Origin of the sequence: Pseudomonas sp. FSL R10-1339, assembly GCF_009600545.1 — a bacterium.
Classification (GTDB): Bacteria; Pseudomonadota; Gammaproteobacteria; order Pseudomonadales; family Pseudomonadaceae; genus Aquipseudomonas; species Aquipseudomonas bubulae.
In genome coordinates this window covers 1-57,671 of sequence record NZ_WIVQ01000018.1, presented here as the reverse complement: position 1 = coordinate 57,671, position 57,671 = coordinate 1, and the positions used below count along the sequence as shown (strand labels likewise).

The following is a 57,671-nucleotide window of genomic DNA, read 5'->3' as shown; positions in this document are numbered from 1 at the left end:
TATCGGCAGGCAAGTGCAGGATAAAGGCATCACTGTGCTTGATGACTTCACGCGCCACACTGAACAACTGCAAACCCTCGAGCGAAGCATCGGCCAGTGCTGGCTCGCTACCCTCGATCATCTGCTGCAAACGCTGCTCCAGACGTTCGACATTGACTCCGCCGTTCTGCCCGAAAGGCCGGGCCTTGCCCAACTCAAGGGTAAACGCCTCGGCGCCCAAGCGATCGTAGGTATAGGCACTGAACACAATGGAGGGCTTGTTTTGCAACAGCACCGCTTCCATCCCGGCCGCACGCAAGCGCGACAGCTCTTCGCGAGAGTGGCTACGGCCCTCCTTGAAGGGATACAACGCAAACTGCTCGATCTTCGACCCTCGAATGGCCGTGTGCAAGTCGTAGTGCAGACGAGTACGCCCGGGAGGGCTGAAAAAGGTTTCAGCCAGGTGTTCAAGCTCGCAAGCACGCAGGGCTTCGGGGCCACTGCTGCTTTCGTGACGGCCGTTGAACAGCCGGTTGAGGTCTTCCTCGACAAAACGTGCGCCAGTACGCATGGCGCCGGGGTTGCCGAACAGGAACAGAATTCGCGCACGGGGCTTGATAGTACCCCGTGCAATGGCCTGCAACAGGCGATCAAGCAACTCGATCGGCGCTGTTTCATTGCCATGGATGCCGGCTGACAACAACAGATCCATACCGTTGTCACGAGCCTCGGGCGGGCGCACTTCAAGCGCGCCTTCGGTCAGCCAGCGCATCCGCACGCCGTCGACAGTCAGTTGAGTTTTCTCGGCCGGTTCACGTCCGGCCAAGGTCAGTTCAAGCAGTTTGCCGAGAGCGAGCATAGAACTTCCTTATCAGTGGTTGCAGTCCGGACCGTGTACGTGACCGTCTTCATCATCGCCCAGATCAGCCGGTTCCATTTCCAGTTGCAGGCTCACAAGGTTAGTCGCCAATGGGCGCAGCAGCAGGTTGGCGTATTCGGCATCGCCTTCTTCAACGTCTACACCGATCAGCAACTGGCCACGGCCGTCCTGCTGGATCCACAATTCCTTGCCCTGCCACATGACAGCAACGCGCGTGCAGGACGTTTCCAGCTGGGTACCGTCGGTGTCTTCAAGGATCAGCTTCAGGGTATCAGTCATTTCATCGCTCTCATTGGGGTGTGAAGGTGCGTGCCCGGCGTCAACTATCGCCCAGGCACAGCGCCTTTCAATTGATCTGGAAGGGGTAAACCGCGCCCAGTTTAAGGATTTGCGTCAGTTCATCCAATGCCGTGCGGCATTCAAGCAGCAATTGTGGATCAGCCAGGTCACTTTCGCGCAAAGCATCACGATAATGTTTGTTCACCCAGACCGTCAGGGTGTCGTACAGCGCCGGGGTCATGATCACGCCGGGGTTGACGGCCGCCAGCTCGGTTTCGTTGAGCGCGACCCGCAGGCGCAGGCACGCCGGACCACCGCCATTCTGCATGCTCTGCTTGAGGTCGAACACCTTGACCTCACGGATCGGCCCGCCAGCGGCCGTCAGCCCTTGCAGGTACTGCCACACGCGCGGGTTGGCACGACACTCTTCAGGCACGATCAATAGCATCGAGCCATCGGCGCGGCTCAGCAGCTGGCTGTTGAACAGATAAGAGCGCACGGCATCTTCCACGGCCACCTGATCACGGGGCACGCTGATCGACTGGAAGTTGGCGCCGCGGGTCGCCAGCTTGGCCTGCAACTCGGCCAGCATCTGCTCGGTATTGAGGAAAGCATCCTGGTGATGGAACAACAGTTCACCATTACCCACGGCGATCACGTCGTTATGAAACACACCCTGGTCAATGACCGCAGGATTTTGCTGGGCAAACACCACACCCTCCTCGCTCAGGCCATGCAGGCGAGCCACTGCCTGCGAAGCCTCGAGGGTCTGGCGCGCCGGGTATTTTTGCGGTGCCGGGTAACGACTGTCGAACGCACTGCGGCCGAACACAAAAAACTCGACACCGGCCTCACCATAATCGCGGCAAAAACGCGTGTGGTTGGCTGCACCTTCATCGCCAAATTGCGCCACTGCCGGCAAAGCCGCGTGGTGGGCAAAATGCTCCTGATCGGCAAACATCGCGCCCAGAACGCGACTGGTGGTCGGGTGCTCGATACTGCGATGGTATTTGCAATTGAGGTTGGCAGCGGTGAAGTGCACGCGACCGTCAGCGGTGTCGGCACTGGGGCTGACTGTGGCCGCATTGGCTACCCACATGCTCGAGGCCGAGCAGCTGGCGACCAGCAATGGCATGGCCTCTTTGGCGGCGCGCTCGATCACCTGAGCATCAGTCCCGGCAAAACCCAGGCTGCGCAAGGCAGCAACGTCCGGACGCTCTTGCGGGGCCAGCACGCCCTGGACAAAGCCCATGTCCATCAACGCTTTCATTTTTTCCAGGCCTTGCAGCGCAGCTTCCTTAGGGTTGGAAGCCTGCTGGCTGTTGCTCTGGGAAGCGACGTTGCCAAACGACAAACCGCCATAGTTATGGGTCGGCCCCACTAAACCGTCAAAATTGACTTCAAAGGACTTCATCAGCGAGGCTCCGGAAAACGGTTATAAGTCATACAGCACCTGTGGGAGCGAGCCTGCTCGCGAATGGCCTTTAAGGCTTTCGCGAGCAAGCTCGCTCCCACAGGGTTGAGATAAGCGTTACGACATCCGCACGCCCGGGGTCAGCGCTGCTGGCAAAGCCAGGGTCGGCGTTTCAAGGGAAGCCACCGGGTATGCGCAATAATCCGCCGCGTAGTAGGCACTGGCGCGATGATTGCCCGACGCCCCGATACCACCAAATGGCGCACTGCTCGCCGCGCCGGTCAATTGTTTGTTCCAGTTGACGATACCGGCGCGGCTTTCGAGCCAGAACTGCTGGTAACGCGCTTCGGAATCCGACAGCAACCCGGCCGCCAGACCAAACGCCGTGTTGTTGGCTTCAGCAATCGCCGCATCAAAGTCAGCGTAGCGAATCACTTGCAGCAATGGCCCGAACAGTTCTTCGTCCAAACGATCGCCAACCTCTGTCACATCGATAATGCCCGGCGTCAGCAAGGCGGCATTACTGTCTGGCTGGTGCATTTCCAGCAAGGCCACAGCCCCCGACCCCAGCAACACTTCCTGGGCATCCATCAAGGCGCGCGCTGCGCCAAGGGAAATCACCGACCCCATGAATGGCGCCGGCTGCTGATCGAAAGCACCCACTTCGATGCTCTGACTCACTTCAACCAGGCGCGTCAGCAGGCTGTCGCCCCATGCGCCTTGCGGCACCAGCAAGCGGCGGGCACAGGTGCAACGCTGCCCGGCGGAGATAAAGGCCGACTGGATGATGGTGTACACCGCTGCGTCCAGGTCCTCTACCTGATCGACCACCAGCGGGTTGTTGCCACCCATTTCCAGAGCCAGGATTTTGTCCGGGCGCCCGGCAAATTGCTGGTGCAGGGCATTGCCGGTGCGGCTCGAACCGGTGAAGAACAACCCGTCGATACCCGTGTGCGCCGCCAGGGCGATACCGGTGTCGCGTGCGCCCTGCAGCAGGTTGAGCACGCCCGCAGGCAGACCCGCTTCGATCCAGCACTTGACCGTCAGCTCGGCGACTTTAGGGGTCAGCTCGCTCGGTTTGAATACCACGCTGTTACCCGCCAGCAACGCCGGAACAATGTGCCCGTTGGGCAAATGACCGGGGAAGTTGTACGGGCCGAAAACAGCCACTACACCATGAGGCTTGTGACGCAAAACGGCCGTGGCATCGCCCAGCGGTCCGCTTTTTTCACCCGTGCGCTCGCGGTAGCTCTGCACCGAAATCGCCACTTTATTGATCATGCTGGTGACTTCGGTGGCCGACTCCCAGAGGGGTTTGCCGGTTTCTTCACCGATGCAGCGCGACAGTTCGTCGGCGTGGTTTTTAAGGCTTGCGGCAAACGCTTCGAGCACGCTCAGGCGCTGCTCGAAAGTCTGTTTGGCCCACTGCGGGAAAGCCTGGCGCGCAGCCTTCACGGCGGCATCCACTTGCCCGGCATCGGCGCCCTTGCCAGCCCAAAGCACGTGTTGGGTAACCGGGTTCAGCGACTCCAAAGCCTCGCCCTGCCCGCTCTGCCAGGTACCTGCGATATACAACGTACTCATTATTTTGACTCCCGTGGGACCACTGACTGGGCGGACAAGGCAACGGCGCGCACCTGGTCGCCCGCGCTCAGTTGCAGGCGTTTGGCGGTCAGCGGGTCGACCACCAGGGTGCCAGCAGCCAGCCGCGCAGGGGCGGCCGTGATGCGGCAATCTTCTCGTTTGCGGTTGTGCATCAGGTAAGGCGTTGCGTCGTCACCCGGTGTGCCAATAGCCAGTACCAGCGCTTCGCTGTCGCGCACTGCGCGGATCTTGCTGGTTTCACACTCCACCGCCGGGCCTGCGTCAAAAATATCGACGTAGCCCTGATAACTGAAGCCTTCGCTTTTAAGCATGTTCAAGGCCGGTTCGGTGTGGGTATGCACCTTGCCGATCACCGCTCGGGCATCTTCGGACAGGAAACAGGTGTACACCGGGAACTTGGGCATCAACTCGGCGATAAAGGCTTTGTTGCCCACGCCGGTCAGATAGTCGGCCTGGCTGAACTCCATTTTGAAAAAGTGCCGGCCCAGGCTTTCCCAGAATGGCGAGCGGCCACTTTCATCGGACATGCCACGCATTTCGGCAATGATCTTGCTGCCAAACAGCTCCGGGAACTCGGCGATAAACAGCATCCGCGCCTTGGCCAGCAGGCGGCCATTGAGCCCGGTACGGTAATCGGCACTCAGGAACAATGAGCACAGCTCGGAGTTGCCGGTCAGGTCATTGGCCAGAAACAGGGTCGGGATTTCGCGGTAAATATTCAACTCTTGAGAGGCGCTGACCGTCAGGCCCACACGGAAGTTGTACCAGGGCTCACGCAAGCCCACGGCACCGGCAATGGCGGAAATACCCACCACTTTGCCATCGTCGTTTTCGAGCACAAACAGATAGTCCGCATCGCCACGCTCGGCTTCGCCACGGAAGGTTTTCTCAGCCCAGGTGACCCGATGCAGCAAGCGCTCTTCGTTGGCCGGCAAGGTGGTCAGGCCGGTGCCGGTGCTGCGTGCCAGCTCAATCAGGGCCGGTAAATCGCTGTTGCGTACAGGACGAACGATCATGCTATCTCCTTGGACGGGGCTCGCTGACGACCCCCGCGAAACTCGCTCAAACGCGTTATACCGCTACCACTCGTACGCTGGCACCTTCGCCAACACCAAGTGCTTCGGCCGCTTCCAGATCCAGCGTGACCGGTTTGCCCGGCGCCCAATCCAGCTCCAGCAATACGGCGCGGTAATCCTGTAGCTGGGCATTGGCCACCAGATACTGACGTCCACCGCCTGTGCTCAGTGCGCCGATCTTGACCGGAACCACGCGGCTCTGGACGATTGAGCGGATGCCCGAAACCCGGGCATGCAAGGTCGGGCCACCGTCGAAAATATCGATGTAGTGATCGGTCTCGAAACCTTCGCGCATCAGGATGTCAAAGGTGATCTGCGCACGCGGGTGGACTTGCCCCATGGCCTCTTGGGCGGTGTCAGGCAGCAGCGGCACGTAAATCGGGTAATGCGGCATCAGCTCGGCAAGGAAGGTGCGGCTTTTAAGCCCGCACAGACGCTCGGCGGCGGCATAGTTCAAGTCGAAGAAGTTGCGGCCAATGGCATCCCAGAACGGCGAGTCGCCATTTTCATCGCTGTAGCCAACGATCTCGGTGACCACGGAGTCGGCAAAACGCTCCGGGTGGTTGGCCACAAACAGCAGGCGGCCACGGGAGTTGAGTTCGGACCAGGCCGACCCCACCAGTTCCGGGACCACATAAAAACTGGTCAGCAGGCTGTTACCGGTCAGATCATGGCACTGCGACAGGACGTGAATCTTGTTGTGAATCTTAAGTTCGCGGGAGGCGTGCACGAACGTCTCGTTACGGAAGCTGTAAAACGGCTCCGAATAACCGGCCGAGGCCACGATCGCCGAGCACCCCACCAACTTGCCGGCAGCGGTGTCTTCAAGGACGAAAAAATAGCTTTCTTCGCCATTGAAGCTCACTTCGGCAGCGAACGAGGTTTCAGACGCGGCGATCTTGTCGCGCAGGCGTTCGATATCGTCCGGCAATGAAGTGACACCAATCGGGCTGTCCGCAGCCAGACGCTGTACCTCGCCCAGATCAGCCATTTGCGCAGGGCGCATCACCAGCATGGTGTCACTCCTTAATCCTTGAATTGCATAGAGGGGTATAGGCCGAACAGTCGAGTGCACCCGGGATTTCAACTGTGGGAGCGGGCTTGCTCGCGATGACGTCACTGCGGCGTGACTGACACACCGCGCTGCCTGTATCGCGAGCAAGCCCGCTCCCACATTGAAAGCCCTGTGCATTGAGCCTGGCCCGGCACATTAAATTCGGTTCGACGCCCGGCAAGCCGGGCGTCGAGGTCACACTCAGGCTTGCGTCAGATTCTTTACGGCACGTTCGAAGCGGTTCAGACCTTCTTCGATATCGGCCTCGTCAACCACCAGGCTTGGCGCGAAACGCACAACGTCGGGGCCGGCCTGCAGAATCATCAGGTTTTCTTTTTCAGCGGCATTGAAGATGTCCTTGGCGCGGCCCTTCCAGGCATCGTTCAGCACACAACCCAGCAGCAGGCCCATGCCACGCACTTGAGTGAACAGGCCGTATTGATGGCCGATTTGCTCAAGGCGGGTCTTGAACAGGTCATGCCTGGCCTTGACGCCTTGCAGTACCTCTGGCGTGTTGATCACATCGATTACCGCATTGCCGACTGCACACGCCAGCGGGTTACCGCCGTAGGTGGTGCCGTGGGTGCCGACAACCAGATGCTTGGCCAGCGCTTCGGTGGTCAGCATGGCTGCGATCGGGAAACCGCCGCCCAGGCTCTTGGCGCTGGTCAAAATATCCGGGGTCACGCCGTAATGCATGTAGGCAAACAGCTCGCCGGTACGACCCATGCCGGTTTGAACTTCGTCAAACACCAGCAACGCATTATGCTGGTCGCACAGTTCGCGGGCGCCTTGCAGGTAAGCCTGCTCGGCCGGCAGCACGCCGCCTTCGCCCTGGATCGGCTCCAGCACCACTGCGCAGGTCTTGTCCGAAATCGCCGCTTTCAGCGCGTCAAGGTCGTTGAACGGAACATGGGTAATGCCGGTGATTTTCGGACCAAAACCGTCGGAGTACTTCGACTGCCCGCCCACGTTCACGGTGAACAGCGTGCGGCCGTGAAAGCTGTTGAGCGCAGCGATGATTTCGTACTTCTCGCTGCCGAAACGGTCATGGGCGACACGACGGGCCAGCTTGAAAGCGGCTTCGTTGGCTTCAGCGCCCGAGTTGCAGAAGAACACACGCTCGGCAAAGGTCGAGTCCACCAGTTTTTTCGCCAGGCGCAACGCCGGCTCGTTGGTGAACACGTTGGACACATGCCAAAGAGTATTCGCCTGTTCAGTCAAGGCACCGACCAATGCCGGATGCGCATGGCCAAGAACGTTAACGGCAATGCCGCCCGCGAAGTCGATCAGCTCCCGACCGGCCTGATCCCATACTCGGGAACCGGCACCACGCACAGGAATAAAGGCTGCAGGCGCGTAGTTGGGAACCATGACCTGGTCGAAATCGGCGCGTTGCACCGGGGCTTGCTCAACGGACATCGGAGTCTCCTGAAGAGGAACGCCTGCCTAAACTGGCGAGCGATGGGGGGATTGTAGGGACACATCGGGAGCACGCCTTGTCGCCAAGCGACAACTTCTTATAGCGCCAAACCACGATTTACAAAGGCATTACGACAATGCGACATATTCCGTCACAAAGGCGCAGTTTAAACGCTGGGGCGTCTTTGCGGCAGCACTCTGGCGCGCTGATTTGCCCGGAAAACGCGAGTTTTTGCCGATCACCGCCGGATCTGTACGTATGGGTGCTAAATATGTGTGGATTGATCGCTGATTGTTGATGCAATGCCTCCGCCAGCCAGCAAATATTTGCGCTTTTTAACGGGCTCGTACTGGCGGATCTTGAAGGTACTCCATCAGGACATACGAGTACCGGACATGCCCGATCCAACACCTCTTGCGCCCCTGAAACCGCCCCCTGAAAAAGGGTTAACAGCGGCGAACCGACTCCAGACCATCCCCCACTTCACGACCATTGCCGAGGCCATGCCGCCCTGGGCCACGTCCCTGGGCCGACCGACCCTGAACGCATTGAAAGGGACGTCCCCCAGCCTTCACCCAACCTTGAGGACCCTCACGCCCGCTCAGGGCGACACCTTGCGCAAAACGTTTGCAGCGCGATGGGCCGCCCGCAACGATGTTGAAAAAGACCTGGCAAGGGTCGTAGATGTTCACGGGTTTGCGGCGCCCTTGCTGAACAACCTTATTAAACGCCAATATCAGCTGGACCTGGATGTACACAACACCTTTATCAATCTGTATATCCCGAACTACCTGCCTGTCATCGGCCTGCGCGAAAGCGGTACCACGACCTGGCGCGTGTCCCTGCTAGACGCGGCCCTGCACAACTTTGAACTGCATGAAACCCTGCCCTATGCCTACCTCTCAGGCTCGGGGTATATCAGCCGCCCCGATGCCCAGGGGCATTTCAAGCAGCTCAATCACATCACCGAGCACATGCCCGTGCAGGCGTTCACGGCCTTGTGCCGAACACTGAATCTGGGCGCCCGCTACAAGGACCATCTCACGCGCCATCTGGGTCTTGACGATCATGGCAGGCAGTTAAGGCTGAAAAACAAAATACTGGACAGTCAACGCGCCGACCTGAAGGCCGATCTGACCTACGCCGTGATGACCAGACAGATCGGCCTGCCCCTGTATGAGTCACTGGATGCCTTTCTCATAGGCCTGGACAACCGTTGGCTGACCCATCGCCTGACAGTGCTCTCCCTCGACATCGAAAGCCCGCTGATCTTCATGCCGGTACATCAACGATCGGTAGTTGCGTACATACCCCACGACCCCCTGCATCCGGTCAAGGAATACTCATCGATCGGCGAGTGCATGGCGCATCTGACCGAACGCCTGAAAAGCACTTCCTACCAGCATTTCTTCAGCCGCTTCGTCGCCCACGACCGATTGGGGGCTTTTCTGGAGGGTCTTAAAAGAACCTACTGGCAGGTCATCCCCGACACCCCCATCGCACCGGGCGCAACGCTACCAGACGCACTGGTTGCGCAAACCCTGATACCGATCGAAAAACCCGCAATTGAATACCTGCTGGTGCCGATACCTGATGACCTCTGGGAAACGCTTTACAGCAGGCAACTGGCAAAAATTTTCAACGATGCCAAAAGCCTCGCCGTGTCGACCGATGCCGAAGACCGCAAAACCCGTGAGGCACGCCTTGAACGCCTGAAAGGCATTGGCATGGCACTGCTGAATGCCGCAGCCTTTGTCATCGCGCCTTTTGTACCTGTCGTCGGCGAACTGATGCTGCTGCAAATGGCCTGGCAACTGCTGGACGACACCTATGAGGGTATCCACGACTGGGTGCAAGGCAAGACCACTGAAGCATTCGAACACCTGTTCGGGGTGCTGGAGAGCGGTATCCAGGCAGGTTTTTTTGCGGCTGGCACAAAAGTGCTGGGAGGCTTGCTGCCCAAGCCATCCGCCTTTGTACAAGGCATGAAACCTGTCACCTGCAACGATGGCGCCACTCGATTGTGGAACCCTGACATCAGCGCCTACCACCACGACCTGGCCCTGCCCGAACACCTCGCGTCCGACGAACTGGGCCTGCAGTACCACCAGGACAAAACACTGCTGACCCTCAGTTCCGGGCAGCAAGCCCGACACACGCTAGTACTGGACAAGACCGAAAGCGCCGGCCCTTATACCTTGCGTCACCCGACACGGCCCCACGCCTACGGCCCCCGGATGCAGCACAACGATGAAGGCGCCTGGCTGATGGAGGGTGAGCGCCCGCAAACCTGGCAAGGCTCGATCCTTATGCGTCGGCTCGGCCCTGTCGCCGAGGGCTTCAGCGATGCCGAGCTGGAAAAGCTGCGAATTATCAGCGGCACCGATGAAGGCGTGTTGCGAAGGGTTCACCTGCATAACGAACCGACTCCGCCTCTGCTCAAAGACTGTATGGCACGACTGAGGATCCAAAAACAAAATATCGAGGACATCACCCGTATTCGCCAAGGGCGAGCCCTTTCAACCAAGGGGAACTGGCTGGAAAGCCTGCCCACCGAATTACCCGGCTGGCCGCCAGACAAAGCCCTGAATGTCTTTGTCGATGAAACCCTCAGTGGCATGGCCCATGTCTACGGTGCCCCCGAGGCACTCCCCGAGGACTCTCTCAGGATTTCTCAGCAGGACATCAAGAACGGCAAACTGTGGCCCCTGATTGTCGATAACTTCAACACGCCTCAACTCGATGCCCTGCTGGGCCCGCGCGCAACAAAGACAGAAGCCGTCAACACCCTGCAGGCCAAGGTGTCCGACTACGCCCGGCAACGACGGGAAGACATCTTCGACCATCAGTACGCCAGGGAGCGCCAGACAAAAAACCCGGCAGCGCGATTGATAGAAAGCACCTTTGCGCACCTGCCCACCCCTGTCACCCAAGCGCTGCTTGAGACCACCAGCACGCTCGAGAAAACCACCCTCCTCGAGAATGGCAGAATCCCCCTGAGGGTAAAAAATCTGGCCACCGAGCTGGAACACCAAACCCGCATAGCTCACGCCCAGGAGGGACTGCTTGAAGATGACCTGCTGACTCCAGACGGCGAAAAACTGGCCATAAACATCCTGAAAACCTACACCGATGCGATCCACGACCTTCATCTCGAGGTGCGCGATCTGGTCGTTGACGGCACCTTGCGCTGCAGCCATGCCCCCAAGGACGCCAGGCACACCCGAATACTGGTTCGTAAAGGTCCGGACGCCTATGAGACCTACGATGGCGAGCATGCCCTGCTGCATCCAGCCTCGCGCTTTCACGGTGCGCTGATGAAGGCGCTCCCCGAACGCAACAGCGAGCACCTGAAATCCAGGTTCGCCATTGGCCAGAACTTCAAACAATGGCTGGCAGATAAGTACAGCGCCCCCGATGAAATCCGAACGGCACTTGATCTGCCATCCCCGGCAGCTTGCGTGGCAACCGAAAGCGAAACCCTGTTGCGCGGCGCCGCCAGCAGCCGGGTCAATACCACGCCTGCAGCCAATCCCTTGCAGGAACGGGTCAAGGCCCTCTACCCCTATCGAAATAACGACGAGATAGCGTTGATCACGGCGCGAATCGACAGCGAGCAGGCCCTTGAACACCTGCGCGCCACCGAGGAGGAAAAAGACCAGCTTTTCGAGACACTGGACAACTGGATCAGCGCTGCGATCGGCGTCACCACCGACAACGCATTGCCACCCAACCTTCATGGTTTAAGGCGCCTGATAGGCTCCAGAATAAAGAACTCCTGGCTATCGGCCGACAAGGTCCATATCAACAAAACAGGACAGGCTGCCATAGTGGCCGAACTGGACTTCAGCAGCACCCTATTCGGCCATGCCGGCACCGACAGCCTGGTTTTAAGCCGCCCCCTGAGCCATGTAGGCCTGCTGAGGCTCGACGATTGCAGCTTTTCCCCAAACCAGGGCGACTTCCTGACCTACTTTCCCAATCTGAAGGTACTTTCGCTCAACGCCAACGACCTTGAAACCCTGCCCGAGACACTCGATACACTGCCGCACCTCAGGTCGCTGCACCTTGCCCATAACCGCCTGACCCTGAACGCCGGGATGCAGAGTCAGCTCAAGCACCTTACCCGTCTTCAACACCTTGATCTGGGTCACAACCCTCTTGGCAGCCCTTTGGCCGTGGGGCATATGCCCGAACTCAGGACACTCGTACTGGAGAACACCCGCATCACTCAATGGCCCCCGGGGTTGTTCGATCAGCCACGACCGAAGGCTTTCAAATTGAACCTGCTGGGCAATGAGATCCATACCGTGCCCGACTACCCCGATCAATCGGCCGAATCCTGGTTGATTGCCAATGCCCGCCTTGAACGCCAGAAGCTCGACCTGGAGAGTCAGGACCGTGTCACTCAGTATCGCCGCGCCCTTGGCCTAGACCCTCATCGCACTTATCCGCCACGAGGGTCAGAGCAAAGCTCATTCTGGTTGTTCGGCCCCCCCGGGTCACAGGTATCCATGCAGGAACTCTGGGAGACTCTAGAGCACGAGCATGGCTCACAGGGATTTTTTGAAGTCATCGCCCGAATGGAAATCCCCCCGGACGTATTTGAAACACCCTCTGACCAAATTGCCTATCAGGAAGGCCTGGGAGATTTGAAGCAGAAAGTCTGGCGCTTGATCGATGCTGCCAGTAACGACACCCGCATGCGCGAGCTACTGTTCACCATGGCCAGTTCGCCCACCAATTGCGCCGACGCCGGCGCCCAGATATTCAATGCCATGGGCCTGGAAACCATGGCCCATGAGTTCTATAACGCCCGAAGCACACCACTGGAACTGGAAAAAAACCTGATAACGCTGGCACGCGGCAAGGCCCGGCTGGCCAAGATCGGTGACATTGCCCGGGCTGATGTGGCGCAACGTGTCAGGCCTGTGAGTGAGGGCGGCCAGGGCTTGAGGTTTACCAGCGAAGTGATCGATGGTGCGCCCGGAACGGTCGACGAAGTCGAAGTCCACACCGGCTACCAGACCCGGCTGAGCACAAGCCTCGAACTGCCCTGGGTACCCAACTACATGGTCTACAGGATGACTGCCCAGGTGGGCGATACGGAGTTTGTCAGGGCCTATCGCCTGATTCATGAGGGCGAAGCCGGTGACGGGCTGGTCAATCAGATCCTTGATGTGCCCTTCTGGGAGACCTACCTGAACAAAACTTACGCCTCGGAACTGGACGCCAACGCCAGCCTCTTCGAACAGAAGGCCGAGTGGCTCGAGCAGCTCAGGGAGCTGCAGGATAATTGGGTTCGCTCGGATACGCGCCTGGAGCAGCGCCATGCAGGGCAGCGTGTCGAGTTGCAGGAACTCGCCCTAAAACTGGCAGTGCCTGAGCCTCAGGTATTCACCTCCGAGCCCATGAATGACAAGCTCTACTACCGGATCTACAGCCAGATCGCCGATGAACGCAAAGAGCTCAGCCGGCAGTTGACCCGTCAGGCTCTGACCAAAGCCAGGCTGACCTGACCTCAGCCGCGCTCGGCCGGGGCCGAAGACAACTCGAAAGGGCTGCTGCTATGGCGCTGATTGCGATCTTCACGGGGAGTCGCACCAAAGAAGTTGCGATAGGCGCTGGAGAAATGCGGCCCCGACGAGAAACCGCAGGACAAGCCGATCTGGATGATCGACTTGCTGGTTTGCATCAACATCTGCCGGGCTTTATTCAGGCGCAGTTCGAGGTAGTACTGACTCGGCACGCGATTGAGGTACTGCTTGAAGATACGCTCCAACTGACGACGGGAAACGCACACATGCTGGGCGATTTCGTCGGTGGTCAGGGGCTCTTCAATATTGGCCTCCATCAGCAACACAGCCTGGGTCAGCTTGGGATGGCTGGAGCCAAGACGGTTCTGCAGCGGGATACGCTGACGCTCACCGCCTTCACGGATGCGCTCGACCACCAGCTCCTCGGACACCGCACCGGCCAGTTCGGCACCATGATCGCGAGCCAGCACCGCCAGCAACAAATCGAGTACCGACAGCCCGCCGCAAGCGCTCAGGCGATCACGATCCCAGTCGAACAAATGACTGGTGGCGATTACTTTGGGGAAGCGCTCGGCGAAATCGTCCTGCCAGCGCCAGTGCACGGCCGCACGGTAGCCATCCAGCAAACCCAATTGCGCCAGCGGGTAGACACCCGCCGACAGCCCGCCAATCACGCACCCTGCCCGCACCAGTTGCTTGAGCGCACTGCTCAGGGCCGAGGTCAGGGCGGCAGGCGGCTCATCCGCCAGCAAAAACAGCTTTTGGCAACCTTCAAGCTTGCCGTTCCAGGGCTCACCCGGCAATTGCCAGGCTCCTTCAAGCGGTGCCTCGGCCTGCAAGAACAACAACTCGTAGACGACTTCAGGATGCACGCGCTGGGCAACACGCAACGCTTCCTCGGCCAGCGCCAGAGTCAAGGCTTTGGTGCTGGGCCAAATGAGGAAACCAATTCGATGGGCGGTCATGGCGTGCTATCCGGAACGAAAACGGGAATAAAACCTGTGCACCCAGCCTGAGCCAGCTACGCGGGATGCGGAGCATGACCTATTTTGGTGCACAGCGGCAGTCTTAAAATTGCAGTTATTTCAAGCTGCCCGACAGAAACTGCTGCAACCGCTCGCACTGCGGGTTAACCAGCACTTCACGCGGGTCACCGCTTTCTTCGACAATACCTTTATGCAGAAACACCAACTGGTTCGACACTTCACGGGCAAAACCCATTTCGTGGGTCACCACCACCATGGTGCGGCCTTCCTGGGCCAGATCCTGCATCACCTTGAGCACATCCCCCACCAGCTCAGGGTCAAGGGCCGAGGTTGGCTCGTCAAACAGCATGACCTCAGGCTCCATCGCCAGCGCACGGGCAATTGCCACACGCTGCTGCTCGCCACCGGACATATGCCCCGGGTAAGCATCCTTGCGGTGCGACACGCCTACTTTCTGCAGGTAATGCTCAGCTTTGTCACGGGCTTCGGCCTTGGACATGCCCAGTACATGCACCGGCGCTTCCATGATGTTTTCCAGCGCGGTCATGTGCGACCACAGGTTGAAATGCTGGAACACCATCGACAGGCGCGAGCGCATGCGCTGCAACTGCTTGGGATCGGCGGCCTTGAGCGCGCCGTCCTTGTTGGCAATCAGCTTGAGCTCTTCACCATTGAGCAGGATCTTGCCTGCATGGGGTTGCTCGAGCAGGTTGATGCAACGCAAAAAGGTACTTTTGCCGGAGCCACTGGAACCGATGATGCTGATCACATCACCTGCCTTGGCGGCCAGCGAAACGCCTTTGAGCACTTCATGACTGCCATAGCGTTTATGCAGGTCTTGGACTTCAAGTTTGTACATGCTGTCGGTTCTCACAAAAACAGTCAGTCGTTGAGCAAGCGCCCGTGACGCAAAGGCTTGCGCCCCGCCACTTTAGCCAGCCAGAAACCGGGTTGGGCATAGCGCAGTCGCTCAACGGCAAATAACACACCGGCGGTGCCCGCGCATACCGTACTGACCCGGTCAGATAAAGGATCAATCACTTCAAACAGCGGCTCGCCGGGCTCAACCCAAGCGCCCACCGGACGTAAAAAACTCACCACACCGGGGTGCGGTGCAAACAACAACTCAGTGCCTTCAAATGGCATGCCTTCACATGCCTCATGCTGCGCTGCAGGCCAGTCACCTGTGATCAGGCCCTGTTCGGCCAGAAACGCCAGAATGCCCTCGGCATAAGCCTCGGCCTGCGGGCGGCCGGTGTCCGCCTGCCCGCCCAGCTCCAGGGTGGTCGACATGCAGGCCAAAGGGATCTGCGCATCGGCAAACTGGCGCTGCAAACGCAGCCAGGGCACTGAGCAGGCTTCATCGAAGGAGCTGCCACCCGAGTCTTCAGCCAACAGCCCAACCCGCACACCCAGATGCGCAGCCAGCGAACGCCACTGCGGCCAATGCTGGGGCAAGGCGTACAGATGCAGTGCGGCATCGGTCTCGCAGTGCAGATCCAGGACAATGTCTGCATCACAGGCATGACTCAACAAAACACGCTGCATACCTTGCAACTGACTGACCGGATCTGGCAACTCGGACAATATATCAAGCATTGTCTGACGGATCAGTCGGGTGTTGGCGTGAGGATCATCCCCCAGGCGACCTGCCAGCCTCTGCGCTACCGGCTCACTCAACTCGACGAAATCGCGGTTGAAGTTTTTGCCGCTGCCAAACTCGAAACGTCCCTGATGACTGCCTTGCAGCAACTGGCCGAGCCCCAGGGGGTTGGCCACGGGCACCAGTTCGATCACGCCATTCAAAGCACCCCGGGCTTCAAGTTCGCTCAGGCGCTTTTTCAGTTCCCAGGCACAACGCATGCCCGGCAGTTCGTCTGCATGCAGGCTGGCCTGGATATAGGCTTTGCGCTCACCTTCACCGAAACGGAACACCGTCAAGTGACGCTCGGAACCCAGGCTGCTCCAGGGCAGCAGGTGATCGATACGCTCCATGACTCAGGCCTTGCGCGGGGCCATATAGCCCAGCCAGCGGCGCTCGGCCAGTTTGAACAGGCGCACCAGAATGAAGGTCAGGCACAGGTAGAAAGCACCGGCCGTGATGTAGGCCTCAAACGGCAGGTAGTACTGGGCATTGACGGTACGCGCAGCGCCCGTAATGTCGATCAGGGTCACGATGGAGGCCAGACTGGTGGTCTGCAACATCATGATCACTTCATTGCTGTATTGCGGCAGAGCCCGGCGCATGGCCGACGGCAGCAAAATGCGGCGATACATCTTGGAACGGGACATGCCCATTGCCTTGGCCGCTTCAATCTCACCATTGGGCGTGGCCCGCAGGCTGCCGGCTATGATTTCGGCGGTATAGGCACTGGTATTGATGGCAAACGCCAGGCAGGCACAGAAGGTGGCACTGGACAACAGCGGCCACATAAAGCTGTCACGAATCACTTCGAACTGGGCCAGCCCGTAGTAGATCAAGAACAGCTGCACCAGCATCGGCGTGCCGCGAATCACGTAGGTGAACAGCCAGGCCGGAAAGTTGACCCAGGCCTGCTTGGAGACCCGCATCAACCCCAGCGGCACGGCTGCCAGCAGGCCGAAAAACAGCGAGATACCCAGCAGTTTCACGGTTTCCAGCATGCCGCTCAAGTACAGCGGCATGCTGGCCCAGATGACGTTGTAGTCAAAGATCATAGATCAGCCGCCCTTACGCCTACCGAGTAGCGCTTCTCAAGTTGTCGCAATGCCAGCAGCGAAACACTGGTCAGTACCAGGTACATCGCCGCAACGGCCAGGAAGAAGGTGAACGGCTCGCGGGTGGCATCAGCCGCCTGCTTGGCCTTGAACATCATGTCTTGCAGGCCCACCACCGAAATCAGTGCAGTCGCCTTGGTCAACACCAGCCAGTTATTGGTAAAGCCAGGGATCGCCAGGCGAATCATCTGTGGCACCAATACCCGGAAAAACACCTGAAACGGGCTCATGCCATAAGCCATGCCGGCTTCAGCCTGCCCCTTGGGAATGGCCATGAAGGCCCCACGAAAGGTCTCGGACAGGTAGGCACCAAAAATGAAGCCCAGGGTGCCGATACCGGCCGCCAACGGATTCAAGTCAATGTAATCGTCGTAGCCCAGCATCGGCGCAACGCGATTGAGCAGGTCCTGACCGCCGTAGAAAATCAGCAAAATCAGCACAAGGTCGGGAATCCCGCGGATTACCGTTGAATACAGATCGCCCATCCAAGCCAGCCAACGTACCGGCGACAAGCGCAACGAAACACCGATCAGACCTAGAACAATGGCCAGGGCCATGGACGACAAGGCGAGCTGAAGCGTCAGCCAAGCGCCATCGAGGATGACAGCCCCGTAGCCTTTCAACATGATTCCGGCCCTCTAAAAAATAGCTCGAAAATGGGGGAATAAAAAATGGCGCAAACTTCAGAGATTCTGTCGCTTGCGCCATTTCGGACGTACTGCTGCGATGTATTACTGACCGTAAATATCGAAGTTGAAGTACTTGTCCTGGATTTGCTTGTACTTGCCGTTTTCACGCAGAGCCGTGATAGCAGCGTTGATCTTGTCTTTCAGGGCGTCGCCCTTGCGTACGGCGATACCCACGCCATCACCAAAGTACTTGACGTCGGTGAATGCCGGGCCTGCGAATGCGTAGCCTTTGCCAGCCGGGGTCTTCAGGAAACCGTCTTCCAGCAGGGTGGCGTCTGCAACGGTGCCGTCGAGACGACCCGCTTCCACGTCCAGATAGATTTCGTTCTGCGAGCCGTAAGGAACGACAACGGCACCTTTAGGCGCCAGAACTTCCTTGGCGAAACGGTCGTGAATCGAGCCGCGCTGTACGCCGATTTTCTTGCCTTTGAGTTCATCAAGGCTGTCGCTGACCACAGTACCTTCCTTCATCACCAGGCGCGCTGGCGTCAGGTAGTACTTGTTGGTGAAATCAACGGACTTCTTGCGGTCTTCGGTGATGGACATCGAGGACAGGATTGCGTCGATTTTGCGCACTTTAAGTGCCGGGATCAGGCCATCGAATTCTTGCTCGACCCACACGCACTTGACCTGCATCTGCTCGCACAGTGCATTACCGATGTCGTAGTCAAAACCCACGATACTGCCATCCGGGGCTTTGGAAGCGAACGGAGGGTAAGCCGCTTCAATACCAATTTTCAGAGGTTTGTCAGCAGCAAAAGCCTGCAGGGACAGCACGGACAGTGCCAGGGCGCCAAGAAGCACGAGTTTCTTCATCTTAGGACTCCATCGGTAAAGGCAATAAAAGCAGAGTGAGCCTGAGCCCAATATGCGGAGGTTAAACCGGGAATGCGGCGCCACGTCCTACTGGCGTTGCACTGTGACCAGCACAACAACGACGAGCGGGTGATCGGCATTCTAACGACAGGCTTCAAGCCGTTATTTCTTCAATGCGACAACTAGTTACAGATGCACCGAAAAAAGCGACTCCAGGCATTGACAGCTCTTCATGTTTATGCAAGAGCAAAAGACATAGAACCTATGTGAGTTGCAAATAGCGGGCCTATTATTCGCAAAGCCTTCTATTCCGGCAAGTGCAGCGTTTCATCTTATTTATTCAGGAGCCGAAAAGGGCTCTAAAACGGTGCTTTGAGTATCAGAAGGCCCCGCTAACGGGCAACCGGTTACATCTGCGGTAACACATAGTCGGCTCCCACAGGATCTGCAGTTGCCCAATAAAAAGCCCCGCCAGGTTATGCCGGACGGGGCTTGGTGACCTTCAGGCCGTGTTAGGCGACCTTCATGCCTTTATGGGTATCGATCAAGTGCTGCACCACACCCGGGTCAGCCAGAGTAGAAATATCACCCAGACCGTCGTATTCGCCGGTAGCTATCTTGCGAAGGATACGACGCATGATTTTGCCCGAACGGGTTTTCGGCAGGCCGGGCGCCCACTGGATGACATCCGGCGAAGCGATCGGACCGATCTCTTTGCGCACCCAGTTTTTCAATTCAAGGCGCAACGCCTCACTTGGCTCTTCGCCACCATTGAGGGTGACATAGACATAAATCCCCTGCCCTTTGATGTCATGGGGCACGCCAACCACTGCAGCCTCTGCCACTTTAGGGTGGGCCACCATTGCGCTTTCGATTTCAGCAGTCCCCATCCGGTGGCCGGACACGTTGAGCACGTCATCTACACGACCGGTGATCCAGTAGTAACCGTCTTCGTCACGACGCGCGCCGTCGCCGGTGAAGTACATGCCACGGAAGGTCTTGAAGTAGGTATCGACGAACCGGTCGTGATCGCCATACAAGGTGCGCGCTTGTCCAGGCCAGGAGTCCAGAATTACCAGGTTACCTTCAGCGGCCCCTTCTATAAGGTTGCCAAGGTTATCCACCAGCCCCGGCACCACACCAAAGAACGGACGCGCTGCAGAGCCTGGCTTGAGTGCATGCGCCCCAGGCAGCGGGCTCATCATGCAAGCGCCGGTTTCGGTCTGCCACCAGGTATCCACAATCGGGCAACGCTCTTTGCCGACCGTAGTGTAGTACCAGTTCCAGGCCTCAGGGTTGATCGGCTCACCCACCGAACCCAGCAAGCGCAAGCTGGAGCCATCGGCATCCTTAACCGCCGCCTGACCTTCGGCCATCATCGCGCGAATGGCTGTAGGCGCGGTGTAGAGAATATTGACCTTGTGCTTGTCGACAATTTTCGAAACGCGGGTAATGTCCGGGTAGTTCGGCACACCTTCGAACAGCACGGTGGTTGCGCCGTTGGCCAATGGCCCGTAGACGATATACGTGTGACCGGTCACCCAGCCGACGTCCGCCGTGCACCAGTACACCTCGCCCGGGCGGTAGTCGAACACGCGTTCGTGGGTCAACGCCGCATAGAGCAGATAGCCACCCGTGGTGTGCTGCACACCTTTGGGCTTGCCGGTGGAGCCGGAGGTATAAAGGATAAACAAGGCTTCTTCTGCGCCCATTTCTTTCGGGGCGCAGTGAGTCGAGGCCACGGCCATCAGGTCGTGGTACCAGATATCACGATGCTTGTACCAAGCGATGTCCCCGCCGGTACGCTTGAACACGATGATCTTCTGAACGCTGGAGGTATCCGGGTTGGTCAGTGCCACATCGACATTGGCCTTGAGCGCGGTACGCTTGCCGCCACGCAGGCCTTCGTCAGCGGTGATCACTACCTTGGATTTGCAGTCGATGATCCGGCCGGCCAGCGCCTCTGGCGAGAACCCACCAAATACAACCGAGTGGATTGCACCGATCCGGGTACACGCCAGCATGGCGACCACAGCCTCAGGCACCATCGGCATATAGATGGTGACTACGTCACCCCGGTGCACATCCTGACCGCGCAAGGCGTTGGCCAGCTTGCACACCTCTTCGTGCAGCTCACGGTAGGTAATGTTGCGCTGCTCGGAAGGATCATCCCCTTCCCAAATGATGGCCACTTGATCGCCGCGCTCGGCAAGGTGACGGTCCAGGCAGTTGTAGGAAACGTTGAGAGTGCCGTCCGCGAACCATTTGATATCGACATGATGATCGTCGAAAGAGGTCTGTTTGACGGTGGTAAAAGGCTTGATCCAGTCGAGGCGCTTTGCTTGTTCGCGCCAGAAGCCATCCGGGTTGACGACGGACTGCTGGTACATCGCCTTGTAGGTCGCCTCGTCAGTCAGCGTATTGGCAGCGACTTCAGGGCGTACGGGATACAGGGAAGCGGCACTCATGTTTCATACCTCAATGCTTGTAGTTGTTGTTTTATGACCCTGTTTTAGCCGGGCCAGGCCGTGAGATCCATTCGACGTTGGTAGTAAGAAACACGCAGAAAAGTCATGGTTTTTCTGCGCAAGGCTCAAGCACAGTACTTACAGCGATTTCCTGCTCGTCACGCGCCTTGTAAACGTCAGAAATGAGCTCTGTTTTCGACGATTGTTGCAGAAACTGTCAACAGTCTTTATCAAAACTCCCTCTATATGCCCGCACGGCACAGGCCTAAAATTCATCTCGCCAACCAAGGCACCGCGATTAACCCAAGTTACAGCCCCCACGAAGGCAAGTTAAGTCGCTCTTCAATACTCAGTTTCACGCACAGCCTCACAAGGGCTGTGTGACCCCACTCGACCTAAAACAGGTAACTCTGAAATGAAAGCGTTGTTAGTTCTGGCCCTGAGCAGTGTGTGTCTGACCGCCATGGCTGAGGAAGTGAACACACAAGCTGCGCACCCGCAACCTGCCGTCGAACAGTATTCCTACTCATCCGAACTGGACATCGCCAAAGTGATTTCCATGAGCGAAATCCCCAGCGTTTGCGAAGTTGTGCCGGCCCAGATGGTCTACGAAGACTCGCAGGGCAAGCAGCACACTCTTGAATACCGTGTCATGGGCAACGGCTGCTCCAACGGCTGATTAATAATCTGCGATTTATTCCAGCGTTAATCAACTCACTTATTCACGCGAACCAACGCGGTGTTTAATTGCAACTTTCAACCTCGCTTATATAACTTTGAAACGTTGCCCGCCGCGCATGTATCGCCCGGGAATTATCTAATGAAACGTTCTTTGATAGTGGCTTTCAGTTTGTCTGTTCTGGCCAGTTCAGCTTTTGCCGCTGACGGTTATGACCGTACCCACGCCGCCACTTTTACTGAAGATGGCTACAACAGCACCCGCTCGGCCAATTTTGCCGAAGACGGCTATGACAGCACCCGCTCGGCCAGCTTTGCCGAAGACGGCTATGACAGCACCCGCTCGGCCAGCTTTGCTGAAGACGGCTATGACCGTACCAACGGCCATCGTCTCAGCTAACACCGCTTCGACCTGACGCCCGGTAGCTGCCGGGCGTGGTCTGCCTTGCAACAAATCTCCCTTCCCTCCCGCTCATGCCACAGGTCATTTGGTCGCCCAGACCCATGACAAAAAAACTTCTGCCCCGGCAAACCCTCGCCCAGCCGCAGCCTTGCTTAAGCCCTGGACAAATTTAGGGCGTTTCGTCGCATCTCCAGCAAAAAAACTGGCTGAAATACCTTGTGCAAAAGCCTTATACTGCGGCCATCAAAAAGGCTTGGCATATCCCCTTCGCGGGCTAAAAAACCACGCTGCTACGGCCTCAAGGCCCAGGGCAAGTGCAGGCACGACCTCCTTCCCTGAACGACAGCGGTACAAGCCAACGTACACATTCATGTTTTTGCGTGAGCACAACGCTACTGCAAGCAACATTTCTTAGATCCAAGTGGCCTATGGCCGCGTAAAAACCAAACCATAAGTGTTTTCACGCAGCTATCAGGCCCTCACGCAGGAGACGACACGTCATGCTGAGCTGGGACGAATTCGACAAAGAAGACGAAGGCGAAGTCGCTGTTAAAGGCGCCAACGCAGGCCACGCAACCGAAGCCAACATGGACCGCCTCGACGCCGCTGGCGGCGTAGCTGCCCAGGAAGCCCGCGCAGTCACGGCTACCGACTCGGCCGCGATCATTCGTGCCAAAGCCGCGCTGGACAACCTCGACATTGCTGAAGGTCTGGCCGAACTCGAAGGCGCTTCCGCCCGTGTAGCGGTTGACGAAAAAATGATGATCAACTGCCGCGCCGACCTGAACCAGCTCGTACCGTTCAAGTACGACTGGGCGTGGCAGAAATACCTGGACGGTTGCGCAAACCACTGGATGCCGCAAGAAGTCAACATGACCGCCGACATCGCCCTCTGGAAAAACCCGGAAGGCCTGACCGACGACGAGCGCCGCATCGTGATGCGCAACCTGGGCTTCTTCTCGACTGCCGACTCCCTGGTAGCCAACAACCTGGTACTGGCCGTATACCGCCTGATCACCAACCCGGAGTGCCGCCAGTACATCCTGCGCCAGGCTTTCGAAGAGGCGATCCATACCCACGCCTACCAGTACTGCATCGAATCGCTGGCCATGGATGAAGGCGAGATCTTCAACATGTACCACGAGATCCCGTCGGTTGCTAAAAAAGCTACCTGGGGCCTGAAATACACCCGTTCGATCTCTGATCCGAAGTTCGAAACCGGTACTGTCGAAACCGACAAAGAGCTGCTGCGCAACCTGATCGCCTACTACTGCGTTCTGGAAGGCATCTTCTTCTACTGCGGCTTTACGCAGATCCTGTCGATGGGTCGTCGCAACAAAATGACCGGGGTTGCCGAGCAGTTCCAGTACATCCTGCGCGACGAATCCATGCACCTGAACTTCGGCATCGACGTGATCAACCAGATCAAAATCGAAAACCCGCACTTGTGGGACGCTGAAATGAAGGAAGAAGCTTCGCAGATGATTCTGCAAGGCACCCAGCTGGAAATCGAATACGCACGTGACACCATGCCACGCGGCGTATTGGGCATGAACGCAGCGATGATGGAAGACTACCTCAAGTTCATCGCCAACCGCCGCCTGTCGCAAATCGGCCTGAAAGAAGAATACCCGGGCACGACTAACCCGTTCCCATGGATGAGCGAAATCATGGATTTGAAGAAAGAGAAAAACTTCTTCGAAACACGGGTCATCGAATACCAAACCGGCGGTGCATTGAGCTGGGATTGATACACCGGGTTGGTTAAAGCCACACCGGGTAAATAAAAAGGGCCAACCATGTTGGCCCTTTTTATTGGCATCGAAATTTTCAATTACCCTTTATTAAACTCAAAAAGCCGGAATCCGCCTGCCATAGTGCGGCGAGTTTCGTGTGAGACTTCCCAGCAGCTTCCAGATTTCTCAGCTCCTCAACGGCTACAGCCCACCAAAGAGGCTTACACGCCTCAAGATAGGGTAATTGGCTACCCGCCTTACCCAGCAGATAGAGTTTGGCAATTTTTCGAGAGGTACTGCATTGCCCCCTCAATTTCCACCTCAGCTGTAAACGATGACGCAGCGAGACCCTGGGAAGACGGTCAGGAACGGCAAATGATGCTTGCGGTAAACCCTCACGATAGCCCTCACCCTGCTTATTAAAAAAAACCCGGTACATTGCATGGTGATAGTGCTTCACCGAGAAGTAATGATTAATGCAGTCATTGGCCGCAATCACTTTTCGACCATGCAGCATAAACGATATAGCAATTTGCTCAATCGTAAGAAGTGTTGCTCCATGATGAGCCCATTGATCAATCAAACTAATTACGCCTTCAAAAATATGACCGTTGGTTTTGGTCATCCCGCAAACCCCACTATTGAACAGTTTCAACCACGGTGCGGGGGCTTTATTTTCAGCGTCGAGCTGTGTAACCAGTTTACGAAACCCCAGACGCCGGGAAGCATCTGCCCAACTCAACTCAAACTTATCCATCAAAAAATGATTGTCAGAGACCCGTTTAAACAACTGGGCCGGATCTTTGAAAAAAACCGTATCGGTATCAACGAAAATGGTTTTGCCAGACAGCGCAACGCCCGCCTGGATAGCGCAAGCCTTACGCCGGTGATAATAACCGCCTGCCCCTTGCCAGGCGTCCAGCACCTCAACGCTCAGAGGCAACACGCTCACAGGCCAGCCATCAAATGCCTCAGGCTGATCAGTCATCAGTGTGATCGTAAAGTCAGCCGGATCTTTTCTGTAGCGCAACGCCGACAAAATACTGAATTTTGCTTCAAACCGATAAACTTCTTTGCCGCCATACAGCAAATACAGGAGTTGATTGATACTGTTAGTGGGCTCACCTATGGCTTCCATCATCTTTTTTATACCGTTCTTGCAGATAAGGGTAAACGTTTAAACAGTCATCATCCGACCACTGAAAAACTGTTTAAAAGTTTTCTTTTACATTAACCGCACACACCCAGCGACAGAGAAAACCCCAGATACCTTTTGCAACTGACTTATTGCTGATTTTCGCCGCAAGGCTCCCACCCTGAACACAACGTGGGTGTCTTCGTAGAAGGTGATGGCTGCTTCAACAGATACAAGTGTGCAAACTTTATGGGCATTATATTTTGATAGCGTCAATGTGCAGGCTAAGCACTGGGACATCCCTGATATGGGAACCAGTCTTAAGCTTATTTAAAATAAAAGAGTTAGGACTTTTCTGATTTCAACGAAGAAAGCTCTGCTAACCGTGTCCCCGCGATGACGTGAGCAACATGGGCGTTTTCCGCGAAAAGATTACACACACCCCACTATCGAAATTTTCGACCCATGCTCTTCGCGCAAAAGCTCATAAAAATGCAGCCAGACAACAGATTTCGCCCCTCGGCACTTATCAAAAAATGAGTTTGTTCCGGCACCAAGATAGCTGTATAAAAACACAGTACATTTTCAAGCACTGACTCAGCCCTGGAGAAACCCATGCCTCATTCAGCCACGCGCAGTACGTTTGAACGTATCGTCATCAATCAATTTACCCCGCTGCACTGCTCGCAGGCCCGCGAAATGCTGGGCTGGAATCGCGAGTACCTGAGTGAGCAGTCCGGGGTTTCAGTCTCGGCCATTGAACGCTTCGAGTCACAAGCCCCCGTTCGCGACGTAACCCGGCTGGCCCTGGCCTATAGCCTTGAGGCGCAGGGCCTGGTGTTCTTTCCCGGCTTTACCCCCGGTCGCGGGGGAAATGTTCGCGGCACAACACCAGACCCGATGGGGCGCGATGATTTTGCTCTGATCGAGTGAAATACGGCCCTATTGCCCTGGGGTTTCTACCTCAAGCCACCAGGCACGGCCCCGGTGAGGGGTTAGCAGATTGAAAGCCTCACCCATTTGTGGCGTTGTAATCAGCACTTTGCGTTGCTCTGCCAACGCCACAATGCGCTCAAACGGCTCGAACCAGGCATGAAAAGCCAGATCAAAGGTGCCGTTGTGAATAGGTAACAACCAACGCCCGTTGAGGTCGTTGTGCGCTTGCAGGCTGTGTTCGGGCTGCATATGCACATCGGGCCAGTCGGTGTTGTAGGCACCCGTCTCCATCAGGGTCAGATCAAATGGCCCAAACTGCTCGCCGATCAGCTTGAAACCGTCGAAGTAACCTGAGTCTCCACTGAAGAAGATTCGCACGTCATCAATGATCATGACCCAGGATGCCCAAAGCGTCTGGTTATGATCAAACAGGCCGCGGCCTGAAAAGTGCTGGGAAGGAGTCGCGATAAAGCGGATACCTGCAAGTTGGGTGCCCTGCCACCAATCCAGTTGCTGAACCTTGCTGGCTGGTACTCCCCATTTGACCAGCAAGTCGCCCACACCCAGCGGCGCCAAAAACTGCTGTGTTTTGGCGGCCAGTTGCAATACGGTTTTTTGGTCCAGGTGATCGTAATGATTGTGGGAAAGAATCACTGCTTCCAGTGGCGGGAGCTCATCAAGGCTGATGGGCGGCGCATGGAAGCGCTTGGGGCCAGCCCACTGGAACGGCGATGCACGCTCAGCATAGACCGGGTCGGTCAACCAGTACTTTCCCTTAAGCTTGAGCAGCAGAGTCGAGTGACCCAACCGGTACACACTGAAATCCGCAGCCTCGTCCAATTGCTCACGGGTCAGCGGTTTGACCGGGATCACACCTGCAGGGCGAGTGCTCGCAGGCTTTTGGAATATCATTCTCCAAAAAATGCCCAAGGTTTTGCCGATACTGGAAGGCGGCCTGACGCCAGCATTTTGAAATGCACCTTTATGACGCTCAGCGGGCTTAGGCCCCTCTGCACTGCTTGAGTCGAGTGCCATGGCTTGAAGGCTCCAGTCAAAAGTGATTAATACTCTGTTTACAGGCCTGTTAGAGGATGATCGACATTCTACTGGCATCCTTCTGCGCCGCAGCTTGCCCTCGACTTAATAAGCTAATCTAGTCCCCATAACTGTTTCAGAATTTTCGGAACAGATGGGGTGTATTCTCGACAAGGCTGACCGACCAGCCAACAATCGATAATGCAGTACCCGGCAGTTGCCAGAAACTCCGCCCGCACATCTTGCGCAGATAGACATGGACAATAAAAGAGGCAAAGGGTTGTCGTTCGCCAAGCGTATTTATGCGCCGCGAGTGATTGGCTCAGGGTTTGGCAGTATCGGGCTAATGGCCGCCCTCTACCCCCTCGACAGATCCATATGGGTTTGGCCACTACTGCTGCTAAACGCGTTCGTATGGCCTCACCTGGCCTATCAATTGTCATCGCGTGCAACCTATCCCTACCGGGCTGAACGTCGAAATATTTTGATTGATTCCATGTGCGGAGGGTTTTGGGCGGCGGCTATCGAGTTCAATCCGCTGCCTACGGTGATCATCGTGTCGATGATGACCATGCACAACGTGGCTGCCGGAGGGCCAAAACTGCTGGTTCGCGGAGCGCTGGCGCAGCTGGCAGGCGCCCTGGTCGCGTTGCTGCTGTTCGGCTTTGCGTTTACACCCCATACCACCAGCCTGCAGGTCTATGCCTGCGTACCCGTGCTGATTCTTTACCCTTTTGCTGTAGGCATGGTCAGCTATGGTCTGGCAATCACCCTGGCCGAGCATAAACGCACCCTCAGTACCCTCAGCCGCACCGATAGCCTGACCGGGCTGCTTAATCACGGCTCATGGAAAGACCTGCTGCAACTCAGTTTCCAGCAAAGTCTGGAGCGCAATTCTCCGGCGACTCTGGCGCTGATTGATATCGATCACTTCAAACAGATCAACGACACCTACGGACATATTGTCGGCGACAGTGTATTGCGCCAGCTCAGCAAGGAGCTCAAGGACAATTTGCGTACTGAAGACCTTGCAGGCCGCTACGGCGGTGATGAATTCTGCGTCATCCTGCCCAATCGCACCCTGGACCAGGCCCGGGAAATCATGGAACGGCTGCGCCACGTGATTGACAACTATCAACACGCCGACGAGCCCGGCCTGTGCGTTAGCCTGAGTATCGGGCTTGCCACTTGCCGCCCCGAACTCCTCCAGGCCAGCACGTGGCTGAACGAGGCAGACAAAGCGCTGTATATCGCAAAGAATACAGGGCGCAACAAAATCAGTGTTGGCGCAGCAGACACCCTTGCTGAATCACAGCTGAGCAATGATCCGGTATAGAAACAGGGCCCGGGCAGCGCTATTCAACTGATGCAGCGACGCAAGGCCGAAATCTCGGGCACATCCTGGCGCTGCATATACACCCTCAAGGGCTCGGTGATGTTCAGGCGGTCATCGATATTCTGATCCAGCAACAACTGAATCAACTCGCGCTTGAGAGTCATGGTGCCAGCACCATCGGCCTGCCAGACAAATTCGCTGGTGGGCGTGATGTTGTCGTCGGCGACATCCATTCCAAATGAATCTTCACTGAAACGGACAATGTGCTGGCCTGTCTTACGATTGAAACCAACAAAGCCGCTAAGTAGGTCGGCGGCCTGACAGATGAGTTGCGAAGTGATACGCATGGTAAACCTCACTGATGAGCCTGAAAGGCTCCGGGACGGTGGTTTACACGCAAGTTCGATTGCCTGCCCCTCTGCCGGGGACGTTGATGTGGCCAAGAATACTGCACATCTTCACGAAAAACCGCTAAAAAACACCCTCTGTTTTTCTGATTGAAAGGAACTCAACCAATGCCTGACACTTTTGGCAAAAACGCCCTGCTGCTGAGCCTGCTCCTGGGCTTGGGTGGCGTACAGAATGCTGGCGCATCCAATGCGACCGAGGCGGCACTGGCCAACGCTCATGGCATACCGCGCCCGGCGGTGATCGCCCATCGCGGTGCGTCCTTCGATGCTCCGGAATCAACCGCTGCCGCCTACACCCTTGCCAGGGATCTGGGGGCTGACTATCTGGAAATGGACCTGCAACGCAGCAAGGACGGCGTTCTGTTTGCGCTGCATGACAACAGCCTGTTGCGCACCACTGACGTCGCCAAAAAGTTTCCGCAACGCAAGGACAGCCCGGCCAGCGCCTTTACCCTGGCCGAGCTTAAAACCCTGGATGCCGGCAGTTGGTTCAACCAGGCTTATCCGGATCGCGCGCGCCCGTCCTATGTCGGGCTGCCGATCCTGACCCTGGACGAAATTATCGATATCGCCCAGGGCAATCCACAGTACAAACCGGGCCTCTACATCGAAACCAAAGAGCCCAGGCAGTTCCCGGGCCTTGAACACGATCTGAAAAACAAGTTGAGCGAACGCGGCTGGCTTGAGCCCGTTGCCTCGGCAGAGGCGGAAGGCAAACCACTGGTCGGCCAGGGCAAAGGCCGGGTCATGTTGCAAACCTTCGACAAAAACAGCCTTGAGCTGCTGCAAAAAGAAATGCCCAACACGCCGAAGATCCTGCTGTTATGGGTAGGTGAAGGTGGCATGAAGCCCAACACCTCAGTCAGTTTCGCCGACTCCGGCGAAAAGGATAAAGCCGCGTACTACGCCAAACAGCAACCCAAGGACAAAGCCGAATTCATCCAGTGGCTCGACTTTGCCAAGGCCAACGGTGCCATCGGTACAGGCCCTTCGGCAGCCTTGACCCACGGGGGTGACCAGAGCTACTTCGACCTGATCCAGCCCTGGATGAACAGCGCCGCCCATGACCGGGGCATGCTGGTACATGTTTACACCCTCGATGCCCCCGTTGACTTCAAAAAGGCAATGGACGCAGGTGTCGACGGCATCTTCACCAACCGCGCCAGCGAGTTGCTCACGTATTACCAGCGCCCGGTGCCACAAAGCGTCAATCAGTTGCTGGAGAAAAATGGCTTTTAACCTGCAAGCCGGCAAGGGGCGAAAATTAAGGGTGAGTTAAGTTGCGCCGGTTAATCTGATCCCACTTGAACAGATCAACCCAAAGGGACTCAACATGAAAAAACTTAATCTGGTATTTGCAACTGTTGCCCTGGCTCTGACTGCCGGTATTGCTCAGGCCGATGTACGCCCGGACCATATCCCGGGCCTGATCAAATCGGGTGAAATCACCTCGTTTGAAAAGTTGAATCAAGCAGCACTGGACAAACACCCTGGCGCGACCATTCTCGATACCGAGCTTGATCACTCCTACGGCAAGCTGGTGTATGAAGTTGAATTGCGCGATACCAAAGGCATCAAATGGGACGTAGATCTCGACGCAAAAACCGGCGAAGTGCTGCAAGACAAACAAGACACCTGAGTTGATTTGAATAAAAGGCTGCGCCACTCTTCATGGGTGGCGCGGCCTTTTTATTTAGCGCTTGCTTAGGAATAAGTGCCGCGCTCAAGTGTTCTGGCTAGAATCATCTTTTTGAGCTCGAGCTTTTACCATGACGCACGGCACGGCTGACGATATCGCGACAATTAACCGGATCAGTGCCGTACCTGCAATGTTGCAGGTGATTACGGAAATGACCGGTATGCGCTTTGCTGCCGTTGCCCGTGTCACCCAGACCACCTGGACCGCCTGCGCGGTACTCGACAAGCTGGGTTTCGGTTTGCAGTCCGGTGGCGAGCTGGACCTGGTCAGCACCCTGTGCTTTGAAAGCATGAACTCGCACCTGCCGATCATCATTGATAAAGCCAGCGCCGATCCGCTGTACCAACACCATCACACGCCGCGGATTTATCGCTTCGAAAGCTACATCACGATTCCGGTATGGCGCACTGACGGTAGTTTTTTCGGCACCCTGTGCGCACTCGACCCCGAGCCTGCAAGCCTCAGGAACAGTACGATCCAGTCCACAATGGAGTCATTCGCACGCCTGCTGTCGCTGCAAATTGACGCCGAAGAAAACCTGCAACGTACAGAAACCGCGTTGGAGCAGGAGCGTGAAACCGCAGAGCTGCGCGAGCAATTTATCGCTGTTATAGGCCATGACCTGCGCAACCCGTTATTCGCCATCACCACAGCCGCAGAGCGCTTGCTACGGGTGCACCCAGACCCCTCCACCGATGTCCTGGTCAAGCATATCCTGAGCTGCGGCAACCGTGCCTCGCAGCTGGTTGAGGACGTTATGGACTTTGCCCGCGGACGGCTCGGTAGCGGCATCCCGCTGACGCTGCGCGAGTGCCCCGATCTCGACCAGGTCTTCATCCATGTCATCTCGGAACTGCAAAACGTTCATGCGCAACGTTCCATCCGCTCAGACATAGGGCCACTTGAGGGCATCCGCTGTGACAGCGGCCGCCTGGCCCAACTGCTCTCCAACCTGTTGACCAATGCCATCACCCATGGCTGCCCCGACGGGCCCGTTGACATCTCGGCACTGGTACTCAATGGGGTATTCACCCTGAGGATCTGCAACCAGGGCGAGCCCATCCCGGCCGAACAACTGCCGCATTTGTTCAAACCCTACTCACGCCCGGCCACCGACACTCCCCAGGCCGGACTTGGCCTTGGGCTGTATATTGCCAGCCAGATCGTCCTGTCCCACGGCGGCCATATGGAAGTCACCTCGGACCAGGACCAAGGCACAGTCTTCACCTTCAGCATGGCGCTGCCCTGATGCTCTGACGCCCTCGACTGGTATGTGAGACGACATCTTATGACCGCCCGGCCGCGACGCTAGCCATTTACCATATAGGGGCTAAGGTACTGGCTGTAGACGTTTTAATTGAAATTTCGCCATGTTCGAAAGGAGTCGTTCATGCACACCAAAATTGAGCTGAAACCGCGTTCAACCAGCCGTACTGAAAAACTCGCAGCGCTGCTCTATAGCCTGTTCAGCTATCTGTTTTTTCTACTGACATTTGTTTATCTGATAGGTTTTCTGGGGAATGTCGTCGTCCCGAAAAGTATCGATTCGGGATCTGGCCTGGCATGGCCCTGGGCGCTTGTGGTCGATGTGCTGCTGATCACCGTATTTGCCCTGCAACACAGCATCATGGCGCGCAAAAGTTTCAAGCGCAGGTGGTGCAGGGTCATCCCGCCGGTCATTGAACGTGCCACTTATGTCCTGGCCTCCAGTGCGGTGCTGGCGCTTATATGCTGGCTGTGGCAGCCGATCGATATCAGTGTCTGGAGTGTACAGTCGCCCTTGTTTGCGGGGTTACTTGTCACGCTGTACTGGTTCGGATGGGGGTTGGTGCTGCTGGCCTCTTTCATGATCAGCCACTTCGAATTGTTTGGCGTCAAACAGCCCTTGGACACCCTGCGCCAACCAAAACCCGTAAACAACGCATTCAGAACCCCCGCGCTCTACAAGCTCGTGCGTCACCCGTTGTATCTGGGATTCCTGATCGCTTTCTGGGTAACGCCCGAGATGAGTGTCGGGCACCTGGTGTTTGCACTGACAAGCACCCTTTACATTCTGATCGGCACCCAACTGGAAGAGAAAGATCTGGTTGAGCTGTTTGGAGACAAGTACCGGGTTTATCAAAAAAACGTCGGCATGTTGCTGCCCTCTCTACGCCGCAAGTCCGGCACCGGGCGCTGACCCACGAATAAATCTGTATTTAGAACCGTGATGGGTAGAAACTGACGCGCTGTTCAGCGGCTACTGACACTGCCTGTCAGATGCCTCCTATTGCGCCTCGATAGAACCCCGACATGAACACCCGCCTATGCGCTTATGAAGACCTGACACCCCGCCAGCGCGAGCAACTGCGCGAGATAGAAGTTCGCCCTGAGCAGATTGCTTTTTGCGGCACCATCGAGTCTGCCCTGCACTCGTTGCCGGTCCAGCCGCAGGCGGGCATCAAAGGGCTGGTGCTGCTCAACGACGAGTTGCCAGTGGCATTTTTGCTTCTCAAGCGCGAGCCGCTTCTGGCCCACTGGGCTGAGCCGGGCTGCGCCACCTTGCACGCACTACAGGTCGACAGCCGTGCTCAGGGCCAGGGATTGGGCAAGGCCTGTTTGCGCGAGCTGGCCAGGGCCATTGAACAGATATGGCCCGAGATTCGCCAATTGATGCTCTCGGTCAGCCCGTTCAATACCAGCGCCATGGCTTTTTATCTGAGCCAGGGCTGGGTCGAGAAAGGCGAGGCCTATCGTGGTGAGCGACGGTTGGTGCTGTCGCTGGCCCCCATGCTGCCCCTGCAGTTGCAGGCAAGCTAAGCAGGCTTTTCGATCGGCAGCCAGATTTCCAGCAGCCCCGTACCGGTGTCCGCATTGAAGTCTGCGCTGTAGCGCTCGAACTCGGGCGCATCAGCGGCTTGGTAGCCCGAATTTGGCAACCAGTCTTTCCAGATCGCCTGAAAGGTCTGACCAAGCGTGTCCAATGCCCCGTGATGCTCAAAGACCGCGTAAGACTGCTCCTGCAGTTCAATCCAGCGATACCGCTCAGGCAGATCATCAAGCTTGCTGATAGCCACGCCAGCAATGTATTCAAAACCACCCTCGCCATCAGGATTACAACAAACACCGTAGGTTTCATCGCCAATTTGGCTTGGTACTTTGCCGATTTCGGGAATGAATTTTTCCCATAACAGCGGGATTCGATCAACGCTCTCCTCAGTGAAACGGCCACCCAAACCCGCGATCAATTGAAACTGGCCTTTGGCAAATCGCGGCGCTGACAGCTCGAACTTTTTTAGTTGGTCCATGGGGCATGCTCGATGGAGGAAGTAGGAAACCTAGCATCTGAGTATAGGAACAAAACCACATACAGGTCGGATCAGCGAAAAATAGACGCTGACAGCACCTAGACAAAAGGTCATCAGCGCCCGTATTGTTTCGTCCAGACCACCGCAGTGGTCAACGTCGCTCGGACGGTTCCGGGCGCTTACGTATCAGAGGCACACATGGCAGACCAAGGTTCGCCGCGACGCTTTGCGCGCATAGATCGACTCCCCCCCTATGTTTTCAATATCACTGCCGAGCTGAAGATGGCCGCCCGTCGTCGTGGCGAAGACATCATCGACTTCAGCATGGGTAACCCTGACGGCCCGACACCTCCCCACATCGTCGAAAAACTCTGCACCGTCGCGCAGCGTGAAGACACTCACGGCTACTCGACTTCGCGGGGAATTCCACGCCTGCGCCGGGCCATTTCGCGCTGGTATGCCGACCGTTATAACGTTGAGATCGATCCCGAGCACGAAGCCATTGTCACCATCGGCTCCAAGGAAGGCCTGGCGCACTTGATGCTTGCCACCCTGGATCAGGGCGACACCGTGCTGGTGCCCAACCCCAGCTACCCGATTCATATCTACGGTGCCGTGATTGCCGGTGCCCAGGTGCGTTCGGTACCGCTGATCCCCGGCGTGGACTTTTTTGCCGAGCTGGAAAAAGCTATCCGCGGCTCCATCCCCAAACCGAAAATGATGATCCTGGGCTTCCCGTCCAACCCGACGGCGCAGTGTGTCGAACTGGATTTCTTCGAGCGCGTGGTGGCCCTGGCCAAGCAATATGATGTGCTGGTTGTGCACGATCTGGCCTACGCCGATATCGTCTATGACGGCTGGAAAGCGCCTTCGATCATGCAAGTACCGGGCGCCAAGGACATCGCCGTGGAGTTCTTCACACTGTCCAAAAGCTACAACATGGCAGGCTGGCGTATCGGTTTTATGGTGGGCAATCCTGAGCTGGTCAATGCTCTGGCGCGAATCAAGAGTTACCACGACTACGGCACCTTTACCCCGCTGCAAGTGGCGGCAATTGCTGCACTTGAGGGTGACCAGCAATGTGTGAAGGATATTGCCGAACAGTATCGTCAGCGCCGTAACGTGATCGTCAAAGGGCTGCACGAACTGGGCTGGATGGTCGAAAATCCGAAGGCTTCGATGTATATCTGGGCCAAGATTCCCGAACACTACGCCCACCTGGGCTCACTGGAATTCGCCAAGAAGCTGCTGGCGGATGCCAAGGTCTGTGTTTCGCCGGGGGTAGGCTTTGGGGAGTACGGTGACGACCATGTGCGCTTTGCCCTGATTGAAAATCAGGATCGCATTCGTCAGGCGCTGCGTGGGATTCGCGCTATGTTCCGCGCTGATGGCTTTAACGCTGGCTAAAACGACTGTGGGAGCTGGTAAACCAGCTCCCACAGGTTTATTGGTGCTTTAAACCACCAACGACAGCAGCAGAATAAAGATCAAACCTACAACCGAGAGGATGGTTTCCATCGCGGTCCAGGTCTTGAAGGTTTCAGCCACGGTCATGTTGAAGTACTGCTTCACCAGCCAGAAACCTGCGTCGTTGACGTGAGACAGGATCAACGAGCCTGCGCCGGTTGCCAGTACCAGCAGCTCACGGTTCACACCCGGAATCATGTCCACCACCGGCAACACAATCCCCGCCCCGGTAATGGTCGCTACGGTCGCAGAACCCGTCGCGATACGAATCACCGCAGCCACCAGCCAGGCCAGCAAAATCGGCGAGATTTGCGCGTTTACCGCCATATGGCCGATCACGTCACCCACACCGCTGGCTACCAGCATCTGCTTGAAACCGCCGCCCGCACCAATGATCAGAATGATCGCTGCGGTAGGAGCCAGGCTCGCGTCCAGCAGCTTGAGGATGCGTTTGGAGTCGATACCCTGGCGGGCGCCAAAGGTGTACAGCGCCAGCAGCAATGCCAGCAACAGCGCACTGATCGGGTGGCCGATCATGTCCATCCACACACGGAAGAAGTTGCCATCGGGCAGCGCCACGTCGGCGAACGTCTTGAGCAGCATCAGGAATACCGGCAACAGCACGGTGATCAGGGTGATGGAAAAACTCGGCAAGGTGCTGGATTCCGGCTCACTGGCCAGTTGATCCATGAGGTCCTGGGATGCATGGCCCGGGATGTACTTGGCGATAAACGTACCGTAAATCGGTCCGGCAATGATCGCGGTAGGCAGAGCAACAATCAGGCCGTACAGAATGGTCTTGCCGATGTCGGCACCAAATACGCCAATGGCCAGCAGCGGGCCCGGGTGCGGCGGTACCAGCCCGTGAACAGCCGACAAGCCGGCGAGCAGCGGGATACCGATCTTGATGATCGACACGCCAGTACGTCGCGCAACGATAAACACCAGCGGAATCAGCAGTACAAAGCCGATTTCGAAGAACAATGGAATACCGACCAGAAAGGCGGCAAACATCATTGCCCACTGCACCTTGTCCTTGCCGAAGGCACGGATCAGGGTACGGGCGATCTGGTCAGCACCACCGGAGTCGGCCATCATTTTGCCAAGCATGGTGCCCAGCGCCAGGATGATCCCGACAAAGCCCAACACGCCGCCAAAACCGTCCTGGAACGACTTGATGATCAGGTTGGCAGGCATGCCGGCCGTCAGCCCCAGAAACGCAGAGGCGATGATCAAGGCAATAAAGGGGTGCAGTTTGAATCGGGTGATCAGTACGATCAGGCCGATAATGGTCACCACTGCATCAAGCAGCAGAAACGTATTATGGGACATGCCTAGCATGGGGCGTCTCCTGCCTTTTTGTTGTTATCAAGTACGGGGGTGCCGCTACAGCCGAGGCAGATAGCGCTATCTGTTTGAAACAACATCATGAAGTTGCCATTACCGTCTGCTCGCACCACCAGTCTCGGGCGGCGCTTGCTAATTGCTTAACGTTCATCTGGGCTGCATTCAGAGTCAGCACCAAGGATTCATTGGTCGGTGATTCAAGCGCAGCGAACTGGCTGTCGATCAGGGTCTTGGGCATAAAGTGCCCCGGACGATCGGCCACCCGGGCAGCCGCCACCTCAGGGGTCAGCTCCAGAAACACAAAACCCAGACCATCTACCGCACTGCGTAAACGCTCGCGATAACGCAGCTTGAGTGCCGAACAGGTCAGCACCGGGCGCTGACCACTGGCAACCGCACGACGCAATTCGTCGCACAGGCTGTCAAGCCAGCCGGCACGGTCTTCATCGGTCAGGGGAATACCGGCACTCATCTTGGCAATGTTGGCCGCCGGGTGAAACGCATCGCCTTCAATCGGGGTCGCGCCATTGAGCTGGCACAATGCCTGGCTAACGCTGGATTTGCCGCAGCCGGCAACACCCATGATGACCAGAGCAGTGATAGGTTGACTCATGAAACACCTCAGTCCGTAGACAGCGCTGTCTTTGTTCATGCGTTCAATACTTGAAAGCAAAGCACAAAGCTTAGGCTACCGACGTCTATTTCTCATTTTTATGGGGAGACGCGGAGACGCTCTCGACATACAAAGCTGGGGTAACTGATTTACACGCAATCAGGCAATTGCGGGTCCGCCAGGACAGCGCTACCTTAGTGACTTGTTTTTTGTTTGGCAAGCCGCCCTGATGACCACCTCCAAAAACGATAAAAACACCCGGACCACGGGTCGCCCCACCCTTAACGAAGTTGCCCGCCTTGCGGGGGTCAGCCCCATCACCGCCTCGCGAGCCCTGCGCGGTATCAGCAGCGTTGCCACGGAGCTGGCCGAAAAGGTCCGTGTTGCTGCCGACGAGCTGAACTATGTGGTCAATCCCGCCGCCCGCGCGCTAGCTTCGGCGCAGAGTCATTCTGTCGTGGTGCTGGTACCTTCGCTGTCCAACCTGCTTTTTATAGACACCCTCGAAGCCATCCATGACGTGTTGCGCCCCCGTGGCTTTGAAGTATTGATCGGCAACTTCCACTATTCCCGTGACGAAGAAGAAAATTTGCTGCGCAACTATATGGCCTACCAACCCCGAGGCCTGCTGCTGACCGGTTTTGATCGTTCGGAAAGCTCACGGCGGATGATCGAGACCAGCAATGTACCCTGCGTGTACATGATGGAGCTGGATGCCGCCGAGGGCTTGAACTGCGTCGGCTTTTCACAGCTGCAGGCCGGTGAAACAGCTGCCCGGCACTTGATCTCCCGTGGCCGCAGACATCTGGCCTATATCGGCGCCCAGCTCGATCAACGCACGTTGCTGCGCGGTGAGGGTTATCGCCGCACTTTGCAGGAAGCCGGACTGTACAACCCTGATCTTGAAGTACTGACGCCACGTCCGTCTTCGGTTGGCCTGGGGGGCGAATTGTTCCTGCAATTGCTCGCCAGCCATCCACAAGTGGATGCGATCTTTTTCGGCAACGACGACCTGGCCCAGGGCGCCTTGCTTGAGGCTGCACGCATCGGCATCAAAATCCCGGAGCAAATCGCCGTACTGGGCTTTAACGACCTCCCGTCTTCAGAGTTTATGGTGCCTCGCCTGAGCAGTATTCGTACGCCCCGGGAAGCCATTGGCCGTCGCGCAGCCGAGCAGATGCTGACACTGATGGCAGGCAATAAAGTTGCCAACCCTGTTCAGGACATGGGCTTTGAACTCATGGTGCGTGAAAGCAGTTAAAGCCCCTCACCCTCATCATGTACACAGTACAGCTTTAATGCAGTTGCAACGTCGAGTTGAACTGGCTGATGGCATCGACCACATGCCGGGAGCCTTGCTGGATTTCCAGAATCGCTTCCCCGGCCTCATTTGCCAGCTCAACACCAAGCCCTGTGCGGCTAAGGCTCGACTGCATGCTGGTCACAGCGCTCAGCGACAGATCATGATTTCGACGCACCACTTCGACAATTTCCAGGGTGGCCGCACTGGTGCGCGCCGCAAGGCTTCTGACCTCATCGGCCACCACGGCAAAGCCGCGCCCGTGCTCCCCCGCCCGCGCTGCCTCGATCGCGGCATTGAGCGCCAGTAAATTGGTTTGATCCGCAATACCACGAATGGTCTGCACGATCTTGCCGATACTGTCCGACTGTTTGCTTACCGCATCAATGCTCTGCGCTGCTTCATTAAGGTCTTTGGAAATGGCCTCGATGATTTGCACGGTTTGCTGCACCACCTGCGAGCCCTTCTGCGCGCAGGCATCGTTTTGCACCGAAGTGCTGTGGGCCGATTCGGCGGCAGTCTGCAGGTTGGTGACCTGAGCAGTGATATCACTGGCGAATTTCACCACTTTGTACAGGCGCCCCCTGGCATCGAAGATGGGGTTATAGGAGGCCTCGAGAAACACCGTATGACCGTGTTTGTCGACCCGCTCAAATCGTCTGGAATGGTACTCGCCGCGATTGAGCGAGGCCCAGAAAGCCTTGTAGCCGGCTGACTCGGCCTCGCTTCGACGACAGAACATGCCGTGATGCTGGCCGACAATTTCGCTCAGCGAGTAATGCATTGTGTCGAGGAAGTTCTGGTTGGCATTGATTACCCGCCCATCCGGTGAAAACTCGATCACCGCCATCGACCGGCTCAGGGCGTTTACGATGCTCTGGGTTTCGTGTTCTTTATTGATTCGATCTGTGACATCCGAAGCCACCTTGATGACACGCACAACGTGCTGGTCAGCGCCGACGATGGGCATGTAGCTGGCTTCCAGCCACACCTCACGCCCCGCCTTGTCGAGCCGTGAAAAGGTGCCGCTCAAAGGTTCGCCTCGGGCCAGGTCCCGCCAGAAATTGTTGTACTCACTGGATTTAACGTAAGCCGCTTCGCAAAATAGCCGATGGTGCTTGCCCCGAATCTCGTCAGCGGAATAACCCACAACCCGACAAAAATTCTCGTTGGCATCCAGAATGGTGCCGTCAGGGGCGAACTCAATAATTGCCATGGAACGGCTGATAGCCTGCACTTTAGCGGCCATGTCATTTAATAAGCCGCTAAGACGTTGATTTTCGAGCAGATCGGCTTTGCGATGCGAATTAAACATGGCTCAATCCCTGGAGGTGCTGTCTATTGATAATTCAAAAGTTTCAAGACGCAGCCAATCAGCTGGGTATCTCACTCTTAACGTTAGAGCTGTACGCACTTCGAGGGTTTGAGCACTTATGGCTACGACCCCGTAAACATGGAGCATAGCTAGCCAAATGACGCGCGCAAGCAAATGGCCATCAACCTGCGACGGAACGCTCACGCTTTAAAAATTTACCAAATGGATGATGCAGTATTAAAAGTGACAGGGCCCCGAGGAGCGAGCCCCGGTAAATCCACTTAATGACCAAACAATCCGGTGTCAGTTTTTTTGGCTTTCTTGTCAGCGCGTTTTTCATCGGCTGTTTTAGCCGGCTTTTTCTTCGCTGCTTTCTTTGAATCCATACCTTTGGACATGTTATGCACTCCAGTAACCAGGGTTGTTCACTGAGGTATAGCACTGATCCATGGTGAACTTTCATTTAAAGTCGGTTATTTCGAAATGAATGCGTATGTGTACCCTTTAATTCCGAATACAGATCACCCACACTATTCAGATAACCCGCAGAAATCTGCCTTTTAGTTATTTATACTGCGCGCCCCTCCCCCGAGCCTGTGGACTTATGACTGCCATTATTTACGCCCCGCTTGAAGCGGCTTTATGGCCACTGATGAACAAGTTTTATCGCACACATCAATCATCGATGAAGGCGGTCAGGGAAGCGCAGTTATGGGTCGCCCGCAAAGAGGGGATTATTGCCGGTTTATGTTTGCGGCCAATGGCTCACGGCCACTGGCTGACCGGGCTTTTTGTCGCGCCAGCGCTACGCGGCCAAGGGGTAGCTGGCGATCTGGTCAGCCAGGCAATAGCTGCCGTCGATGGCCCGATCTGGTTGTTCTGCGACCCGCAGTTGCAGGGGTTTTATGAAAAGCTGGGGTTTAGCCTGGACGTGGAATTGCCCCATGCCCTGCATGAGCGGCTGGTTCGCTATCAACGCAACAAAGCGATGATAGCGATGGGCCTTACTCCTTGGTGTGCGGATCCAGATCAGGAAACAGCACCTCAATAAAACCGAACTTGCTGAAGTCCTTGATCCGTGACGGATACAGACGACCGATCAAGTGATCGCACTCATGCTGCACGACCCGCGCATGAAACCCCTCTGCAATCCGTACGATTGGCTCACCCTTGGGGGTGAAACCTTCGTAGCGGATCTTGTGGAAGCGCTCCACGACCCCACGCAGACCCGGCACCGACAGGCAACCCTCCCAGTCCTCTTCAACTGCCGGGCTCAGCGGCGTGATCAGCGGGTTGATCAGAATGGTCTGCGGCACGGCTTCGGCATCCGGGTAACGCTCGCTGTGCTCGAAACCGAACACCACCAGCTGCAGGTCAACGCCAATCTGCGGCGCTGCCAGGCCCACGCCGCCAGCGTGTTCCATGGTCTGCAACATGTCGTCGAGCAGTTGCCAGAGTTCTGGCGTGTCGAACATCTCATCCGGCACCGGTTGGGCCACACGTAATAAACGCTCATCACCCATTTTCAGGATTTCACGAATCATGGTCAGGTTTCATCAGAAGTGGATTTAAGGGAGTGGTCGCGGCCAAGGCCGGAGACATGCTGCTTTGGATCAGGGTCGGCAGACTCATCGAATGTCTTCTCGCCCGGATTTTTGCCTTCAGCCGACATATGTTCGATCACAGCATTCATTTCAGCGCCCAGCAACAGCACCGCGGCCGAAATGTAGAAGTAAAGCAACAGCACGATGATTGCACCGATACTGCCATACATGGCGTTGTAGTCCGCGAAGGTTTTGACATAAAAGGCAAACCCCAAGGAAGCCACAATCCAGACCACTACCGCCAGCACCGAGCCCGGGGTAATAAAACGGAATTTCTGCTCAACATCGGGCATCACGTAATACATCAACGCCACTGCCACCATCATCAGCAAAATAATCGCCGGCCAGCGCAGGATGGTCCACAGCGTGACCACAAAGTCTTCAAGCCCCACCTGCCCCGCCAGCCAGCTCATCACCTGCGGTCCGAGCACCATCAGTGCGGCGGCGACCAGCAGCATGCCGGCAATGCCGATCGTGTAGAAAATCGACAGCGGAAAACGTTTCCAGACAGGGCGCCCTTCAACCACGTCGTAGGCAGCATTCATTGCGCTCATCATCAGGCGCACACCCGCAGAAGCCGTCCATAGCGCAATGACGATACCTACCGAAAGCAATCCGCCCTTGGATTGCTGCAACTGGTCGATCACCGGGTTGACCTGCTCCAGCGCTTGCGGCGGCAGTACCAGTTCGGACTGCAGGCGCAACCAGGTAAAGAAGTCTGGCAGATGCAAAAAACCGATCAATGCAATCAGGAACAGAATGAAAGGGAATAACGAAAACAGCATTTGATAGGCCAGCGCCGAGGCGTAGGTCGACATTTCATCGTCGATAAATTCCTTGACCGTTCGGATCAAGACTTTGCCCAAAGGCAGGCCGTTCAAGCCTGGGAATAACATAGCGTCTCCTTTCGCCGCATCGTTAATGAGGTCAACACGCCTCCAAGCGAAGGGTTTTACCTAAAAGTAGCCCAATTGGCGACTTTGAAAATACCGGATCGCCAAACCCGTAAAAAGGCCAACCCAACATTGACCTTGTGGTCCGGCATCGAGTTTCATTTATTTTCTGCACATCATTTCGTCGATCAGCGCAGGTTGGGCTTTATGTTTGCCCGCTAACCCCCGAGAATACGCGACGTATTCAGGCTATGGCGCTGAAGATCCGCAATTGTAGGAAGGTTATGAAACTCGATAAAAAGCTGGCTATTGCCCGCAGGAACCAGGAACTCGGCGGCGCGGTACTCGGCGTCAACAACTGCCATTTCGCCGCACTGAACACCAACAAGAACATCTGGTGGTTCGATATTCCGCTGGCGCGCCTGGCCGTCGGCCAGTACGAATGGGTGCATCTGCTCCTGCACACCCCAAGCACCGACGAACTGCTGCACCTGAAGGTAACGACTGCATTCCTGCGTGAAAAACGCGAAGGCATGGTAGTACGTGCAACGCACAAGCGTACGCCGACCATGAGCCTGGAGTTGAGTGCAGACAAGGACTCCTATCTGCAGGACGTGCGTCCTACAGGTACTGGCGTCAACTTCGCACAGTTTTTACAGAAATAAACCCAAAGGCCAAAACCTGTGGCCGACCTGTAGATACTCTGTTGCAGGTCAAGCCCTATTGTGGGAGCGAGCCTGCTCGCGAACGACCTTCGCGAGCAGGCTCGCTCCCACAGTTGCAGTGTTCCTTCGGCAGCTGCTACAACAGACCTTCACCGTATCAAAACGAAAAATCCCCGCATTGCGGGGATTTTTCGTATCCAGGCCTGTTACTTCTTGAGGCCCAGCTTTTTCAGTTCTTCGTCTCGCAACTCACGACGCAGGATCTTGCCCACGTTGGTGGTCGGCAAGCTGTCGCGGAACTCGACGAACTTGGGCGCCTTGTAAGCCGTCAGGTTGGCACGCATATGCGTCATGACCTGTTCCTTGGTCAGCGTCATACCCGGCTTGACCACGATAAACACCTTGATCAGCTCACCGGTCTTCTCGTCCGGAATACCGATTGCAGCGCACTGCAATACGCCCGGCAAGGAGGCCATCACGTCTTCCAGCTCGTTGGGGTAAACATTGAAGCCCGACACCAGAATCATGTCTTTTTTGCGATCAACGATACGCATGTAGCCATCAGGCTGAATCACTGCGATATCACCGGATTTCAACCAGCCTTCGCTGTCCATGATCTCGGCGGTGGCGTCAGGACGCTCCCAGTAGCCTTTCATGACCTGCGGGCCCTTGATGCACAGCTCGCCGACTTCACCCAGCGGCAGCTCTTCGCCGGCATCGTTAATCACTTTGCACAGGGTCGAAGGCACCGGAATGCCAATGGTACCGATCTGAATGCTCTGGGCCGGGTTGACCGTGGCTACCGGACTGGTCTCGGTCATGCCATAACCTTCGCAGATCGGGCAACCGGTCACGGTCTTCCAGCGCTCGGCCACCGACAGTTGCAAGGCCATGCCACCCGAGAGCGTCACTTTGAGGGCCGAGAAATCCAGCTTGCGGAACGCCTCGCTGTTGCACAGCGCCACAAACAGGGTATTGAGGCCGACAAAACCGGTGAATTTCCACTTGGACAGCTCTTTGACCATCGCCGGTAAATCACGGGGGTTACTGATCAATACGTTGTGATTGCCCAGTAGCATCATCGCCATGCAGTGAAAGGTAAAGGCGTAGATGTGATACAGCGGCAAAGGCGTAATCAGGATTTCACAACCTTCATCGAGGTTGGAGGCCATCAATGCCTTGCACTGCAACATGTTGGCGATCAGGTTGCGATGGGTCAGCATCGCGCCCTTGGCCACACCGGTAGTGCCGCCCGTGTATTGCAGCACGGCAACATCACTGCTCACCGGGCTGGCTTCCTTGACCGGCTGGCCCTGGCCTTTGCTCAGCACGTCGTTGAACTTGACGGCCTGTGGCAAATGATAAGCAGGGACCATCTTTTTCACGTACTTGATGACGCTATTGATCAGCACCCGCTTGAAAGGCGACAGCATGTCAGCCACTTCGGTGACGATCACATACTTGACCGACGTCTGGGGCACGACTTTTTCAGCCAGATGCGCCATGTTCGCCAGGCACACCAGTGCCTTGGCACCGGAATCCTTGAACTGGTGTTCCATTTCCCGCGCGGTGTACAGCGGGTTGGTGTTGACCACAATCAAACCGGCGCGGATGGCTCCGAACACAGCAATCGGGTATTGCAACAGGTTGGGCAGCTGCACGGCGATGCGATCGCCCGGCTGCAAGTCGGTGTGCTGCTGCAACCAGGCTGCAAAAGCGCCCGACTGCTCATAGAGCTCACCGTAGGTAATGGTTTTGCCGAGGTTACTGAACGCCGGTTTATCGGCGAAACGCTGGCAAGATTCCCGCAGTACCGTCTGAATATTTGGATATTCATCTGGATTGATTTCAGCAGCAATCCCAGCTGGGTACTTATCCTTCCAAAAGCCTTCAATCATGGAAGCCCACTCCTCAGCGTCGCGAATTCTTCACCGCATCGGGTGCGGTTCTTATTTGTTTGATTTTTATAATGGACAGCTCTGACTTTCACTTACCCTGAAGTCACAAAGCGCGCCGAGAGTAGCAGCTTTGCCAAAGGCCGCCTAGAGCCAAAAACCGGGTTTAGAGTCACCAACCTGACTGTAGGACAATCCAAAGTCATCATTAGTATAAACACTCTATTAACCGATAAACCCCTCTATATCAGGTATTACAGCCCCTTATCATAGGCATAAAAAAACGCCCGCGGCCTTTCAGCCTGCGAGCGTCTGTCGCCATGATGAACGAATCAGGCGGTATCCCGTAACTCCCGTCGCAGGATTTTTCCCACCGGCGTCATGGGCAAAGCATCACGCAACACTATTTGCTTGGGCACCTTGTAACCGGTGAAATTTTCCTTGCAGTAGGCCTTGAGCTCCTCAACGGTCACCCCGCCTGCGCGCGGCACCACAAACAGTTTAACCGCCTCCCCCGTGCGCTCGTCGGGGACGCCGATAACCGCGCAATTGGCAACTTTGGGATGCGCCATCACGATGTCCTCGATTTCGTTGGGGTACACATTAAAGCCGGAGACAATAATCAGGTCTTTCTTGCGATCGACGATGCGGACAAAACCGTCCGGATCAATCACGGCGATATCACCGGTCTTGAACCAGCCCTCGGCATCCAGTACTTCGGCCGTGGCCTCGGGGTTTTGCCAGTAGCCCTTCATCACTTGCGGGCCTTTGACGCATAACTCGCCGCGCTCACCCAGCCCCAGATCAACCCCCTCATCGCTGATCACCTTCATGGCGGTGCCCGGCACCGGCATGCCCACCGTGCCCAGCCGTGCCAGCTGGCCGCAGGGGTTGGCGCTGGCCACCGGCGAGGTTTCCGTCAGGCCGTAACCTTCGACGATGCGGCACCCGGTGAGTTTCTCCCAGCGTTCAGCCGTCGCCTTGACCAGCGCAGTACCGCCCGAGTTGGTAATTTTGAGCCTGGAAAAATCCACGTCCTTGAAATCCGGGTGGTCCATCAGTGCAACAAACAAGGTGTTGAGCCCCAGGAAGCAGGTGAACTTCCAGTTTTTCAGTTCCTTGATAAAACCCTTGATGTCACGCGGGTTGGTGATCAGCACGTTATGGTTGCCGGTGACCATCATGCCCATGCAATTGGCCGTGAATGCATAGATATGGTACAGCGGCAGCGGGCCGATCATGATCTCGCGGCCGTCCTTGAGCATCGGCTGGCCGTCGGCGCCATGCTGGGACAGGCAGGCGCGCAACTGCTGCATATTGGCGACCAGATTGCCATGGGTGAGCATCGCGCCCTTGGGCAGGCCGGTGGTGCCGCCGGTGTACTGCAGGACGGCGATATCATCCAGCGTTACCGCCAACGGGCGGATCACCTGCCCCGCGCCCCGGCGCAAGACGCTCTTGAAGGAAATGGCCTGGGGCAACTGATAGGCAGGCACCAGTTTTTTCACCTTGTCGACCACCAGGTTGGTGATCCAGCCTTTGGCGGCCGGCATCATGTCGCCCATTCTGGCTTCGATCAGGTAGTCGATTTCGGTGTCTTGCAGCACTTCCTGTACCCGCTTGCCGAACATGTTCAGGTACACCAGCGCCCGAATCCCGGCGCTCTTGAACTGATGGCGCATCTCGCGCGAGGTGTAGAGCGGGTTGGTATTGACCACAATCAGGCCTGCACGCATGGCTCCGAACACGGCAATCGGATATTGCAGGGTGTTGGGCATTTGTACGGCAATACGGTCGCCCGGCTTGAGATCGGTGTACTCCTGCAGATAACCGGCAAACGCGGCACTGTGGCGCTCAAGCTCGGCATAGGTGATGGTCACTCCCAGATTGCTGAAGGCCGGGCGATCCGCAAACTTTTTGCAGGAGCGCTCAAACACGTCAACAACCGATTTAAAAGCCGTCATGTCGATATCCAGCGGTACACCGGCGGGACGTTTGTCATTCCAGAAATCAGGTTGCATTGTTTTTATCCTCGTACCTGAGTGTGCCTGGCCGCGTCTCGTGTCGAATGAAAAGCGGAGCTTGCGGACGTTAACAGTTATAAAGTTGTAGGCAAATACAGCGATCTTCGCCATTTACATCTTGAATCTTATTGCCGGGTAAACGCCCGTTAACTGGCCCCCTTGCAAATGCGCTATACACTGGTACGACAATAATTAAAGGAAATGCCATGACCCCTGAGACTTTCTGGCTGGAAGCGAATGACCGCAGCGGTCTTTTCGTTAACCAGTGGCTGCCGGACAGTACACCCAGGGCTGTTGTCCTGCTGGCTCATGGCATGGCCGAACACAGTGGCCGTTATGCGCACCTGGGCCAGGCCCTGTGTGCTGCCGGTTTTGCCCTGTATGCCCATGATCAGCGCGGTCACGGTAAAACAGCCGAGCGCGGCACCCTGGGCTATTTTGCCGACAATGATGGCTGGTGCGCGGTGGTCAGCGACGTGGCCAGCCTGAGCCGGCATATCGGCCAGGCCCACCCTGGCATACCGGTTTTTTTGCTCGGGCACAGCATGGGCAGCTATATCGCGCAGGCGTATGTGATGCATCACAGTGCCAGCCTGCAAGGGGTGATTCTGAGTGCTTCGAATTTCCAGCCGGTGGCGCTCTATCGTGCAGCCAGCCTGATCGCCCGACTAGAGCGTTGGCGCCAGGGAGCCAAGGGCCGCAGTGCGCTGATCGAATGGTTGTCGTTCGGCTCGTTCAACAAGGCCTTCAAACCCAATCGCACGCAGTATGACTGGCTCAGCCGCGATCCGGCCCAGGTCGATGCCTACGCCAGCGACCCCCTGTGCGGCTTTCGGTGCACCAACCAACTGTGGATCGACCTGCTCGGCGGGTTGCAGCAAATCAGCAAAGCGTCCAATCTCGCTCAGATCGATCCGGGCCTGCCGCTGCTGATAATCGGCGGCGAATGTGATCCGGTGAGTGAAGGCAAGCGTCTCACTGATCTAGCCAGGGCATTGCGAAATGCCGGCAATCGTCAGTTGCAACTGAATCTGTATCCGCAAGCGCGGCATGAACTCTTCAACGAAACCAACCGCGATGAAGTCATGGCTGATGTAATTAAGTGGCTAAATCAGGCATTGAGCCACTCCCGCCCGTCGCGAAGCGAATGAGCGAAAAACAGATTTACACCTAAAAAGCTTTTAAAATCATAGCTTTAAAACCAAACACTCGTCACAGGACATGCGCTAGATGACTCAGGTTACCAACACCCCGTACGAAGCCCTCGAAGTCGGCCAGACAGCCAGCTACAGCAAAACCGTCGGAGAGCGTGACATTCAGCTTTTTGCGGCCATGTCCGGCGACCACAATCCGGTGCACCTCGACCCCGAGTTCGCCGCCGCCACCATGTTCAAGGAGCGTATTGCCCATGGCATGTTCAGTGGTGCGCTGATAAGTGCTGCCGTAGCCTGCGAGCTGCCTGGCCCGGGCACCATCTATGTCGGCCAGCAAATGAGCTTTCAGAAACCGGTGAAAATCGGTGACACCCTCACCGTGCGCCTGGAAATCCTGGAAAAACTGCCCAAGTTCCGTGTGCGCATTGCTACTCGCGTGTTCAACCAGCGCGATGAAATCGTTGTTGATGGCGAGGCCGAAATCATTGCGCCACGCAAGCAACAAACCGTGACCCTGCCGGTACTGCCTGCGATCAGCATTGGCTAAAACGCAATGTGGGAGCGGGCTCGCTCGCGATAGCATCAACTCGATCATTCTGATCAATCGAGTTTTTGCATCACGAGCAAGCCCGCTCCCACATTTTTGGAACTACAGCTTCAAGCTAATCATGCACGGGCACGGGCCTGATTGCGCAGCGCCTTAACCTGATCGTGGTTGCGTTGCACGCCGTGGTACTGGCGCTCTACCAGATCACGAATGCCGACCAGGTTGTGCTTGCTGATTTTTTCCAGCGCTTCTTTATAAGCCTTCAGCGCATGATCTTCGCCGCGCTCGGCTTCGTTGAGCACCGCTTCTTCGTCTTTGCCGGTAAACACGGACTTCACATCCACCCAACGGCGATGCAAGTCACCGGCCACGCTGGTGCTGGTTTCCGGGTCACCACCCAGGGCTCGAACTTGAGCCTGAAGTTCGGCAGCTGCGGCAGCGCAATCGGCTGAACGCTTGGCAAACAGAGCCTTCAGCTCCGGGTGCTTGATATCTTCGGCACAGCTTTTAAACCCTTCCTGGCCGTCTTTGCTGGTTTCGATCAGATCGTTCAGGATGCTAATGGCTTCTTTATTAAGGTCAGTCATTGTTCAATTCCTTACAAGGTTGAGGATCGTGCAATAGAGGTTGCAGGGCTCGTGCCAGTTTTATAATTAAATAAAATCCTTAAATATCAATGACTTAATAAATATCAAAAAATCTGTATCCGGTTTATATGCATGATCTGTCAATTGGCCTTCATGCAAATTGCCTGTATTTTGATTTCCACAGCTTTACCCATCTAAGGGCCGCTGCATGAACCCCGAAAAACTCGAACTGCTGGTCACTCGTGAAATGCCCTTCGGCAAATACAAGGGCCGAATCATCGCCGACCTGCCCGGCCAGTACCTCAACTGGTTCGCCCGTGAAGGTTTCCCCCACGGAGAACTGGGCGGCTTGCTGGCCCTGATGCAAGAGATTGATCATAACGGCCTGTCGGACCTGCTCGACCCGTTACGCGCCAAACACGGAAAACCCAAACCCCGCCATTGATAGAGCTGCCCCATGCCAAGGATTGAAGACAACGCCCGCGACGAACACTTCTGGCAAGCAATTGCCGAGCGCTACGACCTTGCGCCCGGCCCGATCAATCTGGAGAACGGCTACTTCGGGCGTATGACCCGCGACGTGGCACAGGACTACCAGCGTAATATCGACTTTATTAACCGCAACAACTCGGTGCCTGTGCGCCAGCACTTCGATACCACTCAGGGCCTGGAAATTCGCGACTCGCTGGCGGGGTTGCTTGGTGTAGCCCCTGCCGGCCTGGCGCTGACCTTTTGCGCGTCTGACGGCCTGCAATCATTGATCCGCAACTACAATGGCCTGCAAACGGGCGATCAATTGCTGATCAGCGACCTGGAATACCACAGCGTCGAATACGCCATGCGTGGAGTGGCACGCCAACGCGGCCTGGAAATTATCGAAATCTCCCACACGCACCCAGCCACGTTTGAAAGCCTGGTGGCCAGCTATCGCCAGGCATTTGAACGTAACCCGCGGATCAAGCTGATGGCGCTCACTCACGTTACCCATCGCACTGGCCTGGTCATGCCCGTGGAGGCCATTGTTGCTGCGGCAAAAGAGCATGGGGTTGACGTGATTCTGGACAGTGCCCATGCCCTGGGGCAGATCGAACTGGACCTGCCGGCACTGGGTGTGGCCTTTGCCGGTTTCAACCTGCATAAATGGATTGGCGCGCCGCTGACCCTGGGCCTGATGTATATCGATCCCCAGCGCCTGGGCGACATTGACCCCGATATGGGCAATGAGCGCTACCCCGAGCCGGATGTGCGCAACCGCGCCGTTTATGGCACGGTCAACATCCCCGCCTGGCTAACCCTGACCAAGGTGCTGCAGGAACACCATGAGATGGGTGGCGCCCGAGGCAAGGGTGCCCGACTCAACTACCTGCGCAACCTGTGGGTCAGCGAGGCGCGCAAGATCGAGGGCATTGAAGTGCTGGTCAACGATGATCCGCGCTTGTATTGCGCAATCACTTCGCTGCGCTTTACCCATGTGCAGGATCAACAACCGATGGTTGATCGCCTGCTCAAGGACTACAACCTGTTCACCGTAGCCCGCAACGGTTCGGCGTGTGGCAGTTGTATCCGGGTAACAGTGGGCTTTGCCACCACGCTGGATGACATCAACCAACTGGTGCGGGCGCTGCGCGAGCTTTCGCAAGCTCACACATAACCTTGTGGGAGCGGGTATTTTTCAGGCAAAAAAAAGGTGCGCCGACCAAGCGCACCAAAAACCGTAGAACACACAACACATTCGTAACTAAAACATCAATCCAGCAGGGCAAGCGCCTCAGCGGTGCATTCCTGGATTCGGGCCCAGTCGCCGTTCTTGATCCATTCGCTGTCCAGCATCCAGCTACCGCCCACGCACATCACGTTTTTCAAGGCCATGTAGTTGCGGATATTAGCCGGACCAACACCGCCGGTCGGGCAGAATTTCACTTCGCCAAAAGGGCCGCCCAGGGCCTTGATCGCCGCTACACCGCCGCTGACTTCTGCAGGGAACAGTTTGAAACGGCGGTAACCCAAGCCATAGCCTTCCATGATCCCGGAAGCATTGCTGATGCCCGGCAGCAGCGGAATGTCGCTGGCAACACTGGCCTCGAGCAAGTCACGGGTAATGCCCGGAGTAACAATAAATTGCGAACCGGCGTCTTCCGCCGCCGCCAGCATATGGCGATCCAGTACGGTACCCGCACCTGTCACCAGCTCAGGGCGCTGGTCACGCAGGATACGAATGGCCTTGAGGCCGAACGCCGAACGCAGGGTCACTTCCAGCGCCGTCAGACCACCGGCCGCCAGCGCATCCGCCAAAGGCAGGATGTCTTGTTCGCGGGCAATGGTAATCACCGGCAGAATTCGTGCTCGCTCACACAGGCTGTCGATCAGGGCGACTTTATCCGCCATCGATACGTTCGCAATTGTTGTTGTCATGGCAGCTGATCCTTGGCTCATGGGCACCAGTAAATCTCTAACGTAGGTTGCAGGAAGGCACGAATCGGCAAGGCGGCAACATCTGTGCCCCCCAGCGCTTCGTTGAGGGTGTTCAATTTGGACTGGCCCTGGATCGACAGCACCTTGTGCTTCGCGCTCGCCAACAGGCTGCGACTCATGCTCAGACGCTGGTGCGGCACCGTTGGCGCCAGCATCGCCCAGCAACGACGCGGGTTGTCCAGTTGCAGGGCTTCACTCAGATTCGGGCTATTGGGGAACAGCGACGCGGTATGCCCGTCATCGCCCATACCCAGGATCAGCACATCGATCGGCGGCAACTCGGCCAGCCCCTGATCGGCCTCCAGCGCAGCCTTTTCTACCGTGGCTGCAGCGTTATACAAGCCGACAAAACGGGCTTTGGCCGCCGGGCCTTGGAGCAGATGCTTTTTAAGCAGGCCCGCGTTGCTGTCGGCATGCTCGACCGGCACCCAGCGTTCATCCGCCAGGCTGACAACCACTTTCGACCAATCGACCGGCTGCTTGATCAAGCTTTGGAAAAACGCCACCGGGCTGCGGCCGCCGGACACCACCAGAGTGGCAACGCCCTGCTCGGCGATAGCCTGGTTCAATTGCCCGGCAACTTTTGTTGCCAGCCCTTCGGCCAACAACGCCGGGTTCTTGAAGGTGTGCGAGCTCACACCTTCAGGCAGTTTCAAATCAGATATCGCCATACCAAGACCTCCCGTCCCGCGTAATCAGTGCAATGGAACTCATCGGCCCCCAGGACCCCGCCGCGTAAGGCTTGGGCGCATCACCGGACTTTTTCCAGCCGGCGATCAACTGGTCGCACCATTTCCATGCCGCTTCAATTTCATCTTTGCGTACAAACAGGTTCTGGTTGCCGCGCATGACTTCGAGCAACAGGCGCTCGTAAGCATCCGGAATCCGTGTGCTGCGATAAGTGTCAGAAAAATTCAATTGCAACGGGCCGCTGCGCAGTTGCATGCCTTTATCCAGGCCCTGGTCCTTGGTCATTACCCGCAAGGAAATACCTTCGTCCGGTTGCAGGCGAATAATCAGCTTGTTGCCGATTTGCAGGCGCTGCTCGGGAGCAAAGATGTAGTGCGACGGCTCCTTGAAGTGGATAACGATTTGCGAGAGCTTTTGTGGCATGCGCTTGCCGGTGCGCAGGTAGAACGGCACCCCTGCCCAACGCCAGTTACGAATATCGGCGCGCAGTGCCACAAAGGTCTCGGTGTCACTCTGGGTGTTGGAGTTTTCTTCCTCCAGATAACCCGGCACCGACTGACCTTCGCTGTAACCGGCAATGTACTGGCCGCGTACCACCTGGGTGGTCAGGCCTTCGGCGCTGATCGGGGCCAGGGCCTTGAGCACTTTGACCTTTTCGTCGCGAATGCTGTCGGCCGACAGGTCCGCAGGCGGGTCCATGGCAATCAGGCACAGCAACTGCAGCAGGTGGTTCTGGATCATGTCGCGCAGTTGGCCAGCCTTGTCGAAATAGCCCCAGCGGCCCTCGATGCCGACTTTCTCGGCCACGGTGATTTCAACGTGGGAGATGTAGCGCTGGTTCCACTGGGTCTCGAACAGGCTGTTGGCAAAACGCAGCGCGATCAGGTTTTGTACGGTCTCTTTGCCCAGGTAGTGGTCGATGCGGTAAGTGCGGTTCTCGGGGAAGAACTGCGCCACGGAATCGTTGACCTTGCGCGAAGACTCAAGATCCGAACCGATGGGCTTTTCCAGCACCACACGGGTGTTTTCAGCCAGGCCGACCGCGGACAGGTTCTCGCAAATGGCACCGTACACAGCCGCCGGAGTGGCGAAGTAAGCGATCAGGCGCTGCTCTGTGCCGGCCATTTCAGCCAGCGCCAGGTAATCTTCAGTCTTGAAAAAATCCACATGCAGGTAGCTCAAGCGAGCCAGGAAGCGGTTCAATGCTTCGACTTCGATTTCCTTCTCGCCCAGATACTGGCGCAACTGGCTGTCGATATGCGCCAGGTGCGTGGAAGCCTCGCCCGGCTCTCGGGCCAGCGCGAGAATGCGTGTGTCGGCATGCAGCAGACCGGCACGATCCAGTTGGTACAAGGCAGGAAACAGCTTGCGCAGGGCCAGATCGCCAAGGGCGCCGAACAAGGCAAAGGTGCACGGTTCAACCGTAATCGAAGGCATGATGTTTGTTCTTTTATCAAGTTAAGCTACAAATACCTTTTTTCAAGGTATCACTCAAGGAAAAATGTAGTAATAAACACAACATTTTCTCAAAATACAGATTCCTGCTAGTGGTCGTCACAGGCCACCAGTAGGATAGGCCACCTTCCAGAACCGCTTTAGTCCGGTTCTTGCATCGCTGACCCAAGGACCATAAATGGACCGCGTGCGAAATTTACTCGAACAGATCAAGGGCCGCCTCGAAGACCTGAACAAGGCCGAGCGCAAAGTGGCCGAAATCATTTTGCAGAACCCGCAGCAGGCGACCCGATTCAGCATCGCCGCCCTGGCGCAGGCAGCTTCTGTCAGCGAACCCACGGTTAACCGTTTCTGCCGTTCATTTGGTGTCAGCGGCTACCCCGAGTTAAAGCTGCAACTGGCACAAAGCCTGGCCAGCGGCGCAGCTTACGTGAGCCGCGCGGTAGAGGCAGACGATAATCCGGCCGCGTATACACAAAAAATCTTCGGCAGCGCCATCGCCTCGCTGGACAGTGCCTGCCAGGCACTGGACCCCAACCTTATCAGCCGCGCCGTCGACTTGCTGATCCAGGCCCGGCAGATCCACTTTTTTGGCTTGGGCGCATCTGCACCGGTGGCACTGGATGCGCAACACAAGTTCTTCCGCTTCAACCTGGCCGTCACCGCCCACGCCGACGTGCTGATGCAGCGCATGATCGCCTCGGTGGCGCACACGGGTGAATTGTTCGTGATTATTTCCTACACCGGTCGCACCCGTGAACTGGTAGAAGTGGCTCGCATTGCGCGCGCCAACGGTGCCTCGGTACTGGGGCTAACTGCGGAAAACTCGCCACTGGCCAAGGCCAGCACCCTGAGCCTGAACATCCCGCTGCCCGAAGACACCGACATCTATATGCCGATGACCTCGCGCATCATCCAGCTGACCGTACTGGATGTACTGGCAACCGGCATGACCCTGCGCCGCGGCGTGGACTTCCAGCCACACCTGCGCAAAATCAAGGAAAGCCTCAACGCCAGCCGCTATCCGGTGGGCGATGAGTTCAACTAGGCAAGCGCTTGGTAATGCCCCATCAGACGCTGCAAAGCCCCGCCCTCGCCTGCAAGCTCAAATGAGCCTGCTCGCCCGGGGCAAGGGCCTGGTTATGGGTACCGCCACTCGTGGACTCCACACACACAAAGCCCATCACTTCGTTCCAGCTCACCCCCAGCAACGGCCGCTTGCCGGGATGCCAGACCACCGTGCTGCCCTGATCACCCGTGTCGATGCTCAAAGCCCGTTGCCAGGCATGGTCATTGAGCTGCATTTCGCCGTCATGCTGGAACACCCGCTGACAACCACCTCCCACCCGTAACTCGCCTTTCTGCTGGCATACCTCACGGTTCAACTGGTCGTAGCCGTGCGCTCCGTCCAGACCGGACAGCGCTACCTCAGCAACATCACCAATTCGCCAGTAAGCGCGCAACGCCTGGCTCACCTGGCAAGGCTCGTCGTCCTGATGCTCGGTGCTCAGGCGCAGCTCCATTTCTTCGCCCAATCGCGCATGCAAATCCACCTGCCAATCGCACAGCTGCAAGCGCCAGTGCAAGGTCACCCCTTCTTCGTCGCTGCTGCTGTCGAGCAGCTTCCAGTCGATCAACCGCGCCCAGCCATGGGATGGCCAGGCGTTTTCACTGGGGTGACGGCCATACCAGGGCCAGAAGATCGGTACCCCACCACGTATCGCACCCACTTGCGGCCACTTGGCAGCGCACCACAGCCAGGGTTTTTGCCCGGTCGGCTGGAAGTGCAGCAACTGCGCGCCCTGACGGCTGAACACCGCCTGGCAATGCGGATGATCGATCACCAGTACGTCGCGCTGCTGAAAGCGCTCCCACTGGAAAACCGGCTGCTCGCGTCTGGATTTGAAAAAACGGTGAAGCGGATGCTCATGCATGTGCCGCAGTCCTGAAAATCATGCGCCGGGGGGTGCAGCCCCGAAAAAAAGCGGATAGCCAAGGCTATCCGCTGGAAAAACAAGGAGCTTAGCGCATTTAGAACGTCGACTGAATTTTCAGTCCGGCCACCAATGCGTTGTCTACCTGGTCCACACCACCCGGGTGAGTGATGTACTGCAGGTTTGGACGCACCGTCAGCCAGTTGGTCACGTGGAAGCCGTAGTTGAGTTCGTAGTTGTACTCGGTATTGCGCAGCGGCGTGTACAAGGGGTCGCTGTAGTCGGTGGCACCGATGGACGCATTGATCAGCTCGGCGCTTTTCTTCACGTCATCGTTGACATGAATACGGGCGGCGCCAATGCCGATGTCATCCTTGGGCCGGGCATCGAACGGCCCTTTGTACACAAACATCAGCGACTGATAGTTGTCGACGATGTTGGTCTGCTTGTCATGGAAGGTGGCGTTGGCCGCGATATGCAGGCCGCGCGAAGCGTCACCGTTGTGGCTGGTGAGCTGCTGCTGCACGACAAACCAGTAGCCGTGTTTGCTGTCACGTACGCGATAGTCCTGACCATCATTGGTGATATTGACCTTCACGTCATCGGCAGGCGCCGTGCTCTTGTAGTAACCCACACGGTATTCGCCCGGCAGGTCATTGACCTTGGGCGACCACACCAACTCAACCGGCAACACAGTGCCCTTGGTACCGCTGCCGCTGAGCTTGAAGCCGTTGCCGTGCTCCAGTTGCGACGGGTTCTGGTTGTACGCACCGATTTGCGCGTACAACTCAGGCGTGATGTTGTACTTCACGCGCAGCGCCGCCTGGCTGACCGGCCAGTTGTACCAGAGGTTGGTGGCCCAGTTACCCACCTGCGAGCCACAGAACGCCAGGTTCTGGAATTCGCACGGGAAGGTGTTGAAGTCCTCGCCTTCACCGAAATAACCGGCCTTGACGTCCAGTTTGCCATCGAGGAACTGGTGCTGGATCCACAATTGGGTCAGACGCACCATATGGCCACGGCCATAGACTTCCTGGGAGGAACTCAAGGTCCCTGCACGCGGATCACCGACACGGTCATTGGAGATATTCTGACCATTACGGTTGGTCAGCTGGATCTTCGCCTGGGTGTTGTCCCAGCCCCACAGCTTTTGCAGGTCCAGCGCCACACCCAGACCAAACTGGTCGCTGTAGCGCGCGGTCTTGTCGTCGTTGTAGCCACCGTGCAGGTTGGCGCCCACTTCACCGACATAATCGGCCTTGATGTCGATACCCTGCTCGATCAGTCTGGTGCGCTCGCCGCCCCAGTCGCCCGTCATCCATTTCGAATCGGCACTGAAGGCTTCGTCGGCGTAGACACTGCTTGCACCCAGACCTAGCGCGACAATTGCCGATAGCTGGCAGGCCAGACGGGTGCGGGTCATTCTGTTAGTCATCCCTTTAATCCTCGTTGTCTTCTTATTGGCTTTGTTTAACGCGGCACAACTGCAAGGAGGCCCGGTAACAGGCTCCCTGTTGACTTAACGACCCTTGAATTGCGCCACGTTATCAGCCCGGCCTTGAGCCTGAGGCGAACTCATCGCCCCCAGACGCTCCCCCGTATTCGCATCAAACAGTAGCACTTTGGCAGGATCGAACTGCAAATTGAGGCTCTGACCGACCGCAGGGGCATCATCCGGAGCCATGCGGCAGCACACTTTGATGCCGTTGAGGCTGACAAAAACCAGGGTATCGGGGCCGGTGGGTTCGACAACCTGCACCTCGGCGCGAATAACCGGCAGGCCATTGGGTTCGGCTGGCGCCAGCACAATTTGCTCGGCGCGGATGCCCACGATCACATCGCGGTCTTCCAGCCCGGCGTCCTGCATGCCCAGCGGCAGCTCGCAACGCGCCTGGCCGCTGTCGAGCAAGGCCAGCAAGCGGCCGTCGCGACGCTGCAAACGCAGGGGGATAAAGTTCATCGGTGGCGAGCCAATAAAACTGGCGACAAACAGGTTGGCCGGGTCGTTGTAGATCTGTTTCGGGGTGCCGAACTGCTGAATGATGCCGTCTTTCATCACCGCCACTTTGTCGCCCAGGGTCATGGCTTCGA

Annotated in this window: 51 protein-coding genes and 2 pseudogenes (1 of these 53 running past the window's edge); 20 read left to right on the top strand and 33 right to left on the bottom strand. The window is 56.8% G+C overall.

The features are described 5' to 3' along the window. The 7 genes from astE to GHO03_RS08440 all read right to left on the bottom strand — a co-directional run. On the bottom strand, window positions 1-838 hold the 5' portion of the coding sequence (astE, locus tag GHO03_RS08470; protein ID WP_095003229.1) for a succinylglutamate desuccinylase. 173 nt of this gene lie to the left of the window's left edge; the window shows 838 of its 1,011 coding nt (coding positions 1-838); the start codon lies at window positions 836-838; its stop codon lies beyond the left edge, outside the window. Window positions 839-850: 12 nt separating this feature from the next. After that, complete coding sequence (locus GHO03_RS08465; protein WP_003440880.1) at window positions 851-1,138, bottom strand: hypothetical protein; 288 nt, start codon at window positions 1,136-1,138, stop codon at window positions 851-853. Window positions 1,139-1,205: 67 nt separating this feature from the next. Next, window positions 1,206-2,552 carry an N-succinylarginine dihydrolase gene (gene astB / locus GHO03_RS08460; protein WP_095003230.1) on the bottom strand — a complete coding sequence of 449 codons (1,347 nt, stop codon included), beginning with the start codon at window positions 2,550-2,552 and terminating at the stop codon, window positions 1,206-1,208. 117 nt (window positions 2,553-2,669) lie between these two features. Then, window positions 2,670-4,139, bottom strand: coding sequence for a succinylglutamate-semialdehyde dehydrogenase (astD, locus tag GHO03_RS08455; RefSeq protein ID WP_169916948.1), 1,470 nt, complete (start codon window positions 4,137-4,139; stop codon window positions 2,670-2,672). Then, window positions 4,136-5,173, bottom strand: coding sequence for an arginine N-succinyltransferase (gene astA / locus GHO03_RS08450; protein ID WP_095020867.1), 1,038 nt, complete (start codon window positions 5,171-5,173; stop codon window positions 4,136-4,138). Before astA ends, astD begins: the two co-directional genes overlap by 4 nt. 55 nt (window positions 5,174-5,228) lie before the next feature. Continuing rightward, window positions 5,229-6,248: an arginine/ornithine succinyltransferase subunit alpha gene (gene aruF, locus GHO03_RS08445; RefSeq protein WP_153399618.1), complete on the bottom strand. Its 1,020-nt coding sequence runs from the start codon at window positions 6,246-6,248 to the stop codon at window positions 5,229-5,231. A gap of 240 nt (window positions 6,249-6,488) precedes the next feature. Continuing rightward, the gene (locus GHO03_RS08440; RefSeq protein ID WP_153399616.1) at window positions 6,489-7,709 is read right to left on the bottom strand and encodes an aspartate aminotransferase family protein; all 1,221 of its coding nucleotides are present in this window, start codon (window positions 7,707-7,709) and stop codon (window positions 6,489-6,491) included. 396 nt (window positions 7,710-8,105) lie between these two features. Here GHO03_RS08440 and GHO03_RS08435 point away from each other — a divergent pair, with 396 nt between their 5' ends. Continuing rightward, entirely contained in the window at window positions 8,106-13,229 is a 5,124-nt protein-coding gene (locus GHO03_RS08435) for an NEL-type E3 ubiquitin ligase domain-containing protein (protein ID WP_178110298.1), read from the top strand. A gap of 2 nt (window positions 13,230-13,231) precedes the next feature. Here GHO03_RS08435 and argR read toward each other — a convergent pair whose 3' ends face one another. From argR to acs, 7 genes are all read right to left on the bottom strand, one after another. Then, window positions 13,232-14,212 (bottom strand): transcriptional regulator ArgR, encoded by a 981-nt coding sequence (gene argR, locus GHO03_RS08430; protein WP_153399612.1) that lies wholly within the window; start codon window positions 14,210-14,212, stop codon window positions 13,232-13,234. Between the two features lie 115 nt (window positions 14,213-14,327). Then, complete coding sequence (locus tag GHO03_RS08425; protein ID WP_095003237.1) at window positions 14,328-15,092, bottom strand: ABC transporter ATP-binding protein; 765 nt, start codon at window positions 15,090-15,092, stop codon at window positions 14,328-14,330. Window positions 15,093-15,115: 23 nt separating this feature from the next. Further along, window positions 15,116-16,228 (bottom strand): succinylglutamate desuccinylase/aspartoacylase family protein, encoded by a 1,113-nt coding sequence (locus GHO03_RS08420; RefSeq protein WP_095003238.1) that lies wholly within the window; start codon window positions 16,226-16,228, stop codon window positions 15,116-15,118. A 3-nt stretch (window positions 16,229-16,231) separates the two neighbouring features. Next, a complete protein-coding gene (locus GHO03_RS08415) occupies window positions 16,232-16,930 on the bottom strand; it encodes an ABC transporter permease (protein WP_095003239.1) in 699 nt (232 codons plus the stop codon). Next, on the bottom strand, window positions 16,927-17,616 hold the full coding sequence (locus tag GHO03_RS08410; RefSeq protein WP_095003240.1) for an ABC transporter permease: 690 nt from the start codon (window positions 17,614-17,616) through the stop codon (window positions 16,927-16,929). Before GHO03_RS08410 ends, GHO03_RS08415 begins: the two co-directional genes overlap by 4 nt. A 105-nt stretch (window positions 17,617-17,721) precedes the next feature. Beyond that, window positions 17,722-18,495 carry an ABC transporter substrate-binding protein gene (locus GHO03_RS08405; protein ID WP_095003241.1) on the bottom strand — a complete coding sequence of 258 codons (774 nt, stop codon included), beginning with the start codon at window positions 18,493-18,495 and terminating at the stop codon, window positions 17,722-17,724. A 512-nt stretch (window positions 18,496-19,007) separates the two neighbouring features. Continuing rightward, on the bottom strand, window positions 19,008-20,963 hold the full coding sequence (gene acs / locus GHO03_RS08400; protein ID WP_086798394.1) for an acetate--CoA ligase: 1,956 nt from the start codon (window positions 20,961-20,963) through the stop codon (window positions 19,008-19,010). Window positions 20,964-21,378: 415 nt separating this feature from the next. Between acs and GHO03_RS08395 the strand changes: the two genes are divergently transcribed. From GHO03_RS08395 to GHO03_RS08385, 3 genes are all read left to right on the top strand, one after another. Then, window positions 21,379-21,642, top strand: a complete 264-nt coding sequence (locus tag GHO03_RS08395; protein WP_095003243.1) for a DUF2790 domain-containing protein — start codon at window positions 21,379-21,381, stop codon at window positions 21,640-21,642. A gap of 141 nt (window positions 21,643-21,783) precedes the next feature. Then, entirely contained in the window at window positions 21,784-22,041 is a 258-nt protein-coding gene (locus GHO03_RS08390; RefSeq protein WP_095019707.1) for a heme utilization protein, read from the top strand. A gap of 503 nt (window positions 22,042-22,544) precedes the next feature. Continuing rightward, the gene (locus GHO03_RS08385) at window positions 22,545-23,795 is read left to right on the top strand and encodes a ribonucleotide-diphosphate reductase subunit beta (protein ID WP_016782118.1); all 1,251 of its coding nucleotides are present in this window, start codon (window positions 22,545-22,547) and stop codon (window positions 23,793-23,795) included. Between the two features lie 79 nt (window positions 23,796-23,874). On the opposite strand, the gene GHO03_RS08380 is transcribed toward GHO03_RS08385, so the two are convergent. Continuing rightward, window positions 23,875-24,921 carry a hypothetical protein gene (locus tag GHO03_RS08380; protein ID WP_153399610.1) on the bottom strand — a complete coding sequence of 349 codons (1,047 nt, stop codon included), beginning with the start codon at window positions 24,919-24,921 and terminating at the stop codon, window positions 23,875-23,877. Window positions 24,922-25,530: 609 nt separating this feature from the next. Between GHO03_RS08380 and GHO03_RS08375 the strand changes: the two genes are divergently transcribed. Continuing rightward, on the top strand, window positions 25,531-25,848 hold the full coding sequence (locus tag GHO03_RS08375; RefSeq protein WP_095019705.1) for a helix-turn-helix transcriptional regulator: 318 nt from the start codon (window positions 25,531-25,533) through the stop codon (window positions 25,846-25,848). Between the two features lie 9 nt (window positions 25,849-25,857). Here GHO03_RS08375 and GHO03_RS08370 read toward each other — a convergent pair whose 3' ends face one another. After that, window positions 25,858-26,886 carry an MBL fold metallo-hydrolase gene (locus GHO03_RS08370; protein ID WP_095003247.1) on the bottom strand — a complete coding sequence of 343 codons (1,029 nt, stop codon included), beginning with the start codon at window positions 26,884-26,886 and terminating at the stop codon, window positions 25,858-25,860. Between the two features lie 256 nt (window positions 26,887-27,142). On the opposite strand from GHO03_RS08370, the gene GHO03_RS08365 reads away from it, so the two are divergent. Then, complete coding sequence (locus tag GHO03_RS08365) at window positions 27,143-28,222, top strand: diguanylate cyclase (protein ID WP_095020862.1); 1,080 nt, start codon at window positions 27,143-27,145, stop codon at window positions 28,220-28,222. A gap of 23 nt (window positions 28,223-28,245) precedes the next feature. On the opposite strand, the gene GHO03_RS08360 is transcribed toward GHO03_RS08365, so the two are convergent. Then, a complete protein-coding gene (locus tag GHO03_RS08360) occupies window positions 28,246-28,569 on the bottom strand; it encodes a DUF2025 family protein (RefSeq protein ID WP_095003249.1) in 324 nt (107 codons plus the stop codon). A 168-nt stretch (window positions 28,570-28,737) separates the two neighbouring features. Between GHO03_RS08360 and GHO03_RS08355 the strand changes: the two genes are divergently transcribed. From GHO03_RS08355 to GHO03_RS08335, 5 genes are all read left to right on the top strand, one after another. After that, window positions 28,738-29,871, top strand: coding sequence for a glycerophosphodiester phosphodiesterase (locus GHO03_RS08355; protein WP_095019702.1), 1,134 nt, complete (start codon window positions 28,738-28,740; stop codon window positions 29,869-29,871). 94 nt (window positions 29,872-29,965) lie between these two features. Then, window positions 29,966-30,271: a PepSY domain-containing protein gene (locus GHO03_RS08350; RefSeq protein WP_095003251.1), complete on the top strand. Its 306-nt coding sequence runs from the start codon at window positions 29,966-29,968 to the stop codon at window positions 30,269-30,271. Window positions 30,272-30,401: 130 nt separating this feature from the next. Beyond that, a complete protein-coding gene (locus tag GHO03_RS08345; RefSeq protein WP_153399608.1) occupies window positions 30,402-31,580 on the top strand; it encodes a GAF domain-containing sensor histidine kinase in 1,179 nt (392 codons plus the stop codon). A 141-nt stretch (window positions 31,581-31,721) separates the two neighbouring features. Then, window positions 31,722-32,510 (top strand): methanethiol S-methyltransferase, encoded by a 789-nt coding sequence (gene mddA / locus GHO03_RS08340; protein WP_153399622.1) that lies wholly within the window; start codon window positions 31,722-31,724, stop codon window positions 32,508-32,510. A gap of 113 nt (window positions 32,511-32,623) precedes the next feature. Beyond that, complete coding sequence (locus GHO03_RS08335) at window positions 32,624-33,130, top strand: N-acetyltransferase (protein ID WP_153399606.1); 507 nt, start codon at window positions 32,624-32,626, stop codon at window positions 33,128-33,130. Here the strand turns inward: GHO03_RS08335 and GHO03_RS08330 are convergent. Beyond that, window positions 33,127-33,618 (bottom strand): GyrI-like domain-containing protein, encoded by a 492-nt coding sequence (locus tag GHO03_RS08330; protein ID WP_153399604.1) that lies wholly within the window; start codon window positions 33,616-33,618, stop codon window positions 33,127-33,129. The genes GHO03_RS08335 and GHO03_RS08330 overlap by 4 nt on opposite strands. 198 nt (window positions 33,619-33,816) lie before the next feature. Between GHO03_RS08330 and alaC the strand changes: the two genes are divergently transcribed. Beyond that, window positions 33,817-35,025, top strand: coding sequence for an alanine transaminase (gene alaC / locus GHO03_RS08325; protein WP_095003256.1), 1,209 nt, complete (start codon window positions 33,817-33,819; stop codon window positions 35,023-35,025). A 48-nt stretch (window positions 35,026-35,073) separates the two neighbouring features. Here alaC and GHO03_RS08320 read toward each other — a convergent pair whose 3' ends face one another. Together GHO03_RS08320 and GHO03_RS08315 are read right to left on the bottom strand one after the other, a co-directional pair. Next, entirely contained in the window at window positions 35,074-36,426 is a 1,353-nt protein-coding gene (locus GHO03_RS08320; protein ID WP_095003257.1) for a GntP family permease, read from the bottom strand. 85 nt (window positions 36,427-36,511) lie between these two features. Beyond that, window positions 36,512-37,045, bottom strand: coding sequence for a gluconokinase (locus GHO03_RS08315; protein ID WP_095003258.1), 534 nt, complete (start codon window positions 37,043-37,045; stop codon window positions 36,512-36,514). A 229-nt stretch (window positions 37,046-37,274) separates the two neighbouring features. Here GHO03_RS08315 and GHO03_RS08310 point away from each other — a divergent pair, with 229 nt between their 5' ends. Then, entirely contained in the window at window positions 37,275-38,306 is a 1,032-nt protein-coding gene (locus tag GHO03_RS08310; RefSeq protein ID WP_095003278.1) for a LacI family DNA-binding transcriptional regulator, read from the top strand. A 34-nt stretch (window positions 38,307-38,340) separates the two neighbouring features. On the opposite strand, the pseudogene GHO03_RS25820 reads toward GHO03_RS08310, so the two are convergent. Beyond that, window positions 38,341-38,769 (bottom strand): annotated as a pseudogene (locus tag GHO03_RS25820) (methyl-accepting chemotaxis protein); the annotation flags it as partial. Window positions 38,770-38,889: 120 nt separating this feature from the next. Further along, window positions 38,890-39,561: pseudogene (locus GHO03_RS25815) on the bottom strand (PAS domain-containing protein); the annotation flags it as partial. Window positions 39,562-40,264: 703 nt separating this feature from the next. On the opposite strand from GHO03_RS25815, the gene GHO03_RS08300 reads away from it, so the two are divergent. Beyond that, a complete protein-coding gene (locus GHO03_RS08300; RefSeq protein WP_095003260.1) occupies window positions 40,265-40,711 on the top strand; it encodes a GNAT family N-acetyltransferase in 447 nt (148 codons plus the stop codon). Here GHO03_RS08300 and def read toward each other — a convergent pair. Further along, window positions 40,665-41,204, bottom strand: coding sequence for a peptide deformylase (gene def / locus GHO03_RS08295; protein ID WP_095003261.1), 540 nt, complete (start codon window positions 41,202-41,204; stop codon window positions 40,665-40,667). The genes GHO03_RS08300 and def overlap by 47 nt on opposite strands. A gap of 2 nt (window positions 41,205-41,206) precedes the next feature. Beyond that, window positions 41,207-42,160, bottom strand: coding sequence for a YihY/virulence factor BrkB family protein (locus tag GHO03_RS08290; RefSeq protein WP_095003262.1), 954 nt, complete (start codon window positions 42,158-42,160; stop codon window positions 41,207-41,209). Window positions 42,161-42,441: 281 nt separating this feature from the next. Here GHO03_RS08290 and GHO03_RS08285 point away from each other — a divergent pair, with 281 nt between their 5' ends. After that, on the top strand, window positions 42,442-42,822 hold the full coding sequence (locus tag GHO03_RS08285; RefSeq protein ID WP_016782092.1) for a hypothetical protein: 381 nt from the start codon (window positions 42,442-42,444) through the stop codon (window positions 42,820-42,822). A gap of 206 nt (window positions 42,823-43,028) precedes the next feature. Here the strand turns inward: GHO03_RS08285 and fadD1 are convergent, their stop codons facing one another. Together fadD1 and fadD2 are read right to left on the bottom strand one after the other, a co-directional pair. Beyond that, on the bottom strand, window positions 43,029-44,720 hold the full coding sequence (gene fadD1, locus GHO03_RS08280) for a long-chain-fatty-acid--CoA ligase FadD1 (RefSeq protein WP_095003263.1): 1,692 nt from the start codon (window positions 44,718-44,720) through the stop codon (window positions 43,029-43,031). 329 nt (window positions 44,721-45,049) lie between these two features. Then, window positions 45,050-46,738: a long-chain-fatty-acid--CoA ligase FadD2 gene (gene fadD2, locus GHO03_RS08275; RefSeq protein WP_095020856.1), complete on the bottom strand. Its 1,689-nt coding sequence runs from the start codon at window positions 46,736-46,738 to the stop codon at window positions 45,050-45,052. Window positions 46,739-46,947: 209 nt separating this feature from the next. On the opposite strand from fadD2, the gene GHO03_RS08270 reads away from it, so the two are divergent. Continuing rightward, the gene (locus GHO03_RS08270) at window positions 46,948-47,892 is read left to right on the top strand and encodes an alpha/beta hydrolase (RefSeq protein ID WP_153399601.1); all 945 of its coding nucleotides are present in this window, start codon (window positions 46,948-46,950) and stop codon (window positions 47,890-47,892) included. Window positions 47,893-47,971: 79 nt separating this feature from the next. Continuing rightward, window positions 47,972-48,442: a MaoC family dehydratase gene (locus GHO03_RS08265; protein WP_019829146.1), complete on the top strand. Its 471-nt coding sequence runs from the start codon at window positions 47,972-47,974 to the stop codon at window positions 48,440-48,442. Window positions 48,443-48,561: 119 nt separating this feature from the next. Here the strand turns inward: GHO03_RS08265 and GHO03_RS08260 are convergent, their stop codons facing one another. After that, complete coding sequence (locus GHO03_RS08260; protein ID WP_095003266.1) at window positions 48,562-49,029, bottom strand: PA2169 family four-helix-bundle protein; 468 nt, start codon at window positions 49,027-49,029, stop codon at window positions 48,562-48,564. Window positions 49,030-49,237: 208 nt separating this feature from the next. On the opposite strand from GHO03_RS08260, the gene GHO03_RS08255 reads away from it, so the two are divergent. Together GHO03_RS08255 and GHO03_RS08250 are read left to right on the top strand one after the other, a co-directional pair. Next, window positions 49,238-49,474, top strand: a complete 237-nt coding sequence (locus tag GHO03_RS08255; protein WP_019693207.1) for a DUF3820 family protein — start codon at window positions 49,238-49,240, stop codon at window positions 49,472-49,474. A 12-nt stretch (window positions 49,475-49,486) separates the two neighbouring features. After that, window positions 49,487-50,680, top strand: a complete 1,194-nt coding sequence (locus GHO03_RS08250; protein WP_095020855.1) for an aminotransferase class V-fold PLP-dependent enzyme — start codon at window positions 49,487-49,489, stop codon at window positions 50,678-50,680. A gap of 95 nt (window positions 50,681-50,775) precedes the next feature. On the opposite strand, the gene GHO03_RS08245 is transcribed toward GHO03_RS08250, so the two are convergent. From GHO03_RS08245 to zwf, 3 genes are read right to left on the bottom strand one after another with little or no spacing between them, the layout of a single operon-like run. Then, entirely contained in the window at window positions 50,776-51,441 is a 666-nt protein-coding gene (locus GHO03_RS08245) for a bifunctional 4-hydroxy-2-oxoglutarate aldolase/2-dehydro-3-deoxy-phosphogluconate aldolase (protein WP_095003268.1), read from the bottom strand. A 17-nt stretch (window positions 51,442-51,458) separates the two neighbouring features. Continuing rightward, window positions 51,459-52,172, bottom strand: a complete 714-nt coding sequence (gene pgl / locus GHO03_RS08240; protein ID WP_095019695.1) for a 6-phosphogluconolactonase — start codon at window positions 52,170-52,172, stop codon at window positions 51,459-51,461. Next, a complete protein-coding gene (gene zwf, locus GHO03_RS08235; protein ID WP_095003270.1) occupies window positions 52,159-53,628 on the bottom strand; it encodes a glucose-6-phosphate dehydrogenase in 1,470 nt (489 codons plus the stop codon). Before zwf ends, pgl begins: the two co-directional genes overlap by 14 nt. Before the next feature lie 205 nt (window positions 53,629-53,833). On the opposite strand from zwf, the gene GHO03_RS08230 reads away from it, so the two are divergent. Continuing rightward, a complete protein-coding gene (locus tag GHO03_RS08230; protein WP_169845242.1) occupies window positions 53,834-54,694 on the top strand; it encodes a MurR/RpiR family transcriptional regulator in 861 nt (286 codons plus the stop codon). 22 nt (window positions 54,695-54,716) lie between these two features. Here GHO03_RS08230 and GHO03_RS08225 read toward each other — a convergent pair whose 3' ends face one another. From GHO03_RS08225 to GHO03_RS08215, 3 genes are all read right to left on the bottom strand, one after another. Further along, entirely contained in the window at window positions 54,717-55,580 is an 864-nt protein-coding gene (locus GHO03_RS08225) for a D-hexose-6-phosphate mutarotase (protein WP_095003271.1), read from the bottom strand. A gap of 97 nt (window positions 55,581-55,677) precedes the next feature. Further along, on the bottom strand, window positions 55,678-57,015 hold the full coding sequence (locus GHO03_RS08220; protein WP_095003272.1) for a carbohydrate porin: 1,338 nt from the start codon (window positions 57,013-57,015) through the stop codon (window positions 55,678-55,680). Between the two features lie 84 nt (window positions 57,016-57,099). Then, window positions 57,100-57,671 (bottom strand): TOBE domain-containing protein (locus tag GHO03_RS08215; protein ID WP_153399599.1); only part of this gene is annotated, 572 nt, incomplete at its 5' end.

Excerpts from the sequence above, each read along its gene's own strand:
- GHO03_RS08465 (WP_003440880.1), bottom strand. The coding sequence starts at position 1,138 with ATGACTGATACCCTGAAGCTGATCCTTGAAGACACCGACGGTACCCAG.
- astB (WP_095003230.1), bottom strand. The coding sequence starts at position 2,552 with ATGAAGTCCTTTGAAGTCAATTTTGACGGTTTAGTGGGGCCGACCCAT.
- astA (WP_095020867.1), bottom strand. The coding sequence starts at position 5,173 with ATGATCGTTCGTCCTGTACGCAACAGCGATTTACCGGCCCTGATTGAG.
- aruF (WP_153399618.1), bottom strand. The coding sequence starts at position 6,248 with ATGCTGGTGATGCGCCCTGCGCAAATGGCTGATCTGGGCGAGGTACAG.
- GHO03_RS08440 (WP_153399616.1), bottom strand. The coding sequence starts at position 7,709 with ATGTCCGTTGAGCAAGCCCCGGTGCAACGCGCCGATTTCGACCAGGTC.
- GHO03_RS08435 (WP_178110298.1), top strand. The coding sequence starts at position 8,106 with ATGCCCGATCCAACACCTCTTGCGCCCCTGAAACCGCCCCCTGAAAAA.
- argR (WP_153399612.1), bottom strand. The coding sequence starts at position 14,212 with ATGACCGCCCATCGAATTGGTTTCCTCATTTGGCCCAGCACCAAAGCC.
- GHO03_RS08425 (WP_095003237.1), bottom strand. The coding sequence starts at position 15,092 with ATGTACAAACTTGAAGTCCAAGACCTGCATAAACGCTATGGCAGTCAT.
- GHO03_RS08420 (WP_095003238.1), bottom strand. The coding sequence starts at position 16,228 with ATGGAGCGTATCGATCACCTGCTGCCCTGGAGCAGCCTGGGTTCCGAG.
- GHO03_RS08415 (WP_095003239.1), bottom strand. The coding sequence starts at position 16,930 with ATGATCTTTGACTACAACGTCATCTGGGCCAGCATGCCGCTGTACTTG.
- GHO03_RS08410 (WP_095003240.1), bottom strand. The coding sequence starts at position 17,616 with ATGTTGAAAGGCTACGGGGCTGTCATCCTCGATGGCGCTTGGCTGACG.
- GHO03_RS08405 (WP_095003241.1), bottom strand. The coding sequence starts at position 18,495 with ATGAAGAAACTCGTGCTTCTTGGCGCCCTGGCACTGTCCGTGCTGTCC.
- acs (WP_086798394.1), bottom strand. The coding sequence starts at position 20,963 with ATGAGTGCCGCTTCCCTGTATCCCGTACGCCCTGAAGTCGCTGCCAAT.
- GHO03_RS08395 (WP_095003243.1), top strand. The coding sequence starts at position 21,379 with ATGAAAGCGTTGTTAGTTCTGGCCCTGAGCAGTGTGTGTCTGACCGCC.
- GHO03_RS08390 (WP_095019707.1), top strand. The coding sequence starts at position 21,784 with ATGAAACGTTCTTTGATAGTGGCTTTCAGTTTGTCTGTTCTGGCCAGT.
- GHO03_RS08385 (WP_016782118.1), top strand. The coding sequence starts at position 22,545 with ATGCTGAGCTGGGACGAATTCGACAAAGAAGACGAAGGCGAAGTCGCT.
- GHO03_RS08380 (WP_153399610.1), bottom strand. The coding sequence starts at position 24,921 with ATGATGGAAGCCATAGGTGAGCCCACTAACAGTATCAATCAACTCCTG.
- GHO03_RS08375 (WP_095019705.1), top strand. The coding sequence starts at position 25,531 with ATGCCTCATTCAGCCACGCGCAGTACGTTTGAACGTATCGTCATCAAT.
- GHO03_RS08370 (WP_095003247.1), bottom strand. The coding sequence starts at position 26,886 with ATGGCACTCGACTCAAGCAGTGCAGAGGGGCCTAAGCCCGCTGAGCGT.
- GHO03_RS08365 (WP_095020862.1), top strand. The coding sequence starts at position 27,143 with ATGGACAATAAAAGAGGCAAAGGGTTGTCGTTCGCCAAGCGTATTTAT.
- GHO03_RS08360 (WP_095003249.1), bottom strand. The coding sequence starts at position 28,569 with ATGCGTATCACTTCGCAACTCATCTGTCAGGCCGCCGACCTACTTAGC.
- GHO03_RS08355 (WP_095019702.1), top strand. The coding sequence starts at position 28,738 with ATGCCTGACACTTTTGGCAAAAACGCCCTGCTGCTGAGCCTGCTCCTG.
- GHO03_RS08350 (WP_095003251.1), top strand. The coding sequence starts at position 29,966 with ATGAAAAAACTTAATCTGGTATTTGCAACTGTTGCCCTGGCTCTGACT.
- GHO03_RS08345 (WP_153399608.1), top strand. The coding sequence starts at position 30,402 with ATGACGCACGGCACGGCTGACGATATCGCGACAATTAACCGGATCAGT.
- mddA (WP_153399622.1), top strand. The coding sequence starts at position 31,722 with ATGCACACCAAAATTGAGCTGAAACCGCGTTCAACCAGCCGTACTGAA.
- GHO03_RS08335 (WP_153399606.1), top strand. The coding sequence starts at position 32,624 with ATGAACACCCGCCTATGCGCTTATGAAGACCTGACACCCCGCCAGCGC.
- GHO03_RS08330 (WP_153399604.1), bottom strand. The coding sequence starts at position 33,618 with ATGGACCAACTAAAAAAGTTCGAGCTGTCAGCGCCGCGATTTGCCAAA.
- alaC (WP_095003256.1), top strand. The coding sequence starts at position 33,817 with ATGGCAGACCAAGGTTCGCCGCGACGCTTTGCGCGCATAGATCGACTC.
- GHO03_RS08320 (WP_095003257.1), bottom strand. The coding sequence starts at position 36,426 with ATGCTAGGCATGTCCCATAATACGTTTCTGCTGCTTGATGCAGTGGTG.
- GHO03_RS08315 (WP_095003258.1), bottom strand. The coding sequence starts at position 37,045 with ATGAGTCAACCTATCACTGCTCTGGTCATCATGGGTGTTGCCGGCTGC.
- GHO03_RS08310 (WP_095003278.1), top strand. The coding sequence starts at position 37,275 with ATGACCACCTCCAAAAACGATAAAAACACCCGGACCACGGGTCGCCCC.
- GHO03_RS08300 (WP_095003260.1), top strand. The coding sequence starts at position 40,265 with ATGACTGCCATTATTTACGCCCCGCTTGAAGCGGCTTTATGGCCACTG.
- def (WP_095003261.1), bottom strand. The coding sequence starts at position 41,204 with ATGATTCGTGAAATCCTGAAAATGGGTGATGAGCGTTTATTACGTGTG.
- GHO03_RS08290 (WP_095003262.1), bottom strand. The coding sequence starts at position 42,160 with ATGTTATTCCCAGGCTTGAACGGCCTGCCTTTGGGCAAAGTCTTGATC.
- GHO03_RS08285 (WP_016782092.1), top strand. The coding sequence starts at position 42,442 with ATGAAACTCGATAAAAAGCTGGCTATTGCCCGCAGGAACCAGGAACTC.
- fadD1 (WP_095003263.1), bottom strand. The coding sequence starts at position 44,720 with ATGATTGAAGGCTTTTGGAAGGATAAGTACCCAGCTGGGATTGCTGCT.
- fadD2 (WP_095020856.1), bottom strand. The coding sequence starts at position 46,738 with ATGCAACCTGATTTCTGGAATGACAAACGTCCCGCCGGTGTACCGCTG.
- GHO03_RS08270 (WP_153399601.1), top strand. The coding sequence starts at position 46,948 with ATGACCCCTGAGACTTTCTGGCTGGAAGCGAATGACCGCAGCGGTCTT.
- GHO03_RS08265 (WP_019829146.1), top strand. The coding sequence starts at position 47,972 with ATGACTCAGGTTACCAACACCCCGTACGAAGCCCTCGAAGTCGGCCAG.
- GHO03_RS08260 (WP_095003266.1), bottom strand. The coding sequence starts at position 49,029 with ATGACTGACCTTAATAAAGAAGCCATTAGCATCCTGAACGATCTGATC.
- GHO03_RS08255 (WP_019693207.1), top strand. The coding sequence starts at position 49,238 with ATGAACCCCGAAAAACTCGAACTGCTGGTCACTCGTGAAATGCCCTTC.
- GHO03_RS08250 (WP_095020855.1), top strand. The coding sequence starts at position 49,487 with ATGCCAAGGATTGAAGACAACGCCCGCGACGAACACTTCTGGCAAGCA.
- GHO03_RS08245 (WP_095003268.1), bottom strand. The coding sequence starts at position 51,441 with ATGACAACAACAATTGCGAACGTATCGATGGCGGATAAAGTCGCCCTG.
- pgl (WP_095019695.1), bottom strand. The coding sequence starts at position 52,172 with ATGGCGATATCTGATTTGAAACTGCCTGAAGGTGTGAGCTCGCACACC.
- zwf (WP_095003270.1), bottom strand. The coding sequence starts at position 53,628 with ATGCCTTCGATTACGGTTGAACCGTGCACCTTTGCCTTGTTCGGCGCC.
- GHO03_RS08225 (WP_095003271.1), bottom strand. The coding sequence starts at position 55,580 with ATGCATGAGCATCCGCTTCACCGTTTTTTCAAATCCAGACGCGAGCAG.
- GHO03_RS08220 (WP_095003272.1), bottom strand. The coding sequence starts at position 57,015 with ATGACTAACAGAATGACCCGCACCCGTCTGGCCTGCCAGCTATCGGCA.